Genomic DNA, 56,838 nt, shown 5'->3' with positions numbered 1-56,838 from the left:
ACGGTCAGACGCGTGCCTTCAAGCTGGATATCCAGATCCTCCTGACGGAAGCCGGCCAGCGCCAGGGTGATGCGATAGTGGTTATCGTCGCTTTTTTCGATGTTGTACGGCGGAAACGTCTGTTGCTCAGCGGTGTTTTGCAGGGCATTAGCCAGTTTGTCAAAACCAATCCACTGACGCAGCAGGGGGGATAAATCGTAGTTACGCATACTAAATCTCCTTCTGAGAAGCGAGTTCGGCACAGTTTAATTTTGTGCGCAGTTGTTCCTGCAAATCCTGATGGATTCGCATATGCTCCCGTTACGGCAAGCAATTCTGGGTGGGCCGCTCGCGCGACCCGCATAATTAGTTAATTTCGATACGACGCGGTTTTTTCTCTTCCGGAATCACACGTTCCAGTTCGATAAACAGCAGGCCGTTGACCAGGTTCGCGCCTTTCACGTGAATGTTCTCGGCTAACTGGAACTTGCGTTCAAAGTTGCGCTCGGCGATGCCCTGGTAAAGGTAAGTACGCTCTTTCTGCTCGGCCGTATGGGAACCTTTCACCACCAGCAGGTTGTCCTGCGCGGTGATCTCCAGTTCGTTTTCTGCAAAACCGGCGACGGCAATGGCGATGCGGTAGTGGTTTTCGTCAACCAGCTCAACATTGTATGGAGGGTAGCCGTTGCTCTGGCTTTGGTTATTTTCTAAATGGTTAAACAGGCGGTCAAAACCAATTGCAGAACGGTATAGCGGAGAAAGATCGAAGTTACGCATAAATAAAACTCCTGAAATCAGCGAGAAAATGTAGCCTTCCACCATGGACAGGCCTTTGCGCCCCCCGAACACCCATCAGGCGAGTTCGTTATCGGGTCGTATTCTTAAAATGGGTCTACAACCGGGCTTTTCAAGCGCGACGACTGCACTTTTTTTTGCACTTTCCTGCATCTCGCTTAGACTGGGACAACAGCACAAAGGGTTAAATTGCGATGGCTGCCACAGTGCGGGGTTATCGGGCTATCCATTTTGGTTAAGGCTCGTTATAACCCTGAGTTGCAGGTCTATGCAGTGCCATTAACGATGACTGAGTGATGATGAAAAATGTTCTGATAAAGCTGACGACGTTCAGCGGGGTAGTTTTACTTTGCGGGTGTTCGAGCGTGATGTCTCACACCGGCGGTAAAGAAGGAACATATCCGGGGACGCGCGCCAGCGCGGCGATGATCTCCGATGACGATACAAACTGGGGCACCAAATCCCTGGTTATCCTGGATATGCCGTTTACGGCTGTGGCGGATACGCTTTTGCTACCGTGGGATATGTTTCGTAAGGACAACTCCGTGCGCTCACGGGTAGAAAAAAGCGAGCAGGAGAATCTGGCGACAAACGCCGTTATCCCGCCCGCAGAGATGCCTCCACGCTAGTTCTGCGCGGTTTCCGTTAACCAAAGTTGACGGAAACCCCCTGTCTCTTCCATCCACGCGATAAAGCGCCCGTCCGGAGAAAACACGACGGCATCAGCAGACGGCGGATTGCCGTGATCGGACGTCAAAAACGTCACCTCTCCGGTCTGCGCGTCGCAGCAGGCGATCCGGTTTTCGAGCACAAATCCCAGTCGGTCACCCGCCGGATGCCAGTTAAACGCAGACTGAATACCGCTCGCGGTCTGCGTCAGCTGGCGCGGCTCGCCGCCCTCAGGCGAGATCAGCCACAGCTGCACAATGCCGTTATCGTCGCGCATCAGAAACGCGATCTGCGTCCCCTGCGGGTTGCTGCGAACCCAGTGGCGCGGCACGTTCACCAGGCCCGGATAGGCTCTCTGATGCGTAAAGGTCAGACGACGCTGCTTCACCCCAGCAGGCGGAGCTGGCAGGGTCTCTTCGGTGCCCTGCAGCGGCGCATCGCCCGCGCGTTTCCAGCTCTGCTCATCCTCTGGCAGGTCGACGATAAACAGTTCCGGGACTTTTTCGCCCTGCGCAGAGAGGGTATCGCCGATAAACGCCAGCCTGGTGTTGCCCACCCAGCCCTCTTCATAGGCGCGGTTAATCTCGTCGCTGCCCGGCTGCGGGTTGGGCGTCGTGCGGCTGACCAGCACGCTCCAGAAGGTTCCCGGATACTCACGGGGATGGTTCCCCTGCGGGTTCACAGGGCCGTAAGGCGCAGCCACGCCGACGTTGCGTAAATCACGTTTAGGATCGCGCACGTGCAGCACGTGGTCGTTATAGGTAAAGCTGACGAGCTGGCCGTTCGGGCTGAAGACATGGACGTGGCTGCCGCCGCGCAGCGCCCCAGGGGTGTACGGCGAAGTGATATCCATCGCGTCCAGGTTGCTCACCTGACCGTTTTGCGCGATCACCCCCTGACGATGATGAAAATCGTAGTGCCAGTCTGCATCCGGGTTTCTCGGGCCGTGGATAAAGACGTATTTCTCCTGCGCGGGATGAACGGTCACCACGCCAACGTGCGCGCCATCGGTGGCGCGATAAACCACGTCGACCTCGCCCGTAGCGACATTGACCCGCTCGATGGTTTCACCGGTGAACGATGCACCGGACGGGCGCACGTCATAGACCAGCCACTGGCTGTCCGGCGTCCAGGTATTGATGTTGGTCAGCTGGTGGTTGCGGGAAGCGAAGGTGATTTGTTTCATGAGGATACCCTGATGCGCAGTTATCGCATCAGGGTATCGCAAGCGGGTTTTTAGTTCAGCACAAACTTCTCAATGGCGTAAGCCACGCCGTCTTCCAGGTTGGATTTGGTCACGAAGTTGGCCACTTCTTTCACCGACGGAATGGCGTTATCCATCGCCACGCCCATGCCCGCGAATTCAATCATCGCGATGTCGTTTTCCTGGTCGCCCAGCGCCATGATCTCTTCCTGTTTAATCCCCAGCGCATCGGCCAGTGATTTCACGCCGGTGCCTTTGTTGACGCGTTTATCGAGAATTTCGAGGAAGTACGGCGCACTTTTCAGCACGGTGTATTTCTCTTTCACCTCGGCCGGAATGCGTGCAATCGCTTTATCCAGGATCTCCGGCTCGTCGATCATCATCACTTTCAGGAACTGGGTGGCAGGGTCCATTTTCTCCGCTTCACAGAACACCAGCGGAATGGTCGCAACGTAGGATTCATGCACCGTGTAGTAGCTTATATCACGGTTGGCGGTGTAAAGCGTATTGCGATCGAGGGCGTGGAAGTGGGACCCCACTTCCCGGGACAGTTTTTCCAGGAACAGATAGTCATCGTAGCTCAGCGCGGTTTGCGCAACCGTACTGCCATCCGCGGCTTTCTGCACCAGCGCACCGTTATAGGTGATGCAGTAGTCGCCAGGCTGATTCATGTGCAGCTCTTTCAGGTAGCTGTGCACGCCCGCATACGGACGCCCCGTGGTCAGGACCACATTCACGCCCTTTGCGCGTGCCGCAGCGATCGCGTTCTTAACGGCTGGAGAGATAGTGTGGTCTGGCAGCAACAGCGTGCCGTCCATATCGATTGCAATAAGTTTGATAGCCATGAGTTCCCCGGGATAAATGAGTGCTGCCTCATGCTAACGCGATTAAGCACACAAAAATAGAGCTACATTGCGCAACAAAAGCCCCCTTTTACGCTTATCCCGGGGAACAAAGACCTACTCGCGGGTGAGAACGATTTTACCGAACGCGCCGCGATCGAGATGTTCAAACGCCTGTTCAAGCTCGTTAAAACGGTAGCGATGCTCAATCACGGGTTTCAGTCCGGTGACGTCAACAGCGCGGACGAAATCTTCCAGCGCCCGGCGGTGTCCCACGCCGATCCCCTGAATGACGGGGGATTTCAGCAACAGCTCGCCAGCAGAGAGGGTAATCTCCGTCCCGGCCAGCACGCCAATAACGGAGATACGTCCGTGAACGGCAACGGCGCGCAGGGAGTGCTTCAGGTTCTCGCCCCCCACGGTTTCAATAATATGGTCGATGCCGCGATCCTGCGTGAGCGCCAGCGTATTTTCAGCCCAGTCGCCTTTCAGGCGGTTGATGCCCTGGCTGGCCCCCAGTTTTTTGGCCAGCGCCAGCTTTTCATCGCTCCCGGACGTGACAAATACCTCTGCGCCGTGCGCTTTTGCAATTTGCAGGGCGAAAATCGCCACCCCGCCCGTGCCCTGCACCAGCACCGATTGCCCGGCGCGCAGCTGTCCGCGTTCCACCAGCGCAAACCAGGCGGTAAGCCCTGCGCAGGGTAAGGTGCTGGCCTCGGCGTCATCCAGGGTCTCCGGGGAGGCCACCAGCGCGTCTTCCTTCACAATCACATACTCGGCCAGCATCCCCTGGAAGTATCCACCGGACGTTTTATAGGGCAAATTGCGCGCGTCCGCCTGCGGTTTACCGTCGATCCACTCCGGGAAGAAGGTTGAGATAACGCGAGCGCCGGGCTGGAAGCGCGTGACGCCTTCACCCACGCTGTCTACGACGCCCGCCATGTCAGACGCCGGGGTAAACGGGAAGGAAAGTGGGATTGGCATTGTGCCTTCAACAACCATTTTATCGCGATAGTTGAGCGCAACGGCCTTCACCCGTACGCGCACTTCACCCGGGCCGGGCTGTGGAACGGGTGCCTGAGTCAGCTTGAGGTTCTCGCGCCCGAGGGCGTCCATGGACCAGCGTTGCATTGTCTCTGTCATTTTATTTCTCCTGCCATCAGATGAGCTTTAGTCCTGACAGTCTACCGTTGACTAAAGGTCACCAGTGGCGATAAGTTTTCTCTTTATTGACGCCATAATCGATACAATCCATGACCGATACGCTGAAGGATATTCCTGTTTTTGTGGCCGCCGTTGAGGCGGGAAGTTTCGCTCAGGCCGCAATTCGCCTGCATTTGTCACGCTCGGCGGTAGGGAAAAGCATCGCTCGCCTTGAAGAGCGGCTGGGGGTACGTCTTTTTCACCGCACCACCCGTAGCCAGAGGCTGACCGATAACGGCGCTCTTTTTTATGAACGCTGCCTGCGCGCGCTGGAGGAGATTCGGGGCGCGGAATCGCTGCTTGAAACAGGGAAACAGCAGGTCAGTGGCCGCCTGCGCGTTGCCATGCCGGTGCTGTTTGGTCGCCAGTGTGTCGCCCCGCTGCTGATAGCGCTGGCGCAGGAACACCCCGGGCTTGAACTGGAAATGTCATTCAGCGACCGGGTAGTGGATCTCGTCGAGGAAGGGTTTGATATGGCGGTGCGTAACGGCACGCTTCAGGACAGCAGCGTGCTGGTCGCCAGAAGGCTGGGAGAACACCGCATGGTGCTATGCGCCGCGCCGGATTATCTGCAGAAGAAAGGCCAGCCGCAAAGCGTGGCTGATTTACCCCAGCATACGGCGATTAACTATCTGCGCGCAGGCAGAGTGCTGTCCTGGCAGCTGATGGATAACGAAGGAACGTCTCACACCTTTACTCCCCGGTCATCACTTAATATGGATGATTTGCAGGCGATCTGCGACGCTGCGCTGGCCGGACACGGCATTGCATGGCTGCCCTGCTGGATGGTCGTTAAAGATATTCACCAGGGTAAACTCGTCCCGCTCCTGAAGCAGGCACCGGACGTGCATTTCGACGTTCATGCGGTGTGGCAGCAGACGCCGCATCTGCCGCTGAGGGTAAGAATGGCGATAGATACGCTGGCGAGCCGTTTACCGTCCGCAATGTCGCTGGATATGCCTGCGCCCATAAAAAAGCCGCGCTAAAAGCGCGGCCAGTTATCGTGCGGTTTCAAACCGATTAAATATCGATATTTGCCGCTTTCAGGGCGTTCTCTTCGATGAAGGCACGACGTGGTTCAACCGCATCACCCATCAGGGTCGTGAACAGCTGGTCTGCAGCAATCGCGTCTTTAACGGTAACGCGCAGCATGCGGCGGCTTTCCGGATCCATGGTGGTTTCCCACAGCTGCTCCGGGTTCATTTCGCCCAGACCTTTATAGCGCTGGATCGCGAGGCCACGACGGGACTCTTTCACCAGCCAGTCCAGCGCCTGCTCGAAGCTGGCTACCGGCTGACGACGTTCGCCACGTTCGATGAACGCATCGTCTTCGATCAGCCCGCGCAGCGTCTCGCCAAGGGTGCAGATGCGACGGTATTCCGGACCGGTGACAAACTCGTGCTCCAGCGGGTAGTCGGTATCAACGCCGTGGGTGCGCACGCGAATAATAGGCTCGAACTGCTTATCGGCGTTCTGCTGAACATCGCATTTCCACTGGCTGCCGTGCTGCTCTTTCTCGTTCAGATCGGTCACCAGAGCGTTCACCCAGCGGGTCACGGTCTGCTCGTCGCTCAGATCGGCTTCGGTCAGAGTTGGCTGATAAACCAGCTCCTTCAGCAGCGTTTTCGGATAACGGCGTTCCATACGCGTGATCATTTTCTGCGTGGCGTTGAACTCGGACACCAGACGCTCCAGCGGCTCACCGGCCAGTGCAGGGGCGTGCGAGTTCGCGTGCAGGGTCGCGCCATCAAGCGCGATTGCGATTTGGTACTGATCCATCGCTTCGTCGTCTTTGATGTACTGTTCCTGCTTGCCTTTCTTCACTTTGTACAGCGGCGGCTGGGCAATGTAGACGTGGCCACGTTCAACGATTTCAGGCATCTGACGATAGAAGAAGGTCAACAGCAGCGTACGAATGTGCGAGCCGTCGACGTCCGCATCGGTCATGATGATGATGCTGTGGTAGCGCAGTTTGTCCGGGTTGTACTCGTCACGGCCAATGCCGCAGCCCAGCGCGGTGATGAGCGTCGCCACTTCCTGAGAAGAGAGCATCTTGTCGAAACGGGCTTTCTCAACGTTGAGGATTTTACCCTTCAACGGCAGGATAGCCTGGTTCTTACGGTTACGGCCCTGCTTCGCAGAGCCGCCCGCGGAGTCCCCTTCCACGAGGTACAGTTCGGACAGCGCCGGGTCGCGTTCCTGGCAGTCAGCCAGCTTGCCCGGCAGGCCGGCTAAGTCCAGCGCGCCTTTACGACGGGTCATTTCACGGGCTTTACGCGCCGCTTCACGGGCACGCGCCGCATCGATAATTTTGCCCACCACGATTTTCGCGTCGGACGGGTTTTCCAGCAGGTATTCGCTCAGCAGTTCGTTCATCTGCTGCTCAACCGCCGATTTCACCTCAGAAGAGACCAGCTTGTCTTTGGTCTGTGAGGAGAACTTCGGATCCGGCACCTTCACGGAGACAACGGCAATCAGGCCTTCACGGGCATCGTCACCGGTGGCGCTGACTTTCGCTTTCTTGCTGTAGCCTTCTTTGTCCATGTAGGCGTTCAGGGTACGGGTCATCGCCGCACGGAAGCCTGCAAGGTGAGTACCACCGTCACGCTGTGGAATGTTGTTGGTGAAGCAGTAGATGTTTTCCTGGAAACCGTCGTTCCACTGCAGCGCCACTTCCACGCCGATACCGTCTTTTTCGGTGGAGAAGTAGAAGATATTCGGGTGAATAGGCGTTTTGTTCTTGTTCAGATACTCAACGAACGCCTTGATACCGCCTTCGTAGTGGAAGTGGTCTTCTTTGTTGTCACGCTTGTCGCGCAGGCGAATCGAGACGCCGGAGTTCAGGAACGACAGTTCACGCAGGCGTTTCGCCAGGATGTCGTACTCGAACTCGGTGACGTTGGTGAAGGTTTCGAGGCTCGGCCAGAAACGCACCATGGTACCGGTTTTGTCGGTGTCGCCCGTAACGGCCAGCGGTGCCTGCGGCACGCCGTGCGTATAGAGCTGACGGTGGATTTTGCCTTCGCGCTGGATAACCAGCTCCAGCTTCTGCGACAGGGCGTTTACTACCGAAACACCTACGCCGTGCAGGCCGCCGGAAACTTTATAGGAGTTATCGTCGAACTTACCGCCTGCGTGCAGGACGGTCATGATCACTTCCGCCGCAGAGACGCCCTCTTCAGGGTGAATACCGGTTGGGATGCCACGACCGTCATCGGTGACGGAGACAGAGTTATCCGCATGGATGGTGACCACGATGTCTTTACAGTGACCCGCGAGCGCTTCGTCGATAGCGTTATCTACCACCTCGAATACCATGTGGTGCAGACCGGTGCCGTCATCCGTGTCGCCGATATACATACCCGGGCGCTTACGCACCGCATCCAGCCCTTTCAGGACTTTGATACTGGAGGAGTCATAAGAATTCGACATCAACGTTTCTCGCTCATTTCAACTTGGGTTAATCCGTTATTTTACCCTTTTCCACGGTAAACATCTTCGAATTTTCGTCCGACATGTCTATAACGTGTTCAGCGCTTATCGCGCTGACGAAAACCTGCGACTGCGTGGCTTTTAAGCGGCTGGCAAGCAGCCCGCGCCGCGCGTCGTCAAGTTCCGAGGCAAAATCATCTATCAGGTACAGGCAGCGCCGCCCGCTCTCGCGGGTGAGAAACTCCCCCTGTGCCAGGCGTAGCGCACACATCAGGAGCTTGAGCTGCCCGCGCGACAGCGTGTCTTCCACCGGCGCGCCGTCGGCACGAATGCGGAAATCCGCCTTGTGCGGGCCGTGCGCGGTGTAGGTCAACATGCGGTCGCGCTCGAAGTTTCTCTCTAACACCTCGGCATAATCCGTCTCTTTCTCCCAGCCGCGCTGGAAGGAGAAGGTGAGAGAGAATTCGGGTAAAAACTGTTTGCAGGTGTCGGCCATGTCTTCGGCGATACCTGCGCTGTATTCGGCACGCCAGCGGCTGATCTGTTCCGCAAGAGGAATTAACTCCATGTCCCACGGACGCAGCTGAGCGTAGCGTGTCACCTGGCGCAGCGCGGCGTTACGCTGCTTGAGCAGACGCTTCAGGTTGCTCCAGGCGTTAAAAAATCCGGCTTCGTTGTGAAAGCATCCCCAGTCGAGGAACGCTCTTCTGTATTTGGGGCCACCGTTGAGTAAAGTAAACCCTTCCGGCGTTATCAGCTGCATTGGCATCAGCAGCGCCAGCTCCGCCACCTTGTGGCCGTCGGTACCGTCGATGCGCACCTTACTGTCGCCCTGCTTGTCTTTGGTCAGGCCGATGGCGGTCTCCCGCTCCGCCCCCTGCAAACGCCCGTGCAGAACAAAAGATTCCTGTTCGTGGCGGATGACGCGACCAATCTGCAAACTGCGAAACGCCCGGCCGTGGCCGAGCGTATAGATGGCCTCCAGCACGCTGGTTTTGCCGCTGCCGTTCGCGCCAACCAGGAAGTTAAAGCCAGGGGATAAAGCGAGATCCGCGCTTTCGATATTGCGAAAGTCGCGGATCAACAGACGGGTGAGCGACATTACAGTCTCATTGGCATGACAACATAGGCAGCCGACTGTGATGCGGCATCTTCAATCTGTACGCTCGAAACGGAGTCGGTCAGCAGGATGCGCACGTTCTCGCATTTCAGCGCGTTCAGCACATCCAGCACGTAGCTGACGTTGAAGCCGATTTCCATCTCAGCCCCGGCGTAGGTGACGTCCAGAATCTCTTCTGCCTCTTCCTGCTCCGGGTTGTTAGCGGTGATTTTGATCTGGTTTTCACTCACATACAGGCGCACGCCGCGGAATTTCTCGTTAGAGAGGATCGCGGCACGGGCAAAGGCCTGCTTGAGGCTGTCGCAGCCTGCTTCCAGCGTTTTGTCCGGGTTCTTCGGCAATACGCGGCGATAATCCGGGAAACGACCGTCAACCAGCTTCGATGTGAAGACAAAATCGCCCACGTGGGCGCGGATGTTATTGCTGCCGATCTGCACGCGCAGCGGCGTGTCGCCACCGTCGAGCATACGCATCAGCTCAATCACCCCTTTACGCGGCACGATCACCGAATGGTTTGGCAATGAATCGCCAATCGGCATAGAACAGACCGCCAGACGGTGGCCGTCGGTGGCCACGGTACGCAGCTCTTCACCTTCGGTTTCGAACAGCATGCCGTTTAAGTAGTAACGAACGTCCTGATGCGCCATGGAGAACTGCGTGGCTTCAATCAGACGCTTCATCGTCGCCTGTGGCAGGGTGAATTCCACTTCGCTCTGCCAGTCGTCCAGGTTCGGGAAGTCCGCAGCAGGCAGCGTGGAGAGCGAGAAACGGCTGCGGCCAGAGCGCACCAGCATACGGTCGCCTTCCAGCTGCACGGCGATTTCAGCGCCTTCCGGCAGCCCGCGGCAGATATCAAAGAATTTACGTGCCGGAACCGTGGTCGCGCCCGCGTCGTGCGGCTGCGTCAGCGTAACGCGCGCGATCATTTCCATTTCCAGATCTGTACCGGTCAGCGACAGCGTACCGTCCGCGACCTGAAGCAGCAGGTTTCCGAGAATAGGCAGCGTTGGGCGGCCACCTAATGGGCCACTCACCTGTTGCAGCGGTTTTAATAAATGTTCACGTTCAACGGTAAATTTCATAGCGTCACGATGATAATGTTCTGATTAGATTGGAAAAATCTTCTTTTATGTCGTGGCTTTCTTCGCGTAACTGCTCAATCTTGCGACAAGCGTGCAACACGGTCGTATGGTCACGGCCACCAAACGCGTCCCCGATTTCCGGCAGACTGTGGTTGGTTAACTCCTTTGCCAGCGCCATCGCCATCTGACGCGGACGCGCCACCGAGCGGGAACGACGTTTAGACAGTAAATCTGCCACTTTGATCTTGTAGTACTCAGCCACCGTCTTTTGAATATTGTCGATAGTGACCAGTTTTTCCTGCAATGCCAGCAAATCGCGCAGCGCTTCACGCACAAAATCGATGGTGATCGCACGACCGGTGAAGTTGGCATTGGCGATAACGCGGTTCAGTGCCCCCTCCAGCTCACGCACGTTGGAGCGCAGACGCTTGGCAATGAAGAACGCCACTTCGCCCGGCAGGCGAATGTCGTTTTCATCGGCTTTCTTCATCAGGATCGCGACGCGGGTTTCCAGCTCCGGTGGCTCGATCGCCACGGTCAGGCCCCAGCCGAAGCGGGATTTCAGACGATCTTCAACGCCGTTGATCTCTTTTGGATAGCGATCCGAGGTCAAAATGATCTGCTGATTACCTTCCAGCAGGGCATTGAAGGTGTGGAAAAATTCTTCCTGCGATCGTTCTTTATTGGCAAAGAACTGAATGTCATCGATCAGCAGCGCGTCAACAGACCGATAGTAGCGTTTAAACTCTTCGATCGCATTGTTTTGCAGGGCTTTTACCATGTCCTGAACGAAGCGCTCGGAGTGCATATACACCACTTTGGCATTGGGCTTGCGCGCCATAATGCCGTTGCCCACCGCATGCAGCAGGTGCGTTTTACCCAGACCCGTGCCGCCATAAAGGAACAGCGGGTTGTAGGCTCCACCGGGGTTATCAGCAACCTGGCGAGCCGCCGCGCGCGCCAGCTGGTTCGACTTACCTTCAACGAAGTTATCGAACGTGTGTTTCACGTTAACGTTAGAGCGGTAGGTTGGCTCAGCCGGTGCGGGAACATTATCCCAGCCCTGACGAGCGGGGGCGACGCGAGGGGCCGGAGCAGGAGCGGCCTGAGCAGGCGCTGCGACGTTCACGGTTTCACGAACGGTTTGGGTGACCGGCTTTGTACCCACTTCAAAGCGCAGCTGTGGGGCATCTGACCCGCAGAAATCGTTCAGCAGTCCATTGATGTTATTAAGGTACTTGTCCCTTACCCAATCGAGCACAAAACGGTTTGGCGCATACAAAGCCAGCGTGTTATCGCTCAGTTCCGCCTGCAACGGGCGGATCCACATACTGAATTCTGTGGCTGGTAACTCATCCTGCAATCGGGCAAGACACTGCTGCCAAAGCGAAAGTGACACGGCGGACTCCACTCGAACAATAAAAGAAAACTATTGAATATTCATGATTGTTGGCGCACATCGACATGACCCTGTGTAAAGGGGGACGTGCGAATTGCTATCTGCAATTTATCCTGACCAGGATCCTGGGATCCCGATCGGGACCGCGGATCATAGCCTAAACTGAGCCAGAGATCTTCTGTTTCTCACAGATTCTTCCCGATTTATCCACAGGAAGATCCGAAACCGGGTAAGTGTAAACGATCCTGACGGGAGTGCCCCACGATTTAGTCCGCATATTGGAAAAATTAATGAGTACAGACAATTTTTTGCTTAAATGATCTAACGAAGATCCGGGACGATCCTTGCGCTTTATCGTTGAGCCCGTATAATCCTCGACCCGGCGCGTGATGCTCATCTTCCTGCGTCGTCCGTTGCTCATTTTCCACGCGAAAACGTGCGGAAATACGCGGGAAATAAGGAAAGAGAATTGACTCCGGAGTGTACAATTATTACAATCCGGCCTCTTTAATCACCCACGCTGAGGCGTTAGTCGTTCGAAACTCGTTCGGGTATACGCAAAAGTCAGTGAATTTATTCAAGTTTAGGTAGAAATCGCCATGAAACGCACTTTTCAACCGTCTGTACTGAAGCGCAACCGTTCTCACGGCTTCCGTGCTCGTATGGCTACTAAAAATGGTCGTCAGGTTCTGGCACGTCGTCGTGCTAAAGGCCGCGCTCGTCTGACCGTTTCCAAGTAATAAAGCTAACCCCTGAGTGGTTAAGCTAGCATTTCCCAGGGAGTTACGTTTGTTAACTCCCGCTCATTTCACTTTCGTCTTCCAGCAGCCACTACGGGCTGGCACGCCGCAAATCACCATCCTCGGCCGCCAAAATTCGCTGGGGCATCCCCGCATCGGTCTCACAGTCGCCAAGAAAAATGTTAAGCGTGCGCATGAACGCAATCGGATTAAACGTCTGACGCGTGAAAGCTTCCGTTTACGTCAGCACGAACTGCCTTCAATGGATTTCGTGGTGGTGGCGAAGAAAGGGGTTGCCGACCTCGATAACCGTGCTCTCTCGGAAGCGTTGGAAAAATTATGGCGCCGCCACTGTCGCCTGGCTCACGGGTCCTGATAGCCCTCATTCGGGTCTATCAACGCCTGATTAGTCCGCTACTCGGGCCGCACTGCCGTTTCACACCTACATGCTCAAGCTACGGAATTGAGGCATTGCGCAGGTTTGGAGTGATAAAAGGCAGTTGGTTGACGGTGAAACGCGTATTAAAATGCCACCCTTTACACCCAGGTGGAGACGACCCCGTCCCCCCAGGACCCTTTGATACCAGAGAACACTAACGATGGATTCGCAACGCAATCTTCTTATCATCGCTTTGTTGTTCGTGTCTTTCATGATCTGGCAGGCATGGGAGCAGGATAAAAATCCTCAACCCCAGCAGCAGACCACGCAGACTACGACCACCGCAGCGGGTAGCGCCGCCGACCAGGGCGTACCGGCCAGTGGCCAGGGGAAACAGATTACGGTTAAGACCGATGTGCTTGAGCTGACTATCAACACCCGTGGTGGTGATGTTGAGCAGGCGCTGCTGTTAACCTACCCGAAAGAGCTGAAGTCTAACGAACCGTTCCAGTTACTGGAAACCACGCCTGAGTTCATCTACCAGGCGCAGAGCGGCCTGACCGGTCGTGACGGCCCGGATAACCCGGCTAACGGTGCGCGTCCACTGTATACCGTCGAGAACGACACCTTTGTGCTGGCTGATGGTCAGAACGAACTCGCGATCCCGATGACGTACACCGACGCCGCAGGCAACACCTTCACCAAAACCTTCACCCTGAAACGCGGTGAGTATGCGGTGAACGTGGGCTACAGCGTACAGAACGCCAGTGCGAAACCGCTGGAGCTGTCGACCTTTGGCCAGCTGAAGCAGTCCATCAATCTGCCGTCTCACCGTGACACCGGAAGCAGCAACTTTGCGCTGCATACCTTCCGTGGCGCGGCGTACTCCACGCCAGACGCGAAGTATGAGAAATACAAATTCGACACCATTGCCGATAACGAAAACCTGAACGTCAGCGCTAAAGGCGGTTGGGTGGCAATGCTGCAGCAGTATTTCGCCACTGCGTGGGTGCCAAATAACGACGGTACCAACAACTTCTATACCGCGAACCTGGGTAACGGTCTTGCAGCCATCGGCTACAAATCTCAGCCGGTTCTGGTACAGCCGGGTCAAACCGGTAAGCTGGCAAGCACCCTGTGGGTCGGCCCGGAAATTCAGGACAAAATGGCCGCTGTCGCGCCGCACCTGGATCTGACCGTAGATTACGGTTGGTTGTGGTTCATCTCTCAGCCGCTGTTTAAGCTGCTGAAGTTCATCCACAGCTTCCTGGGTAACTGGGGCTTCTCCATCATCGTTATCACCTTCATCGTTCGTGGCATCATGTACCCGCTGACCAAAGCGCAGTACACCTCCATGGCGAAGATGCGCATGCTGCAGCCGAAGATTCAGGCAATGCGTGAGCGTCTGGGCGATGACAAACAGCGTCAGAGCCAGGAGATGATGGCCCTGTACAAAGCAGAGAAAGTGAACCCACTGGGTGGTTGCTTCCCGCTGCTGATTCAGATGCCAATCTTCCTTGCGCTGTACTACATGCTGATGGGTTCCGTTGAGCTGCGCCACGCGCCGTTCGCCCTGTGGATCCATGACCTGTCCGCACAGGACCCGTACTACATCCTGCCGATCCTGATGGGCGTGACGATGTTCTTCATCCAGAAGATGTCGCCGACCACCGTGACCGACCCGATGCAGCAGAAGATCATGACCTTTATGCCGGTCATCTTCACCGTGTTCTTCCTGTGGTTCCCGTCAGGTCTGGTGCTGTACTATATCGTCAGCAACCTGGTGACCATCATCCAGCAGCAGCTGATTTACCGTGGTCTGGAAAAACGTGGCCTGCATAGCCGCGAAAAGAAAAAGTCCTGATTCGGTAAGTTAACGCTAAAATAAGGGCGGTCGATTGACCGCCTTTTTTATTTGTATTGAACGAGAGCAACCATGAGCCATAACGACACTATCGTCGCCCAGGCAACCCCACCGGGACGCGGTGGTGTAGGCATTCTGCGTATCTCCGGCCTGAAGGCGCGCGAGGTGGCCGAAGCGGTGCTGGGTAAACTGCCAAAGCCGCGCTACGCTGATTACCTGCCGTTTAAGGACACCGACGGCACGCCGCTGGACCAGGGCATTGCGCTGTGGTTCCCCGGCCCGAACTCTTTTACCGGTGAAGACGTGCTGGAGCTTCAGGGCCACGGCGGCCCGGTTATCCTCGACCTGCTGTTAAAACGTATCCTGACCCTGCCTGGCCTGCGCATTGCGAAGCCGGGCGAGTTCTCCGAGCGTGCCTTCCTCAACGACAAGCTCGACCTGGCGCAGGCGGAGGCGATTGCTGACCTGATCGACGCCAGCTCTGAACAGGCGGCCCGCTCCGCCCTGAACTCGCTGCAGGGGGCATTCTCCGCGCGTGTGAATCACCTTGTGGAAGCACTTACTCACCTGCGCATCTACGTGGAAGCGGCTATCGACTTCCCGGATGAGGAGATCGACTTCCTCTCTGACGGCAAAATCGAAGCCCAGCTCAACCAGGTGATGGCCAATCTCGACGCCGTCCGTGCCGAAGCGCGCCAGGGCAGCCTGCTGCGCGAAGGGATGAAGGTGGTGATTGCCGGACGCCCTAACGCCGGGAAATCGAGCCTGCTGAATGCCCTGGCGGGCCGTGAAGCGGCGATCGTGACCGACATTGCCGGGACCACCCGCGACGTGCTGCGCGAGCATATCCACATCGACGGGATGCCGCTGCATATTATCGACACAGCGGGCCTGCGCGATGCCAGCGACGAAGTGGAGCGCATCGGTATCGAACGCGCCTGGCAGGAGATCGAGCAGGCCGACCGCGTGCTGTTTATGGTGGACGGCACCACCACCGACGCCGTTGACCCGGCTGAGATCTGGCCAGACTTTATCGCCCGTCTGCCGGCGAAACTGCCAATCACCGTGGTGCGTAACAAAGCGGACGTGACCGGCGAAACGCTCGGCATCAGCGATGTGAATGGTCACTCACTGATTCGCCTGTCGGCGCGGACCGGTGAAGGCGTTGACGACCTGCGTAACCATCTCAAGCAGAGCATGGGCTTTGACACCAGCATGGAAGGCGGCTTCCTGGCGCGTCGTCGTCACCTGCAGGCGCTGGAAGAGGCGGCAAATCACCTTGTTCAGGGTAAAGCACAGCTGATCGGCGCGTGGGCGGGTGAACTGCTGGCGGAAGAGCTGCGCCTGGCGCAGCAGAATCTGAGCGAGATCACCGGGGAGTTTACGTCGGACGATCTGCTGGGAAGGATCTTCTCGAGCTTCTGTATTGGTAAGTAATGCCCGCTAATTAATGGTGATTTCCTCCCGGGAAATCACCATTGTCCAAATGGCAACTCGCCTAATCCCTTTTCACCCCCTATCCTGCATGCCTGCATCTATGGGGGGTTTATGGCGCGTTTTCTGTTTTGTAGTTTCGCATTAGTTCTGCTTTATCCGTCTGGTATTGATATGTATCTGGTGGGGTTACCGCACATCGCCCGCGATCTGGGTGCCAGCGAGGCGCAGCTGCACATCGCGTTTTCGGCCTACCTCGCCGGGATGGCGTCGTCGATGGTCTTTGCCGGGAAGATAGCGGATAAGGCAGGCCGTCAGCCTGTCGCGATAACCGGCGCCATCATTTTTGCCCTGGCTTCTCTTCTCTGCTCGCAGGCGCAGAACAGCACCGTGTTCCTGACCGGACGGTTTATCCAGGGTATTGGCGCTGGCGGTTGCTACGTGGTGGCGTTTGCCATTTTGCGCGACACCCTAAGCGCCCAGCGTCGCGCTAAGGTACTCTCGATGCTGAACGGTATTACCTGCATCATCCCGGTGCTGGCCCCGGTCGTGGGATATCTGATCATGCTGAAATTCCCGTGGCAGAGCCTGTTCTGGACCATGGCGGCCATGGGCGCGCTGGTGTTTACCTTATCCATCGCCGTGCTGAAAGAGACCCACCCGGGCTCGCAGAATACCGGCCATACTGCCACCATTCACCCGGCAGAGAAGCTTCTCAACCGCTTTTTCCTCAGCCGTCTGGCCGTGACCACGTTAAGCGTGGCGGTGATCCTGACCTATGTAAACGTTTCCCCGGTTTTACTGATGGAAACCATGGGCTTCGATCGCGGTGAGTATTCAACGGTGATGGCATTAACCGCGATGGTCAGTATGGCGGTCTCGTTCTCTACCCCATTTGCGCTAAATGTTTTCAGCCAGCGCACGCTGATGCTGACCTCACAGGTTTTATTCCTCACGGCAGGCGCGATCCTGGCGACCACCAGCTCACATGCAGTGATGCTGGTGGGTATTACCCTTATTTGCGCCGGGTTCTCGGTTGGCTTTGGCGTGGCGATGAGCCAGGCGCTTGGCCCCTTCTCGCTGCGGGCAGGCGTAGCAAGCTCGGTGCTGGGGATCGCGCAGGTCTGCGGCTCGTCGCTGTGGATTTGGCTGGCGGCGGTCATCGGGCTTAACGCGCTGAATATGCTGATCGGGGTTCTGATTGGCTGTAGCATAGTGTGCATTACCTTACTTATGGTCATCCGGCCCGCGGCGCACTATGAAGAAGCCCATCAGCAGTCTCGATCTTAACCTGTTGCTGTGCCTGCAGCTTTTGCTGCAGGAGCGCAGCGTCACCAAAGCGGCGAAGCGGATGAACGTGACGCCGTCGGCGGTGAGCAAATCGCTGGCCAAGCTGCGCGACTGGTTTGACGACCCGCTGTTTGTCAAAACACCGCTAGGGCTGCTGCCGACGCCACTGACGGTAAGTCTTGAGCAGGATCTGGCTGACTGGATGCAAATCGGCAACCAAATCCTCGATAAATTCCACCATGATTCTCCGGGCGGGCTGACGTTCGTGCTGGCCGCGGAAACGCCGCTGATGCTGATCCGCTTCAATACTCTGCTGGAGCAGGTGAACCAGCGCTATCCGCAGGCTACGGTGAAAATGCGTCAGTGGGATTACGACTCGCTGGACGCGATTACGCGTGGCGAGGTGGATTTGGGCTTCACCGGGCGTGAAACGCATCCGCGATCCCGCGAACTGCTTAAGCTGATGCCGTGGTTTATCGACTACGAAATTCTGTTCAGCGATCGCCCCTGCGTCTATCTGCGCGAGGATCATCCGGCGCTTCAGCAAGAGTGGAATCTGGAGACCTTCCTGCGCTATCCCCATATCAGCATCTTCTGGGAACGCAGCGACACCTGGGCGCTTGATGAGGTGCTAAAGGAGATGGGACGCGAGCGCACGATCGCCATGAGCCTGCCGGGCTTTGAACAGGCGATGTTTATGGCGGCGCAGCCCAACCATAACTATATCGCCACGGCTCCGCACTACTGCCATCACTACAATGAACTCCACCAGCGGAAGCTGATCGCGCTTCCTATTCCCATTGATGAAGCGCAGGCTGAAAAGCTTACCGTTCCCTTCACGCTGATCTGGCATAAACGGAACAGTCATAATCCGAAAATCCTGTGGCTGCGGGAGACCATCAAGGCGCTGTACGGTGCGAGCGATCCAATTTTTGCCTAAGAAAATGTAAAGTTCGGTCCTAAGGCTTCTCTTACTCCCATTTACTGATTAAAACAGGAGTCAAGTTAAGCGATAATCATGTAACCGTTTAACCGATTACGACCATTATCAAGGAGCGAAAAATGGCTACGCACTTTGCAAGAGGGATACTTACGGAAGGACGTCTCGTATCGGCAAGAATTTCTTCAGCCTGTCACACTGAAGCACTCACTCTCCCGGAACACCGCAGGACGCGGTTTTTAGCGTCCAGAGCGCTTCTCGCAGAATTGCTGTTTATGCTGTACGGCACCAGCGAGCTGCCGGATATCATTACCCAACCCGAAGGCCGTCCGGTCTTTGCCGACCCGGATCTCCCTCGTTTTTCGATTGCCTACGCGGGCAATATCATTGGCGTCGCACTGACCACCGAAGGGGATTGTGGGCTCGATATGGAACTTCAGCGCGCGACGCGCAGCTTCCATGGCGGTAATGCGCATGAAGACTATCCGCTCTCCAGCAATGAGAAGCTGTGGGTCCGCAACCAGAACGATCCTGTCGAAGCCAGAGCCCAGCTCATTACCTTACGCCAGAGCATTCGCAAGCTCTGTGGATGCGCCTCAGACGACGCCAGCCTGCTGCAGCTGCTGCCAGGCTCCGGACGTCTTCGTGCCACTCAGGCCACGCTGGTAGAGGCGCTCAGTGACGCAGAGGATGTGCTCATTTGGTCCATTGCGGTTACCCCCGCCATCGAACGCATGAAAATCTGGGAATTTGACACTCAACAGGGATGGCGTAGCCTTCCTGATGTGCCCGAGCGCGCCAACGAGCCCGCCGCACGCCTGATGCGTTTAACCAGTTTACCGGCAGAAAAAGCATTCACCCTTAGCTGATCCAATCAGGGTCATCATGATGAAACAGGAGTAATCATGTCTGATACGTTGAAAGTCGTTACTTTACTGGGAAGCCTCCGCAAAGGTTCATTTAACGGGATGGTAGCCCGCACGCTGCCACAGCTGGCGCCTGCAGGTATGGAAATTAGCGCCCTGCCGTCTATTGGCGATATTCCGCTGTATGATGCGGATGTCCAGCAGGAAGAAGGGTTCCCGCAGAGCGTTGAGGCGCTGGCCGAACAGATCCGCCAAGCTGACGGCGTGGTCATCGTCACGCCAGAGTATAACTACTCGGTTCCGGGTGGCCTGAAGAATGCCATCGACTGGCTGTCCCGTTTACCTGAGCAGCCGCTGTCAGGCAAACCGGTGCTGATCCAGACCAGCTCCATGGGCGCGATTGGCGGCGCGCGCTGCCAGTATCACCTGCGCCAGATCCTGGTATTCCTCGATGCGATGGTTATGAACAAGCCGGAATTTATGGGCGGAGTGATTCAGAATAAGGTCGACCCGCAAACGGGTGAGGTGGTGGATCAGAGCACGCGCGACCATCTCTCTGGCCAGCTGACGGCGTTCGGGGATTATATTAAGCGAGTGAAGGCGTAAGATCATTGCGGCCTGATGCCCTCACCCTGACCCTCTCCCACGGGGAGAGGGAACAAACACTAAAGCCCTTTTCGAAGAAAAGGGCTTACTGTTTATTTGGCGTCAATAAACACAATCTTCAGCACAAACAGCAGCGCCACAACAATCACGCATGGGCTGAGGTCGCGGAAGCGGCCGGTACCGATCTTCATTACGCAGTAAGAGATAAAGCCCAGCGCGATACCTTCGGTAATGGAGAAGCTGAACGGCATCATCACGGCGGTAATAAACGCCGGCACCGCTTCGGTTAAATCATCCCACTTCACGCGTGACAGGCTGGAGGTCATCAGCACCCCCACATAGATCAGCGCGCCCGCCGCCGCGTACGGTGGAACCATACCCGCCAGCGGAGAGAGGAAGATCACCAGCAGGAACAGAATACCCACGACCACCGCCGTCAGGCCGGTACGGCCGCCCACGGACACGCCGGAAGAAGATTCAATGTACGCGGTAACAGACGAGGTTCCGATAAAAGCACCGGTTACAGAGGAGACGCTATCCACAAACAGCGCCTGCTTCATGCGCGGGAATTTCCCTTTTTCATCCGCCAGACCCGCTTTGTCGGTCACGCCAATCAGCGTACCGGAGGAGTCAAACAGGTTGACCAGCATGAAGGAGAAAATCACGCCCGCCAGGCCCAGGTTCAGGGAACCCGCCAGATCGACGTGACCAATCACTGTAGAGACGCTCGGTGGCGCGGAGACAATACCGTTATAGTGAACGTCGCCCAGCATCCAGCCCAGCAGGGTGGTGACCACGATGGACACCAGCACCGCCGCGTGAATATTGCGGGAAGCCAGGATCGCGATGATAAAGAAGCCCAGCACGCCCAGCAGCACGTTATGAGAGGTCAGGTGACCGATGCTCACCAGCGTATCCGGGTTCGCCACGATAACGCCGGCGTTTTTCAGCCCCATCATACCGATGAACAGACCGATACCGCTGGTGATGCCCACGCGCAGGCTCACAGGAATGTTCGCAATCATCCAGTAACGCACGCGGAAAATGGTCAGCAGCAGCAGACCAACCGCGCCCCAGAAGATGGCGCCCATACCCACCTGCCACGGCAGACCCATCGCCTGAACGACCACGAACGCGAAGAACGCATTCAGACCCATCGCCGGGGCCAGCGCGACCGGCAGGTTAGCGAACACACCCATCAGAATGCTGCCAAGGGCCGCAATCAGGCAGGTGGTTACAAAGACGGCGCTGGTATCCATGCCAGCAACGCCCAGAATTTGAGGGTTCACAAAAACGATATAGACCATCGTCAGGAAGGTGGTGAAACCCGCGATCACTTCGGTGCGTGCCGTTGTGCCGTGCTCGCGCAGTTTGAAAACGCGCTCAAGCAGACCCTGACCAGACGTCTGGGTAGTGTGTTGTTGACTCATCATCAATTTCCGAACAAGGAGGGAAAATTCGTCGCTATCCTATACCAAAATGCGACAATAGTGGCGGTTACGTGATACTTTTTTCATTGATTTTGCTTATACGGCAACGATTGCGTTTCGGCGAACTGCCGTACGTAAACGTTAAACTGGTTAAAAGGGAAAGGCATGTCCGGAATTGAAGCGGTATTTTTCGACTGCGACGGTACGCTGGTCGACAGTGAGGTCATTTGTTCCCGCGCGTATGTCACTATGTTCCAGGAATTTGGCATTACGCTGGAACTCGAAGAGGTGTTTAAACGCTTTAAGGGCGTGAAGCTCTACGAGATCATCGACATCATTAACGAAGAACACGGAGTGGAACTGGCGAAAGCGGATCTGGAACCGGTGTACCGCGCCGAGGTCGCACGCCTGTTCGATTCAGAGCTGGAAGTTATCTCCGGGGCTAACGCGCTGCTGGATGCGATGACGGTGCCAATCTGCGTCGTCTCTAACGGTCCGGTCAGCAAAATGCAGCACTCGCTGGGCAAGCTTGAGATGCTGCACCATTTCCCGGAAAAGCTGTTCAGCGGCTACGATATCCAGCGCTGGAAGCCGGACCCGGCACTGATGTTCCATGCGGCGAAAGCGATGGGCGTCAACGTAGAGAACTGCATTCTGGTGGATGACTCATCTGCGGGCGCGCAGTCGGGGATTGATGCGGGAATGGAGGTGTTTTACTTCTGCGCCGACCCGCACAACAAGCCGATCGATCATCCAAAAGTCACGACCTTCACCGATCTGGCGCAGTTGCCCGCGCTGTGGAAGGCGCGCGGGTGGGATATTACTCGCTGAAAAAACAAAGCCGGATGGCGCTAGCGCTTATCCGGCCTACAGGGCTAGTAGGGCGGGTAAGCGCTAGTGCCACCCGCCACAAACATTACTCTTTCGGATCTTTACCCGCCAGCAGCTTATCCAGCTCGTCGCCGCCCACGTGACGGAAGTCCTGACCCTTCACGAAGTAGAAAATGTATTCGCAAATGTTCTGGCAGCGGTCGCCGATACGCTCGATGGAGCGCGCGCAGAACAGGGCAGTCAGTACGCTTGGGATCGTACGGGAATCTTCCATCATGTAGGTCATCAGCTGACGCACGATGCCTTCATACTCCTGGTCGACCTTCTTGTCTTCACGGTAGATACGCACCGCTTCGTCCAGGTCCATACGCGCAAAGGCATCCAGCACGTCGTGCAGCATCTGCACGGTGTGACGGCCCAGCGACTCCAGACTCACCAGCAGCGGCTGGTGCTGCTGAGAGAACTTCTCCAGCGCGGTGCGGCAGATTTTATCGGCCACGTCACCAATACGCTCCAGCTCGGCGATGGTTTTGATGATTGCCATCACCAGACGCAGGTCGCTCGCCGTCGGCTGACGTTTCGCGATAATGCGCACGCAGGCCTCGTCGATAGCGACTTCCATCATGTTGACGTTTTTGTCGCCTTCAATGACGCGCTTCGCCAGCTCGCTGTCCTGGTTGTGCATTGCCGTAATTGCATCAGAAAGCTGCTGCTCAACCATGCCACCCATGGTCATCACCTGCGTGCGGATGCTTTCCAGCTCTGCGTTGAACTGGCCTGAAATATGTTTATTAAGATTGAGGTTGTCCATGGTTTCTCCACATGCACTAAGGCAAATCAACCGTAGCGGCCAGTAATATAATCTTCGGTTTGTTTCTTCGCGGGCTTAGTGAACAGATCGTCCGTGTTGCTGAACTCAATCAATTCACCCAGGTACATAAACGCCGTGTGATCGGAACAACGTGCAGCCTGCTGCATGTTATGGGTCACGATAACCACGGTGTAATCCTGCTTCAGCTCGGTGATCAGCTCTTCAATGCGGCCGGTTGAGATCGGGTCCAGCGCTGAACACGGCTCATCCAGCAGCAACACTTCAGGGCGAATCGCAATACCGCGCGCAATGCACAGACGCTGCTGCTGACCACCGGAGAGAGAGTAACCGCTCTGGTGCAACTTATCTTTGGTTTCGTTCCATAATGCGGCCTTGGTCAAAGCCCACTGCACGCGCTCGTCCATATCGGCACGGGAGAGCTTTTCAAACAGGCGAACGCCAAAGGCGATGTTGTCATAAATGGACATCGGGAACGGTGTGGGTTTCTGGAACACCATCCCCACTTTGGCGCGCAGCAGGGCAATATCCTGAGCCTGGGTCAGAATGTTTTCGCCGTCGAGGATGATTTCCCCTTCAGCACGCTGCTCCGGATAGAGCGAATACATTTTGTTAAAGGTACGCAGCAGCGTGGATTTCCCACAGCCGGACGGACCGATAAATGCCGTGACCTGGTTCTTTGCGATATCCAGGTTGATGTTCTTCAGGGCATGGAATTTGCCGTAGTAGAAGTTCAAATCACGAACCTGAATCTTACCCGGGGCAGTATCAACCATACTCATTGACTCATTTCCTCATTCGGCGCCGCGATCTGCCGCGCCGTAAAAAATTAACCGTGTTTCTTCTTCGCGAAAATGACGCGCGCCAGAATGTTCAGCAACAGTACGCAAAGGGTAATGATCAGCACCCCGGCCCAAGCCAGCTGCTGCCATTCCGCGAAGGGGCTCATCGCAAATTTAAAGATCGTCACCGGCAGGTTGGCGATCGGCTGCATCATATCCGTGCTCCAGAACTGATTGGAGAGGGACGTAAACAGCAGCGGCGCCGTTTCACCCGCGATACGCGCAACCGCCAGCAGGATACCGGTCATGATCCCAGAGACCGATGCCTTCAGCGTAATCGCCGAGATCATCTTCCATTTCGGCGTACCCAGCGCATAAGCCGCTTCACGCAGGCTGTCCGGCACCAGTTTCAGCATGTTCTCGGTGGTTCGAATTACAATCGGTACCTGCAGCAGCGCCAGTGCAATCACCCCCGCCCAGCCGGAGAAGTGTTCCATCTGCGCCACCACCACGGTGTATACAAACAGACCCACGACGATAGACGGTGCAGACAGCAGAATGTCGTTGATGAAGCGAATGACTTCCGCCAGCCAGGATTTACGACCGTATTCTGCCAGGTAGATGCCCGCCATGATGCCCAGCGGCGTGCCAAAGACCGTCGCCCAGAGGATCAGCAGTCCGCTGCCCGCCAGGGCATTCGCCAGGCCACCACCCGCCGTGTTCGGCGGCGGCGTCATTTCGGTGAACAGCGACAGTGACATTCCGTCAATTCCGCGAACGACCGTCGAGAAGAGGATCCAGACCAGCCAGAACAGGCCGAATGCCATCGTCGCCATAGAGAGCGTCAGGGCAATGCGGTTTTTCATGCGGCGTCTGGCCTGCATTTTACGGCGAGATTCCGCCAGTTCAGCGGTAGCTTGCATTTCGAGAGTAGCCATTAGCGTGCCCCCTCATTTTTAGCGAGACGCATAATCATCAGCTTGGAAATCGCCAGAACAATGAAGGTGATAACGAACAGAATCAGACCCAGCTCCATCAGCGCCGCCACGTGCAGCCCCGATTCCGCTTCCGCAAATTCATTCGCCAGCGCCGAGGTAATACTGTTACCCGGCATGTAGAGCGACGCGCTGTCGAGCTGGTAGGTGTTACCGATGATAAAGGTGACCGCCATGGTTTCACCCAGCGCACGACCTAAGCCCAGCATCACGCCCCCGATCACCCCATTTTTGGTGAACGGAAGGACGATGCGCCAGATCACTTCCCAGGTGGTGCAGCCGATACCGTAGGCCGACTCTTTCATCATCACCGGCGTTTGTTCGAAGACATCGCGCATGACCGCCGCAATGTACGGAATAATCATGATGGCGAGGATCACACCTGCCGCCAGAATGCCAATACCGAAAGCCGGGCCAGAGAACAGGGCCCCCACAAACGGAATGGCAGAAAGAACGTTACCGACCGGTTCCTGGAAGTATGTGGCGAACAGCGGTGCAAAGATGAACAGGCCCCACATGCCGTAGACGATACTTGGAATGGCCGCCAGCAGTTCGATGGCAATACCCAGCGGGCGCCGCAGCCAGCCCGGCGCCAGCTCCGTCAGGAACAGGGCAATACCAAAGCTCACCGGAACCGCAATCAGAAGGGCGATGAACGAGGTCATCAGCGTGCCGTAAATCGGCACCAGGGCGCCGTAGATATCGTTCGGCGCGTCCCACTCTTTGGTCCACAGGAAGGAGAAACCGAATTTCTGGATGCTCGGCCATGAGGAGAAAATCAGAGACACGATAATGCCGCCCAGCAGCAATAGCACAATCAGCGCAGCCAGTTTAACCAGCGCGCTGAAAATCATGTCACCTTTTTTACCCGGAGGGTTAAATGCAGGCTTGGTTGCAGCCATAAATTACTCTTCTGTTTGAGACGTTTTTACGAATATGCCCGGTGGCGCTAACGCTTACCGGGCCTACAGCTTAAACCGTAGGGCGGGTAAGCGCAGCGCCACCCGCCATCTTCGTTAAATATATCCTGTTAGTACAGCGCTTTACCGCTGCTGTCTTTCACGTTGGTTTTCCATGCAGCGCGAATCTGCTCAACCACGTTGTCCGGCAGGGTGGCGTAATCCAGAGCGTTAGCCTGTTTGCCGCCGTTTTTGTATGCCCAGTCGAAGAACTTCAGCACTTCGGTGCCCTGCTCAGGTTTCTTCTGCTCTTTGTGAACAAGGATGAAGGTGGTAGAGGTGATTGGCCATGCACCTTCGCCTTTCTGGTTAGTCAGATCCTGCGCGAACGATTTGCTCCAGTCAGCGCCTTTCGCTGCGTTAGCAAAGTTCTCTTCGGTTGGGCTAACCGGTTTGCCGTCGGCTGAAACCAGTTTGGTGTAGGACAGGTTGTTCTGCTTCGCATACGCATACTCTACGTAGCCGATGGAGCCAGGCAGACGCTGTACGAACGCAGCGATACCGTCGTTACCTTTACCGCCCAGACCGGTTGGCCAGTTAACGGTAGAGCCGGAGCCGACTTTAGATTTCCACTCTTCGTTCACTTTTGCCAGGTAGCTGGTGAACACGAAAGAGGTACCAGAACCATCCGCGCGGCGAACCACGGCGATGTTCTGAGAAGGCAGCTTCAGGCCTGGGTTGAGTTTAGCGATCGCTTCGTCATCCCATTTTTTGATTTTGCCCAGGTAGATGTCACCCAGGGTTTTGCCGTCCAGCACCAGCTCGCCCGACTTCACGCCCGGCAGGTTGATGGCCAGGACTACGCCACCGATCACGGTCGGGAACTGGAACAGGCCTTCCTGAGCCAGTTTGTCATCAGACAGCGGAGCGTCAGACGCGCCGAAATCAACCGTGTTCGCGGTAATTTGTTTAACGCCACCGGAGGAGCCGATACCCTGATAGTTAACCTTGTTACCGGTTTCTTTCTGGTAGGTATCCGCCCATTTGGCATACACCGGCGCAGGGAAGGTTGCACCAGCGCCAGTCAGGCTTGCTTCTGCAAATACAGAGAACGCGCTCAGAGATAAGGTCGCGGCGACAACAGTTGCGACAGTGGTACGCATAACTTTCATAATGTCTCCTGCAAGATTTTCGTAAATCGTTGTTTAGTGGCTACGATGAGCAAAATAGGACAAACAGGTGACAGATAAATGTACGAATTATGACAGTTTTATGACAATGAAAACTTCACTTAAAAAACAGTAAAATAAAGCTTATTTTTCAATGCGTTAGCCACATTTATGACAAGACGTTTTCAGAAATATTTTCTTTATGTGACACTGAAAAAAGTAGCTGAAGATGACAAATTGTCATTATTAAAAATGAGAAAGGATTGATGAAAAACAAACCAGGCAGGATAAAAAAGCTCCACCCGAAGGTGGAGCCTGAAGGGATTATTCTACGGTAACCGATTTCGCCAGGTTACGCGGCTGGTCGACGTCGGTGCCTTTGATCAGCGCAACGTGATAGGCCAGCAGCTGCAGCGGAACGGTGTAGAAGATGGGTGCAATCACCTCTTCCACATGCGGCATCTCGATGATGTGCATGTTGTCATTGCTGACAAAACCGGCATCTTTGTCGGCGAAGACGTACAGGACACCACCGCGGGCGCGGACTTCTTCGATGTTAGATTTCAGTTTTTCCAGCAGTTCGTTGTTTGGTGCCACAACGATGACCGGCATATCCGCGTCAATCAGCGCCAGCGGGCCGTGTTTCAGCTCGCCTGCCGCATAGGCTTCAGCGTGAATGTAGGAGATCTCTTTCAGCTTCAGCGCGCCTTCCAGCGCAATCGGATACTGATCGCCACGACCCAGGAACAGGGCGTGATGTTTATCAGAGAAGTCTTCCGCCAGCGCTTCAATGCGTTTGTCCTGAGACAGCATCTGCTCAATGCGGCTCGGCAGCGCCTGCAGGCCGTGAACGATGTCGTGCTCAACGGAAGCATCTTCGCCTTTCAGACGCGCCAGCTTCGCCACCAGCATCAGCAGAACGGTCAGCTGCGTGGTAAACGCTTTGGTGGAGGCCACGCCGATTTCGGTGCCTGCTTTGGTCATCAGCGCCAGATCGGATTCACGCACCAGAGAAGAGCCAGGAACGTTACAGATGGCCAGCGAGCCCAGGTAACCCAGCTCTTTAGAGAGACGCAGCGCGGCCAGCGTGTCCGCCGTTTCGCCAGACTGGGAAAGGGTGATCATCAGGCTGTTACGACGCACCGCAGATTTGCGATAGCGGAATTCAGACGCGATTTCCACATCGCACGGCACGCCCGCCAGGGATTCAAACCAGTAGCGAGAAACCATACCGGAGTTGTAGGAGGTGCCGCAGGCCACGATCTGAATATGCTCGACCTTGCCAAGCAGTTCGTTCGCGTTTGCGCCCAGCTCGCTAAGATCCACTTCACCGTGGCTGATGCGCCCGGTCAGGGTGTTTTTGATGGCGTTTGGCTGCTCGTAAATCTCTTTCTGCATGTAGTGACGGTAAGCCCCTTTGTCGCCCGCGTCGTACTGCAGATTCGATTCGATCTCCTGACGTTTCACCTGCTCGCCTTTGGTATCGAATACGGTCACGCTGCGGCGAGTCACTTCCGCGATATCACCCTCTTCGAGGAAGATAAAGCGACGGGTAACCGGCAGGAGCGCCAGCTGGTCAGAGGCGATGAAGTTTTCGCCCATGCCCAGACCGATAACCATCGGGCTACCGGAACGCGCGGCCAGCAGCGTGGACGGGTCGCGGGAATCCATGATCACCGTACCGTACGCACCGCGCAGCTGAGGGATAGCACGCAGCACCGCATCACGCAGTGTGCCGCCCTGCTCCAACTCCCAGTGCACCAGGTGAGCAATCACTTCGGTGTCAGTTTCAGAGACGAAGGTATAGCCGCGCGCTTTCAGTTCTTCGCGCAGCGGTTCGTGGTTTTCGATAATGCCGTTGTGCACGACCACGATGTGTTCAGACACATGCGGGTGTGCGTTACCTTCAGACGGTTCACCGTGCGTCGCCCAGCGGGTGTGCGCAATACCGGTACCACCGTGCAGCGGATGTTCTTCCGCGGCCTGGGCCAGCATCTGCACTTTACCGAGACGACGTAGACGGGTCATATGGCCTTCTGCATCGACGACAGCCAGACCGGCTGAGTCGTAACCACGGTATTCCAGACGACGTAAACCTTCGAGAAGGATTTCAGCAATATCACGCTGCGCAACTGCGCCAACAATTCCACACATAATTTTAGATTCCGAATTTAGGCATTATGCCTGCGTTGTCGCTGACCTGTTTTTGCCCTTCCGGGCGCCCCGAGCCTTGTAGAGAGTGGGGTTATTTTTATGGGTACTGCTTGTGGGGGGAGGATTATATTATCCCCTCACCCCGGCCCTCTCCCCAAAGGGGCGAGGGAGAAAAACACCGCACCGAACGATCCCCTCTCCCCTGTGGGGAGAGGGTTAGGGTGAGGGGTAAATCCGTTACTTTTTCTTCACCGGGCGTTTCCAGCCCTGCTTGCTGACCTGCGGAACGCGGCTTAACACCAGCGCGTTCTCGGCCACATCGCGCGTGACGGTTGTTCCGGCGGCAATGGTCACCCCGTTACCCACGGTAACAGGCGCCACCAGCTGCGTATCGGAGCCAACGAACACGTCATCACCGATGATGGTTTTAAACTTATTCGCGCCGTCATAGTTACAGGTAATCGTCCCTGCACCAATATTCACGTTATTGCCAATTTCCGCGTCGCCAAGATAGGTCAGATGACCGGCTTTCGAGCCTTTACCCAGACGCGCTTTTTTCATTTCCACGAAGTTACCCACGTGAGCGCCTTCCAGCAGCTCAGCGCCCGGGCGCAGACGCGCAAACGGGCCGATGGTACAGGCGGCATCCAGACGGGCATCTTCCACCACGCTGTACGGGCTGATTTCGCAGTCGTCACCGATGACGCTGTTTTTAATCACGCAGCCGGTGCCAATTTTGACGCGGTTGCCCAGCGTCACGTTACCCTCGAGGATAACGTTAGTATCAATCTCAACGTCACGCCCGTGAGATAACGAACCACGCAGATCGAAACGCGCCGGATCGCGCAGCATCACGCCCGCCAGCAGCAGTTTTTCGGCCTGCTCGGACTGATAAATACGCTCAAGACGGGAAAGCTGCAGGCGGTTGTTCACACCGTCCGTTTCGCTGATGCGCGCCGGATGAACGGCGGCAATTTCACGCCCTTCGTGGTACGCCATCGCAATGATGTCGGTGATGTAGTATTCACCCTGCGCGTTGTTGTTGTTGAGTTTGGACAGCCAGCGCTTCATATCCGCGCCATTGGCAATCAGGATACCGGTGTTGATCTCCTGAATCTTGCGCTGTTCGTCGCTGGCATCTTTATGCTCAACAATACCCGTGACGTTACCGTTTTCACGGGTGATGCGGCCATAACCGCTCGGATCGTCCAGCACGACGGTCAACAAACCGATGCCGCCCTGCGGTTTGGCTGCACGCAGGCGAGTCAGTGTTTCAACGGAGATCAGCGGGACATCGCCGTAGAGCATCAAAATGTCTTCGTCATCCGCAAAGAAAGGCGCTGCCTGCTGCATCGCATGGCCTGTACCCAACTGTTCGGCCTGAAGCACCCAGTTGAGCTTGTCATCGCTCAGCGTCTTTTTAAGCAGATCTCCACCGTGGCCGTAGACCAGGTGGACCTGACTCGCACCCAGTTCATTCGCTGCATCAATGACATGCTGCACCATTGGCTTTCCTGCAAGCGTGTGGAGCACCTTAGGCAGATCGGAATACATGCGGGTCCCTTTGCCTGCGGCAAGGATCACCACGCTCATCGCACTGTTTGACATACGCATCCTGACGGTAGTTTGAGTGAGAAGTAAAAACGTTTGATGCTTAAAATTCTACATCTTTTTCATCATGAATTAAGGCCGAAAAAAAAAGCCAGCCTGGTATCCAGACTGGCTTTTGTGCTTTTCAAGCCGGTGTTACATCGCTTTTTTGGTCAACTCGATAACGCGCAGTTTCGCGATCGCTTTGGCCAGCTCCGCAGACGCCTGAGCGTAATCCACGTCACCATGAGAGCTGCTAATGTGCTCTTCAGCCTTACGCTTCGATTCCAGGGCTCGCGCTTCGTCGAGATCCTGGCCACGGATAGCGGTATCGGCCAGAACGGTCACACTGCCAGGCTGCACTTCAAGAATGCCGCCAGACAGATAGATAAACTCTTCGTGACCGAACTGTTTAACGATGCGGATCATACCAGGCTTAATGGCGGTGAGCAGCGGTGCGTGACCCGGGAAGATACCCAGTTCACCTTCACTACCCGTTACCTGGATTTTCTCGACCAGACCAGAGAACATTTGTTGCTCTGCGCTGACGACGTCCAGGTGGTAAGTCATTGCCATATCACCCTCCGATTAAGGCGTTAAAGTTTTTTGGCTTTTTCCACGGCTTCGTCGATGGAACCAACCATGTAGAACGCCTGCTCCGGCAGGTGATCGTATTCGCCTTCCATGATGCCTTTAAAGCCACGGATGGTGTCTTTCAGGGAAACGTATTTACCCGGAGAACCGGTGAATACTTCCGCAACGAAGAATGGCTGGGACAGGAAGCGCTGGATCTTACGCGCACGTGCTACCACCAGTTTGTCTTCTTCAGACAGTTCATCCATACCCAGGATGGCGATGATGTCTTTCAGTTCCTGGTAACGCTGCAGCAGGGACTGTACGCCACGCGCGGTGTCGTAGTGTTCCTGACCAACAACCAGTGGATCCAGCTGACGGCTGGTGGAGTCCAGCGGGTCAACGGCCGGGTAGATACCCAGAGACGCGATCTGACGGCTCAGTACCACGGTTGCATCTAAGTGCGCAAAGGTGGTGGCTGGTGATGGGTCAGTCAAGTCATCCGCAGGTACGTATACCGCCTGAACGGAGGTGATAGAACCGGTTTTGGTAGAGGTGATACGTTCCTGAAGAACCCCCATCTCTTCCGCCAGCGTAGGCTGATAACCTACCGCTGAAGGCATACGACCCAGCAGTGCAGATACTTCCGTACCGGCCAGGGTGTAACGATAGATGTTATCAACGAACAGCAGAACGTCACGGCCTTCATCACGGAATTTCTCAGCCATAGTCAGACCGGTCAGCGCAACGCGCAGACGGTTTCCTGGTGGCTCGTTCATCTGGCCGTAAACCAGGGATACTTTGTCCAGAACGTTGGAGTCGGTCATTTCGTGGTAGAAGTCGTTACCCTCACGAGTACGTTCACCTACGCCCGCAAACACAGAGTAACCGGAGTGCTCGATCGCGATGTTACGGATCAGCTCCATCATGTTTACGGTTTTACCTACGCCCGCACCACCGAACAGACCGACTTTACCGCCCTTCGCGAACGGACACATCAGGTCGATAACTTTGATACCGGTTTCCAGCAGTTCCTGAGAGCTGGACAGCTCTTCGTAGGAAGGTGCCGCGCGGTGGATAGCCCAACGCTCTTCTTCACCGATGTCGCCTTTCATGTCGATTGGTTGACCCAATACGTTCATGATACGACCCAGTGTTGCTTTACCTACCGGGACTTCGATCGGGTGCTCAAGGTCTTTTACTTCCAGACCACGACGCAGACCGTCGGAAGAACCCATCGCGATGGTACGCACGATACCGCCGCCGAGCTGCTGCTGAACTTCCAGCACCAGGCTCTCGTTACCATTCTGTACCTCAAGCGCGTCGTACACGCGTGGTACGGCGTCCTGAGGGAACTCGACGTCCACCACGGCGCCGATTACCTGGACAATCTTTCCAGTAGCCATCTTGAATCCTCTACGTAATTCGTAAACCTGGTTAAACCGCGGCGGCCCCCGAGACGATCTCGGTGAGTTCCTGAGTAATGCTGGCCTGACGAGCTTTGTTGTAAACCAACTGCAGCTCTTTAATCAGGCTGCCGCCATTATCGGTCGCGGCTTTCATCGCCACCATTCGTGCGGCCTGCTCGCTGGCCAGGTTTTCTACAACGCCCTGATAAACCTGAGATTCAACGTAACGACGCAGCAGGGTATCCAGCAGCGGTTTCGGATCGGGTTCATACAGGTAATCCCAGGTTTTTTGCTTCAGCTCGCCATCTTCTGATGCCGGTAACGGCAGCATCTGCGTGAGCGTTGGAACCTGAGACATGGTGTTAATGAATTTGTTGCTGACAACGTACAGTCTGTCCAGACGGCCTTCATCATAAGCCTGCAACATCACTTTAACCGGGCCGATCAGTTCGGACAGGGACGGGTTATCACCCATACCGGTCACCTGAGCGACAATGTTGCCACCAACGGAGTTAAAGAAAGAGACGCCTTTAGAGCCGATCATTGCGATATCGCACTGAACGCCTTTTTCAGACCATGCTTTCATATCCGCCAGCAGTTTTTTGAACAGGTTAATGTTCAAGCCGCCACACAGACCACGGTCGGTCGACACCACCAGGTAGCCCACGCGCTTAACGTCGCGTTCTTCCAGGTAAGGGTGCTTATATTCCAGATTACCGTTTGCAAGGTGACCAATCACTTTGCGCATGGTTTCTGCATAAGGACGGCTGGCCGCCATGCGATCCTGCGATTTACGCATTTTGGAAGCGGCGACCATCTCCATCGCTTTAGTGATCTTTTGCGTGTTCTGGACGCTTGCGATCTTACTACGTATCTCTTTTGCGCCGGCCATGAGCTTCTCCTCAATGCCAGGCGGCTTGTCCTGAGACAAGCCGCCGGACGATTACCAGGATTGGGTTGCTTTGAAGGAATCGAGGATAGCTTTCAGCTTGCCTTCGATTTCGTCGTTATAGCCACCGGTCTGGTTGATCTCTTGCATCAGCGGAGCGTGATCACGGTCGACGTAAGCCAGCAGAGCGGCTTCGAAGCTACCGATTTTCGCCAGTTCCACATCTTCGAGGTAACCGCGTTCAGCCGCGAACAGAACCAGGCCCTGCTGAGCAACAGACATTGGTGCGTACTGTTTCTGCTTCAGCAGCTCGGTCACTTTCTGACCGTGGCTCAGCTGTTTACGGGTTGCTTCGTCCAGATCGGATGCGAACTGAGAGAACGCAGCCAGTTCACGATACTGTGCCAGTGCGGTACGGATACCACCGGACAGTTTCTTGATGATCTTGGTCTGAGCAGCACCACCAACACGGGATACGGAGATACCCGGGTTAACTGCCGGACGAATACCGGAGTTAAACAGGTTGGTTTCCAGGAAGATCTGACCATCGGTAATGGAGATTACGTTGGTCGGAACGAACGCAGAAACGTCACCCGCCTGGGTTTCAATGATCGGCAGAGCGGTCAGAGAGCCCGTTTTACCCTTCACTTCACCTTTGGTGAAGTTCTCGACGTATTCCGCGTTAACGCGGGAAGCACGCTCCAGCAGACGAGAGTGGAGGTAGAATACGTCGCCAGGGAACGCTTCACGTCCAGGTGGACGACGGAGCAGCAGGGAAACCTGACGATAAGCAACAGCCTGTTTAGACAGGTCATCGTATACGATCAGTGCATCTTCACCGCGGTCACGGAAGTATTCGCCCATTGCGCAACCGGCATATGGTGCCAGGTATTGCAGTGCAGCAGATTCAGACGCAGTTGCTACCACAACGATGGTGTTAGACAGTGCGCCGTGCTCTTCCAGTTTACGAACCACGTTAGAAATGGTGGACGCTTTCTGGCCGATGGCCACGTACACGCATTTGATGCCGGAGTCACGCTGGTTGATGATGGCGTCGATAGCCATCGCGGTTTTACCGGTCTGACGGTCACCGATGATCAGTTCACGCTGACCACGACCGATTGGAATCATGGCATCAACGGACTTATAACCTGTCTGAACAGGCTGATCTACGGACTGACGGTCGATAACGCCTGGTGCGATAACTTCGATTGGGGAGAAGCCATCGTGCTCAACCGGACCTTTACCGTCGATTGGCGCACCCAGGGTGTTAACAACGCGACCCAGCAGGCCACGGCCAACCGGTACTTCCAGAATACGGCCAGTACACTTAACCTTCATGCCTTCGGCGAGGTCAGCGTATGGACCCATCACAACTGCACCAACGGAGTCGCGCTCCAGGTTCAGTGCGATAGCGTAACGGTTACCCGGCAGGGAAATCATTTCACCCTGCATACAATCGGCCAGGCCGTGGATGCGGATAACACCGTCACTTACAGAAACAATAGTACCTTCGTTGTGAGCTTCACTCACAACACTGAACTGAGCAATGCGCTGCTTGATCAGTTCGCTGATTTCGGTGGAATTCAGTTGCATGCTCCAGTCCCCTTAAGACTGCAAGACGTCTGCAAGGCGTTCAAGACGGCCGCGTACGCTGCCATCAATGACCATATCACCCGAGCGGATGATTACGCCTGCCATTACAGACTTATCGATTTTGCAATTCAGCTTAACTTTGCGTGACAGACGTTTTTCCATCGCGGCGGTGATTTTCGCAAGCTGTTCGTTACTCAGTTCAGTCGCAGAAGTCACTTCAACTTCAGCGGTTGCTTCACTAAGGGCACGTAAGTGCTCAAACTGCTCGAGAACATCCGGGAGCACACGGAGACGACCATTTTCTGCCATCACCTTAATCAGGTTCTGGCCGTTGGCATCCAGTTGCTCTCCGCACACGGCGATAAACGACGCGGCGAGAGTTTCAGGTGCTAACGCACCGGAAAGCAACTCAGCCATTTGTTCGTTTTTCGTCACCTCAGCGGCAAACGCCAGCATATCCTGCCAGCGATCGACATTGTGGTGTTCGACAGCAAAGTCAAAAGCTGCTTTGGCGTAGGGGCGAGCTACCGTAACAAATTCAGACATCAGCCCCTCCCTCCTTACAGTTCAGCGACAAGTTTGTCCACGATGTCGCTGTTAGCAGCTTCATCCACGGAACGTTCGATGATCTTCTCGGCGCCAGCAACAGCCAGAATCGCAACCTGCTTACGCAGTTCTTCACGAGCACGTTTACGCTCAGCATCAATTTCTGCCTGAGCCTGTGTCACGATCTTAGTACGTTCCTGTTCTGCTTCAGCTTTGGCTTCGTCCAGGATCTGAGAACGGCGTTTGTTAGCCTGTTCGATGATTACCTGAGCTTCCGCTTTCGCTTTTTTCAGCTGGTCTGTCGCGTTGGCCTGTGCAAGGTCCAAATCTTTCTTAGCGCGTTCTGCAGAAGCCAGACCGTCAGCAATTTCTTTCTGACGTTTTTCGATGGCAGCCATTAAAGGCGGCCATACATACTTCATGCAGAACCAGACAAAGAGAATAAACGCGATGGCCTGGCCGAGGATTGTTGCGTTCATGTTCACAGCACAATACCTCTTTAATTTCTGTGGCTTAGGGTTTTAAAACTACTACTACGCGACAGCAAACATCACGTACAGACCCAGACCTACAGCGATCATTGGGATAGCATCCACCAGACCCATAACGATAAAGAACTGAGTACGCAGCAGAGGAATCAGATCAGGTTGACGCGCTGCGCCTTCCAGGAATTTGCCCCCGAGGATGCCGATACCGATCGCAGCACCGATAGCCGCCAGACCCATCATCACAGCGGCAGCCATGTACAGCAGATCCATATTCAGGTTTTCCATGACAGTCTCCAGTTTGTTTCAATTAAAACGTAGTAGTGTTGGTAAAAAATCAGTGCTCTTCAGACGCCATCGACAGATAGACGATCGTCAGAACCATGAAGATAAAGGCTTGCAGCGTAATGATCAGGATGTGGAAAATGGCCCACGGCACATTCAGAACCCACTGTGACCACCACGGCAGAAGACCCGCGATCAGAATGAAAATCAGCTCACCCGCATACATGTTGCCGAACAGTCGCAGACCCAGTGAAACAGGTTTGGACAGCAGGCTAACGCCTTCCAGGATCAGGTTGACCGGAATAAACGCCCAGTGGTTGAACGGCTGCAAGGTAAGCTCTTTCACAAAGCCGCTTACGCCTTTCATTTTGATGCTGTAGAAAAGAATCAGGATAAACACGCCCAGCGCCATCGACAGGGTGATGTTCACGTCCGCAGACGGTACAACACGCAGTGCAGGCAGGCCGAAGATGTGCTCGCCGATAAACGGCAGCAGATCGATTGGCAGCAGGTCCATCAGGTTCATCAGGAAGACCCAAACGAACACGGTCAGCGCCAGCGGAGCAATCAGCTTGCTCTTGCCATGGTACATGTCTTTGACGCTGCCATGGACGAAGCCGATGATCATTTCGATGAAGGTCTGGAATTTCCCTGGTACACCGCTGGTCGCTCGTTTAGCAACACCGCGGAACATGGCCAGGAACAGAAGACCCAAAACCACCGAGAAGAACATGGAGTCGATGTTGATCGTCCAGAAGGTGGCCGGGGGGTTATGTGGATCCACCAGCGAGAATGTACGCAGGTCCAGCTGAAGGTTATTCAGATGGTGACCTATGTAATCCTGCGGCGTCATATTTTCTGAAGCCATGATGCCTTTTACCCTTTGTTATTGATTACAGCTGGAGCCAGAACTTGTACCACCAGCACCAAAACCCACGTTGCTATCAGCGGCATGAAGACCACTTTCAAAACCGCCAGCGCCATCACCAGTAGAGCAAAGGTCAGCAACACCTTACACACTTCGCCGAGGGCGAAGGACCAGGCCACGCGGCCTTTGGCGGGTGTATGCGCCTGATGACGCCAGGCAAAAATCATAAACAACACGTTTGGCAGCACAACCGCCAAACCCCCGCACACGGCGGAGATGCCCCAGAAGGGGTCTTTGAGGCTAAACAGCAGTCCACTTGCTATCACAGCCAGAAACTGAACGAACAGAAGCTTACGAGCAACGTTTCTACTCAAGAGCGACACAGACATCACGTTTTTACTCCTGCTCCCTTCGAGGTATGCCGCGTGTCGTATAAAACGTCCTTTAAGGCTCAGAGTCAAGCATCAAAAAGCGGTCAAATTATACGGTGCGCACCCGTGATTTCAAACATTAAGTAGCGAAAAGGTGAATAAATGTTTAAATATTTTTCCCCACCGCTATTTTTTAACTTTCGCTGAAAGCGTCAACCTTCGACCAAAACTGCAAACAGCGCGAAAACGTTGTCGATAAAGCGTGCACGAGATCACAAAACACACATTTGCGATAAGGTTGTATTTATCAAAGGCGCAAATCGCGAAAATTTATCTTTATGAAATTAAACACAAAATGTCGCAACTATTTTCAAAACAGCCCAGTACACAATAAAAACCTTTTATTGACATTCTTAATAAATAATTAACATTACGTTCTGGTTACTGCCTTCCACTTTTAGCAGACTTATATTTTCACAGATGACTATCTTCTAGGTGAATAATAGGCGCTACGTTAACCGGAAGAAAAACCTTAGTGAAACAGAGGTTAAAAGCTCCCCGATAAAACCCCGGTAGTTGTGCTGTTTTTTAACATGATAAGAACAGCACGAATTCCACATTTTTTATTAATTTTTTAAAAATTGTTTGGCTTAATTATCACCAGATGACGTTCACCTTCGAGCTGAGGAATCTCTAATTTCTCAATAGACTCGACAGCAAAACCGTCTGGAAGCTGTTCAATCTCATCGCCTGGCAACTGCCCTTTCAGCGCATAAAAGCGGCCGTTCTCCGCAGGCAAGTGCTTACACCAGCTCACCATGTCATTGAGCGAAGCAAACGCGCGGCTGATAACCCCGTCAAACGGCGGCTCTGCCGGGAATTCCTCTACCCTGCTCTGCACGGGCGTGATGTTCTCAAGCTTCAGCTCATGCTGTACCTGACGTAAAAAGCGCACGCGCTTGCCAAGGCTGTCCAGCAGCGTGAAATGGCTCTCAGGGCGAACAATCGACAGCGGAACGCCCGGTAAACCTGGACCCGTACCCACGTCGATGAAACGCTCACCTTTCAACCAAGGGGCAACCACGATGCTATCGAGTATATGGCGAACGAGCATCTCGTTGGGGTCGCGAACAGACGTCAGGTTGTACGCTTTGTTCCATTTGTTCAGCATATCGACATAGGCCACCAGCTGATTTTTCTGGTGATCGGTGAGCGAAATACCTGCCTGATCCAGCAGACGAGAGAGTTTGTTGAGCACGGTGAATACCTGTTTAGAGATTTTTCGCCCGGTGGCGCTGCCGCTTATCGGGCCTACGAATAAGTAGGGCGGGTAAGCGAAGCGCCACCCGCCAAAAGCAATGTCAATTACGCGCTGCGGCGCAACATACCTTGCTTTTTCAGCCAGACCAGCAGGATCGAAATCGCCGCAGGGGTAACCCCCGAGATGCGGGACGCCTGACCGATCGACACCGGTTTGTGATCGTTCAGCTTGGCGATCACTTCGTTAGAAAGACCCGTCACCTGGCGGTAGTCCAGCATTTCCGGCAGCAGCGTGTTTTCGTTACGCTGCTGTTTTTCGATCTCATCCTGCTGACGCGCGATGTAACCTTCGTACTTCACCTGGATCTCAACCTGCTCTGCCGCTTCAGCGTCTTCCAGGCCCGGCGCGAACGCGGTCAGTTTGACCAGGTTCTCGTAGGTGACTTCAGGACGGCGCAGCAGATCTTCCCCGCTGGCCTCGCGCGACAGCGGCGCTGTTAAGTGAGCGTTTACTTCGGCAGCAGTTTCCGCCTGCGGATTCACCCAGGTGGTTTTCAGGCGCTGACGTTCCTGTTCAATGCGTTCCAGCTTCTCGTTGAAGCGCGCCCAGCGTTCGTCATCGACCAGACCGAGTTCACGGCCCATTTCGGTCAGACGCAGGTCGGCGTTATCTTCACGCAGCATCAGGCGATATTCCGCGCGAGAGGTAAACATACGGTACGGTTCTTTGGTACCCAGCGTGCAGAGATCGTCAACCAGCACGCCCAGATACGCCTGAGAACGGCCTGGTGCCCAGCCCTCTTTCTCAGCAGAAAAGCGCGCGGCGTTCAGACCGGCAAGCAGACCCTGTGCAGCCGCTTCTTCATAGCCGGTGGTGCCGTTAATCTGACCCGCGAAGAACAGACCGTGGATGAATTTGCTTTCCAGGGTTGGCTTCAGGTCACGCGGATCGAAGAAATCGTACTCAATAGCGTAGCCAGGGCGAACGATTTTCGCATTCTCCATCCCCTGCATTGAGCGAACAATTTGCATCTGCACATCAAACGGCAGGCTGGTGGAGATGCCGTTCGGGTAAATTTCGTTCGAGGTCAACCCTTCCGGCTCCAGGAAGATCTGGTGCTGGTTACGATCGGCAAAGCGCATCACTTTGTCTTCGATCGACGGACAGTAGCGTGGACCGATCCCTTCGATCACGCCAGCATACATGGGGCTACGATCGAGGTTATTGCGGATCACGTCATGGGTTTTCTCGTTGGTATGCGTGATGTAGCACGGGACCTGCTGCGGATGCTGTGCCGCATTGCCCATGAACGAGAAGACCGGCATTGGGTTATCACCGTGCTGTTGCGCCAGCACGCTGAAATCAATGGTGCGCGCATCAATACGCGGCGGCGTGCCTGTTTTCAGGCGGCTAACGCGCAGCGGCAGTTCGCGCAGACGACGAGACAGTGGAATAGACGGCGGATCGCCAGCACGGCCACCACTGTAGTTATCCAGACCGATATGAATTTTACCGTCCAGGAATGTGCCCACGGTCAGCACCACGGCTTTCGCGCGGAATTTGAGGCCCATCTGGGTCACGGCACCCACGACGCGATCGTTCTCAACGATAAGATCTTCAACCGCCTGCTGGAAGATCATCAGGTTCGGCTGGTTCTCCAGGGCGGTACGCACCGCCTGACGGTAAAGTACGCGGTCTGCCTGAGCACGGGTCGCACGGACAGCGGGGCCTTTACTCGCGTTTAGTATCCTAAACTGGATGCCAGCCTGATCGATCGCTTTCGCCATCAGGCCGCCAAGTGCATCCACTTCTTTTACCAGGTGTCCTTTCCCAATGCCGCCAATCGCCGGATTACAGGACATTTGTCCCAGCGTGTCGATATTGTGTGTCAAAAGCAGGGTCTGCTGACCCATTCGCGCTGCGGCCATTGCGGCCTCAGTGCCTGCGTGACCCCCGCCAATGATGATGACGTCAAAAGGATCCTGATAAAACATGGTGGTCTGCCTCGCGTAAAGCGGTATGAAAATGGATTGAAGCCCGGGCCGTGGATTCTACTCAACTTTAGTCTTTCGAGAAAGCATTGGGATCCTGGGCTATTAAAAAGAAGATCTTTTTATTTAGAGATCTGTTCTATTGTGATCTCTTATTAGGATCGCGAACCTGTGTGGATAAGTCCGATCTCATAAAGAAGATCATGCAGTTAGAAAGGATCGTTTGCTGTGAATGATCGGTGATCCTGGACCGTATAAGCTGGGATCAGATCGCGACTTTATGCACAGGCCAAAAACGACGCTACGGTTGTTCTTTGGATAACTACGGGTTAATACGAGCTTTTAACCAGAGTTATCCACATCTGTTCGCGCGATCTTTAATCGTTTTTGAGTAAATTTTTCCATTCCGCGAGCCAGATCTCGGCTGGATCCTCCGGAATGTCATGATCGAGGATGTTGATCTTGAGCGTTTCACCCAGCTGTTTTGCTCCGCAGGAGGTGACAGCGGCTTCGACTTTCTCTATTGCCCCGCAAAAGGTGTCATATTCGCGACTGCCGATCCCCACTGCGCCAAAGCGGACGTTTGACAGGTCGGGCTGCTGTTCCAGCAGTTCGTCATATAAAGGTTGCAGGTTATCCGGCAGATCGCCCGCACCGTGCGTGGAGGTGATCAGCAGCCAGACCCCGTCAGTCGGGAGATCTTCCAGCAACGGGCCGTGCAGGGTTTCCGTGGAAAAGCCCGCATCTTCCAGCTTTTCAGCCAGATGTTCCGCTACGTATTCCGCACCACCAAGGGTGCTGCCGCTGATAAGGGTAATGTCCGCCATTGATCGCTCGCCTGGATAAAGAGACGGTCATTGTACGCTGTGAGCGAGCTGGGATCTACCTGTGGAAAATGTGGGAATGAATTTGCCCGATCACGGGCGGATGGTACGCATGATCGGGTTTTGCAGGGAGATCAGGGTCTCGGTGGACTGAATTTCATCGATTGTTTGGATCTTGTTGATAAGTACCTGCTGAAGGGCGTCGATGGATCGGCACATGACTTTAATAAAGATGCTGTAGTGCCCGGTGGTGTAATACGCCTCGGTGACTTCATCCAGCGCGTTTAGTCTTGCCAGGGCGGAAGGATAGTCTTTGGCGCTTTTAAGAATGATGCCAATGAAGCAGCAGACGTCATAACCCAGATGTTTAGGACTGACGTCAATGCGTGCGCCGGTAATGATCCCCGCCTGCTTCATTTTCTCTACGCGAACGTGAATGGTTCCCGGGCTGACGCCAAACTGTTTCGCCAGTTCGGCGTAGGCGGTACGGGCATTGGCCATTAACGCCTCCAGAATGCCGCGGTCGAGATTGTCGATCTGATAATTTTCCATAGCTTTTTCTTATGAAGATTAATGAATCACTCTATTCTAGCGTTTAATTTTATCGAATCAAAAGTGAAGGTGGCTTTTTGTTGATGAGTTATTGAATGTGATGCCATTTCTGTTGCTTAATCAATATCAACAGGACGCAGGAGTATAAATAATGAAAACCGCTTACATCGCAAAACAACGCCAGATCAGTTTCGTTAAATCCCATTTTTCCCGCCAGCTGGAAGATAAACTTGGGCTAATTGAAGTCCAGGCGCCGATTCTAAGCCGCGTGGGTGACGGGACCCAGGATAACTTGTCTGGATGCGAAAAAGCGGTACAGGTGAAAGTGAAAACACTGCCAGACGCCCAGTTTGAAGTGGTTCATTCACTGGCGAAGTGGAAGCGTCAAACCCTGGGGCAACACGACTTCAGCGCGGGCGAAGGGCTCTACACGCACATGAAAGCCCTTCGCCCCGATGAAGACCGCCTCACCCCAATTCACTCTGTCTATGTTGACCAGTGGGACTGGGAGCGCGTAATGGGTGACGGCGAGCGCCACGTCGGCACGCTGAAATCCACCGTTGAGGCGATCTACGCCGGGATCAAAGCGACCGAAGCAGCCGTAAGCAAAGAGTTTGGTCTGGCACCGTTCCTGCCGGATACGATCCACTTTGTGCACAGCCAGGAATTGCTGGCCCGCTTCCCGGATCTGGATGCCAAAGGCCGTGAACGTGCGATTGCTAAAGAGCTGGGCGCGGTATTTCTGATTGGGATCGGCGGCAAACTGTCTGATGGCAAACGCCACGATGTTCGCGCGCCGGATTATGATGACTGGAGCACTGCGGGTGAGGGCGAGTTTGCCGGGCTGAACGGCGATATTCTGGTCTGGAACCCGGTACTGGAAGACGCATTCGAGCTTTCTTCTATGGGGATCCGCGTGGATGCTGACGCGCTGAAGCGCCAGCTGGCGGTCACCGGTGATGAAGATCGTCTCAAACTCGAGTGGCACCAGGCGCTGCTGCGTGGGGAAATGCCGCAGACGATTGGCGGCGGTATCGGCCAGTCCCGTCTGACCATGCTGTTGCTGCAATTACCCCATATCGGTCAGGTTCAGTGTGGCGTCTGGCCGCAGCAGGTACGTGAAAGCGTCGGCTCTCTTCTGTAATTAACGCTGCCAGCGTCTGAGCAGGCGGCTACGCAGCCCGGTATCAAAGCGCCAGATATGATCGAAGATGCGCATGATGCCGGGTTTTCCATGGGCGGACATCGCCACCGCATGAAAACGGTGCTGATGCACCCGCTGTAACTCCTTCACCTTATTCACCACGTCATCCGGTAGCCGCTGGGCAATAAAATCGGAAATCACCACCGCGTCGGCGTCGTACCAGTCGCCGCCCTGCATACGCTCCACAATGCTGCGAAAGCAGCTGGCCAGATCCGTGCCGCCGCGAAAACGCTGGCTCAGGAAGCGGATTGCCTGCTCGATCCCCTGCTGGTTCGTCAGCTCATAGCCCACGACTTCGCTGGAGAACAGCATGATGAAGCAGCGACGGCGATCGGCGAGCGCCACGCGCATCAGCGCCAGACAAAAGGCTTTTGCACACTGCTCGTTAAACCCGCCCATCGATCCGGACGTATCCACGCAAACGATGAAGGGCCCGCGCGGCTGTTCATCAAAATCCTGATGAACGACCGGCCGCTGGCTGATTTTCTCTCGCCAGGCTTCGCCGTGAAGCCGGTAGGTGAGAAGCTGTTTTTCTACCAGCCGACGGTAAAACTCATACTCCAGCTCGGTCATCCCCAACGTGCTCAGCTCCGTGGGCAGCAGACGCAAAATATCATCGCTCTGCTGGAGCCCGTCGACCTGCTCCGGTACGGTGGCCGGTTCACGCACCAGGGTGCGGAAGGTTTCCATCGGGGCGTCTTTCTTTGGAACCGACTTTGCCTCTCTTGAGCGTCCCAGCTGTTCTGCAAGCTTCATCAGCTCGGGCTGCTGCGTCAGAAAATCGCCGTACTTGACGATCAGCTGATAGTCCCCGCGCCTGAGCTGGCCTGCGCTCATATCCCAGAGACGCCCAGCGGCGTTTTCATTCTCCACCAGCACCTGTTCTAACTGGCCGCTCAGGGTCATTCGTTCCTGAACTTCACTAAGCAGCTGTTCGCGCTCTTCATCCAGCAGCTGCTGGTTTAGCGTCGTGGCCTGCACCACCAGGCTGAGGCGCCAGCGCTGTAAGAAGAGGGTGTGCAGCGCCGGGGTAAAAGTGGCGTTATCCGTGACCAGCGCCCGCGCCTGGCTGGCAAACGGGGAGTGGACCTTGTCGAGCAACGTCAAGGTTTGCGGAAGATGGACGATAAACTGCGGCGTGGAGAGCCGCTGGCACTGCTGATAGCAGGCCACCTCTTCCGTTAACTCAGGCGGAACTTCGGTCTCCCTGAACCGCTGACGCAAATTTTCGCGCCAGCGCGGAAGATCGTCCGTCATCGCCTTTTTGAGCTTCGGAAATTTTTCAAAGAAGGCTGCCAGCTGCGGTGACGCCAGAAGTGTTATGACCACCTCTTCGATCAACCCCTCCTCGCTGACGGCCAGCATAACGTTAAGCGTATCCAGGGTTAGCATTGACGCGCCTGTTTGATCTGCGCGCTGACGTCCTGCAGGCTGGCTTCGATGCGGCCTAACCAGTCGCTATGAATAAAGAGGCATTTTTGCTGCTCGCTAAAGCGGGTATGCTGCTGGTGCCATTCCGTATCCAGCGCTTCCAGCTGCTGCTTAATCTCTTCCGGTACGCTGTCCGAGGCGGTGCCCGGCAGCGCCAGACGCGAGCCCTGCAGGCTGACGTCGCGGATCACCAGATGCTGGCTGCTGTCCACTTCCATATTCAGCGGTTGCGCGAAGCCGATGCCGTTGAGCTTTCCACGGATCTCTCCGCCCTTATCCAGCCACTGCGCTAGCGCCTCGCGCTCAATCGTAATGTGTACCACCTGCATATCATGCAGCTTGAGCGGCTGCTGGAGCAGCAGCGTGAGCGTTGTACCAGTCAGATCGGCAGGAAGCTCATAGTGCGGCTTGCGGGCGAACATGCCTCCCAGGCGATTCACTTTCAGGGCTGTTTTATCACTTTGCTGCTGCTGGAGCTGGATGCGCCGCTGGGCAATCGCCCCCAGCTGATTGAGCATTGCCTGCTGTGCCCAGGCGTGTCCGGTCATCAAAACGTCAAGCTGCTGCTGCATCAGATTCATGCCTTCCGCGTCGTGCCAGAGGCAATCTTTCAGCAGGATCAGATCGATGGGGGCAACGGCATCGCGGCCGCTAAACAGGGCGCTGGCCTGCAGGAGGCGGATCGCTTTTTTCCAGCGACGATCGGAGACATAGGGTGCAGAAGGGAGGAGATCAAGCTGCTGACGCAGCAGATAGATCAGCTCGAATACGGCGTCAGGCAGTTTGATTTTGCTGATATCCTGCTGCCACTGGTAATACTCCTCATCCGTCACCTGCAGCGAAGCGGATACCGGGTTTTCACTCTCATCCTGCTGGCTCACCAGCATGGAGCGGAAGTTTGATTTGTCCTGCACTTTGTCCAGCCACAGGCGGATGAGCATACGGTCATACAGCGCTTCCAGACTGCTGTCGGCCTCGGGCAGTTCGTTAGAGGCGGCCACCAGCAGGCGCATCGGGATTTTCTCTTCACTGGCGCCGTTGCGGAACCGACGTTCGTTTATCGCCGTGAGCAGGGTGTTAAGAATGGCCGGTCCCGCTTTCCAGATCTCATCGAGAAAGACAATCTCAGCTTCAGGGAGATACCCCGCCGTCAAACGCTCATAGCGCCCTTCATCTTTCAGCGCCTGAATAGAGAGGGGGCCAAACACTTCTTCAGGGGTGGAAAAGCGGGTCATGAGATACTCGAAGGCGCGGGCATTCTGAAAAGCAAATTTTAGCCTGCGGGCAATCAGGCTTTTGGCAATGCCCGGCGGTCCCAGCAAAAACACGCTTTCACCGCTGAGCGCCGCCAGTAAACAGAGGCGAATGGCGTGGCTACGCTCGAAAAGGCCTTTCTCCAGCGCGCTGCTGAGGCGGGAAATTCTTTCTGCTAATAAATGTGAGTGAGCCATAATAGTTTTGCATCCTTTCGCCGTCGTGGCGGCCAATTGAAGCGAGTATAGACGTTTCAGTCAGGGCTGGTAATAGACTGAAGTGCGGCGCAATTTTCTTTGCGCTACATTAATGCGGTTGCATTTAGGGGTACGATTTTGCAATGAATCGTGCATACTGTGCGCTTTTTGTGGGCCAAGGGACCAGGAACACATTTGTTATTTAAACGAAAAGACTAGTCTATGAGCACTGATAATAAGCAATCATTACCCGCAATAACGCTTGCGGCGATCGGGGTTGTCTACGGTGATATTGGCACCAGCCCGCTTTATACGCTTCGTGAATGTCTGTCCGGCCAGTTTGGCTTTGGTGTTGAACGCGATGCCGTGTTTGGCTTCCTGTCCCTCATTTTCTGGCTGCTGATCCTGGTGGTTTCCGTTAAGTATCTCTCCTTCGTTATGCGTGCTGATAACGCAGGTGAAGGTGGGATCCTGACCCTGATGTCTCTTGCCGGGCGCAATACCTCGGCCAGAATGACCTCTGTGCTGGTCATTATCGGCCTGATTGGGGGCAGTTTCTTCTACGGAGAGGTGGTTATCACGCCCGCTATTTCGGTCCTCTCGGCGATAGAGGGGCTGGAGATTATCGCTCCACAACTTGATTCATGGGTGGTTCCGCTGGCCATTATTGTCCTGACGCTGCTGTTCATGATCCAGAAGCACGGTACCGGGCTGGTGGGCAAACTGTTTGCACCGATTATGCTGGCCTGGTTCCTGATCCTGGCGGCGCTTGGTTTGCGCAGCATTATCGCGAACCCGGAAGTGCTGCAGGCGCTGAATCCCTACTGGGCCGTGCATTTCTTCCTCGAATACAAAGTGGTTTCCTTTGTGGCGCTGGGTGCCGTGGTGCTCTCCATCACCGGTGTGGAAGCGCTGTATGCTGACATGGGTCACTTCGGGAAACTGCCTATCCGCGTGGCATGGTTTATTGTGGTGCTCCCGTCGCTGGTGCTGAACTATTTCGGTCAGGGGGCGCTGCTGCTTAAAAACCCGGAAGCGATCAAGAACCCGTTCTTCCTGCTGGCGCCTGACTGGGCGCTGGTACCGATGCTGATCCTGGCGACGCTGGCGACCGTCATTGCCTCTCAGGCGGTGATTTCCGGCGTGTTTTCTCTGACGCGCCAGGCCGTGCGTCTGGGTTATCTCTCACCGATGCGCATCATCCATACCTCAGAGATGGAGTCGGGTCAGATCTACATCCCGTTCATTAACTGGCTGCTCTATTTCGCTGTGGTCATTGTTATCGTCAGCTTCGAGCACTCCAGTAACCTGGCGGCGGCGTACGGTATTGCGGTAACCGGTACGATGGTGCTGACGTCGCTTCTCTCCACCACGGTGGCGTACCGAAACTGGCACTGGAATAAATTCCTCGTGGCGATGATTCTGGTGGGCTTCCTGTGCATTGACGTGCCGCTGTTCTCTGCGAACCTCGACAAGATTGTCTCCGGTGGCTGGCTGCCGCTGACGCTGGGTCTGGTGATGTTCATTGTCATGACCACCTGGAAAAGCGAGCGTTTCCGCCTGCTGCGCCGCATGCACGAGCACGGGAATTCTCTGGAGGCGATGATCGCTTCTCTGGAGAAATCTCCGCCGGTACGCGTTCCGGGTACAGCGGTATACATGTCTCGCGCGCTGAATGTCATTCCGTTCGCGCTGATGCATAACCTCAAGCACAACAAAGTGCTGCACGAGCGCGTGATCCTGCTGACGCTGCGCACCGAAGATGCGCCGTATGTTCACAATGTGCGTCGTGTGCAAATAGAGCAACTGTCGCCGACCTTCTGGCGCGTGGTGGCAAGCTACGGCTGGCGTGAAACGCCAAACGTGGAAGAGGTGTTCCACCGCTGCGGCCTGGAAGGGCTGAGCTGCCGGATGATGGAGACGTCGTTCTTTATGTCGCACGAGTCGCTGATTATCGGCAAGCGCCCGTGGTATCTGCGCCTGCGCGGCAAGCTATACCTCATCCTGCAGCGTAATGCCCTGCGTGCGCCTGACCAGTTTGAGATCCCGCCTAACCGCGTGATTGAGCTGGGAACGCAGGTCGAGATTTAAGTCTTTGTGCGGCCTGATGCCCTCACCCCGCCCCTCTCCCACAGGGAGAGGGCGCAAACATAAAAAACGGTAACCAGGGGGTTACCGTTTTGCATTTACCTCCACGCCATTTCACTTAGCGAAACGTTTCGACGTCGATCACAAATCTGTTACGTCATGATGGTTTTCTGAACATTTCTGGGGCTACACTACTTTTAGCGAAACGTTTCGCTAGTGGAGCAAGAAAATGAAGAAAGGCACTGTACTCAACTCAGAAATCTCATCGGTTATTTCCCGTCTTGGGCATACCGATACGCTGGTGGTTTGCGATGCAGGCTTACCGGTTCCGCGCAGCACAACCCGTATCGATATGGCGTTAACGCAGGGCGTACCTTCGTTTATGCAGGTACTGGACGTGGTGACCGCGGAGATGCAGGTTGAGGCGGTCATTCTCGCGGCGGAAATCAAACAACATAATCCGCAACTCCACGAAACGTTGCTCAGCCACCTTGAGCAGCTGCAACAACACCAGGGAAATACCATAGAAATTCGTTACACAACGCACGAACAATTCAAACAACAAACCGCAGACAGTCAGGCGGTGATTCGCAGCGGGGAGTGTTCCCCGTATGCGAATATCATTCTCTGTGCTGGCGTCACCTTCTGAGGCCATCATGGACGCATTACTGCAACTTAAAGGGATCGATAAGTCGTTCCCGGGCGTAAAAGCTCTCTCCGGCGCGGCGCTGAACGTCTACCCCGGGCGCGTCATGGCGCTGGTGGGCGAAAACGGCGCCGGCAAATCCACCATGATGAAGGTGCTGACCGGTATCTATCAACGCGATGCCGGTTCACTCCTTTGGTTGGGTAAAGAGACCACCTTCAATGGCCCGAAATCCTCTCAGGAAGCGGGCATCGGTATTATTCACCAGGAGCTGAACCTCATCCCGCAACTCACCATTGCGGAAAACATCTTCCTCGGCCGCGAGTTCGTGAACCGCTTCGGTAAGATCGACTGGAAAACCATGTATGCCGAAGCGGACAAGCTGCTGGCGAAGCTGAACCTGCGCTTTAAGAGCGACCGCCTGGTGGGCGATCTCTCCATTGGCGATCAGCAGATGGTGGAAATCGCGAAGGTGCTGAGCTTCGAGTCGAAGGTCATCATTATGGATGAACCGACCGACGCCCTGACCGATACCGAAACCGAATCCCTGTTCCGCGTTATCCGCGAGCTGAAATCGCAGGGGCGCGGGATTGTCTATATCTCTCACCGTATGAAAGAGATCTTCGAAATCTGCGATGACGTCACCGTTTTCCGAGACGGGCAGTTTATTGCCGAGCGCGAAGTGGCGACGCTGACCGAAGATACGCTCATCGAAATGATGGTGGGACGTAAGCTGGAAGATCAGTACCCGCATCTGGATAAAGCGCCGGGTGAGATCCGCCTGAAGGTGGACAACCTCTGCGGCCCGGGTGTGAACGACGTGACCTTCACCCTGCGCCAGGGCGAGATCCTGGGCGTAGCGGGCCTGATGGGGGCGGGACGTACCGAGCTGATGAAAGTGTTGTACGGCGCACTGCCGCGCACCAGCGGTTATGTCACCCTCGACGGCCATGAAGTGGTCACCCGCTCACCGCAGGATGGTCTGGCGAACGGCATCGTCTATATCTCCGAAGACCGCAAACGCGACGGCTTAGTGCTGGGCATGTCGGTAAAAGAGAACATGTCCCTGACCGCGCTGCGCTATTTCAGCCACAGCGGTGGCAGCCTGAAGCATAAAGACGAGCAGCAGGCGGTGAGCGATTTTATCCGCCTCTTTAACGTCAAAACCCCGTCGATGGAGCAGGCGATTGGCCTGTTGTCCGGCGGGAATCAGCAGAAAGTGGCGATTGCGCGCGGGCTGATGACGCGTCCGAAAGTGTTGATCCTCGACGAGCCAACCCGCGGCGTAGACGTGGGCGCGAAGAAAGAGATCTATCAGCTGATTAACCAGTTTAAGGCCGACGGTCTGAGCATCATTCTGGTCTCTTCCGAGATGCCAGAAGTATTAGGCATGAGCGATCGCATTATCGTCATGCATGAAGGGCATCTCGGCGGTGAATTCACTCGCGAGCAGGCCACCCAGGAAGTTCTGATGGCTGCCGCTGTGGGCAAGCTTAATCGCGTGAATCAGGAGTAAGAAGATGACTACCCAGGCTGTTTCTGGTCGCCGCTATTTCACAAAGGCGTGGCTGATGGAGCAAAAATCGCTGATTGCCCTGCTGGTGCTGATCGCGATTGTGTCGACCATGAGCCCGAATTTCTTCACCGTTAATAACCTGTTCAATATTCTGCAGCAGACGTCGGTGAACGCCATTATGGCGGTCGGCATGACGCTGGTGATTCTGACCTCAGGTATCGATCTGTCCGTCGGTTCCCTGCTGGCGCTCACCGGCGCGATCGCCGCTTCGATTGTCGGCATTGAAGTCAACGCGCTGGTGGCCGTGGCCGCTGCCCTGGCGGCAGGTGCGGCGATAGGCGCCGTCACCGGCGTGATTGTGGCAAAAGGCCGCGTTCAGGCGTTCATCGCGACGCTGGTGATGATGCTGCTGCTGCGCGGGGTGACCATGGTTTATACCAACGGCAGCCCGGTCAATACCGGCTTTACCGATAACGCCGATCTGTTTGGCTGGTTCGGTATCGGTCGCCCGCTGGGGGTCCCGACCCCGGTATGGATCATGGCTATCGTCTTCCTGGCGGCGTGGTACATGCTGCATCACACTCGCCTGGGCCGTTATATCTATGCGCTGGGCGGTAACGAAGCGGCAACGCGCCTGTCCGGTATCAGCGTTAATAAAGTCAAAATTATCGTTTACTCCCTGTGCGGTCTGCTGGCGTCACTGGCAGGCATTATCGAAGTGGCGCGCCTCTCCTCCGCGCAGCCAACGGCGGGTACGGGGTATGAGCTGGACGCCATTGCGGCAGTGGTTCTGGGCGGTACGAGTCTTGCGGGCGGTAAAGGTCGCATTGTTGGGACATTGATCGGCGCACTGATCCTCGGTTTCCTGAATAATGGTTTGAATTTGTTAGGTGTTTCCTCCTATTACCAGATGATCGTTAAGGCAGTGGTGATTTTGCTGGCGGTACTGGTAGACAACAAAAAACAGTAACTGACGACACTACAGGACATCTTAGATATGAACATGAAAAAACTGGCTACCCTGGTTTCCGCTGTCGCGCTGAGCGCAACCGTAAGTGCTAACGCCATGGCGAAAGACACCATCGCGCTGGTTGTCTCTACCCTGAACAACCCGTTCTTCGTCTCTCTGAAGGATGGCGCGCAGAAAGAAGCGGACAAACTGGGCTACAACCTGGTGGTTCTGGATTCACAGAACAACCCGGCGAAAGAGCTGGCTAACGTTCAGGACTTAACCGTTCGCGGCACCAAAATTCTGCTGATCAACCCAACCGATTCTGATGCCGTAGGCAACGCCGTGAAGATGGCAAACCAGGCGAAGATCCCGGTAATCACCCTGGACCGTCAGGCAACCAAAGGCGAAGTGGTGAGCCATATTGCGTCTGATAACGTGCTGGGCGGCAAAATCGCCGGTGATTACATCGCGAAGAAAGCCGGCGAAGGCGCGAAAGTCATCGAACTGCAGGGGATTGCCGGGACGTCTGCCGCCCGCGAGCGTGGCGAAGGCTTCCAGCAGGCGGTTGCAGCGCATAAATTCAACGTACTGGCGAGCCAGCCGGCAGACTTCGACCGTACTAAGGGTCTGAACGTCATGCAGAACCTGCTGACCGCGCACCCTGACGTGCAGGCAGTATTCGCGCAGAACGACGAAATGGCGCTGGGCGCGCTGCGTGCCCTGCAGACCGCTGGTAAATCTGATGTGATGGTTGTCGGATTTGACGGCACGCCGGATGGTGAAAAAGCAGTAAACGATGGCAAACTGGCTGCGACCATCGCTCAGCTGCCTGAGCAGATTGGCGCCACTGGCGTTGAAACTGCCGACAAAGTGCTGAAGGGCGAAAAAGTTCAGGCCAAATACCCGGTTGACCTGAAGCTGGTCATCAAGCAGTAAAGGCGAATCAGGCCGTCACGGCGGCCTGAGGGACACCAATAAAGAAAAGTGTGGCATACGCCACCGGGTAACACCGGTGGCGCTCTCTGATGGACAATCCAACCATGAAAACCGCAGGTAACCTCGTCGTCCTTGGCAGTATCAATGCCGATCACATTCTTAACCTTGAATCGTTCCCGACACCGGGCGAAACCGTCACGGGTAACCAGTATCAGGTGGCATTTGGCGGTAAAGGTGCAAACCAGGCCGTTGCTGCCGGTCGCAGCGGGGCAAATATTGCGTTTATCGCCTGCACGGGTGATGACGATACCGGCGAGCGCGTACGCAAGCAGCTGGCGAGCGACAATATCGATATCGCACCGGTCAGCGTTGTTGCAGGGGAATCTACCGGCGTGGCGCTGATTTTCGTCAACGCAGAAGGTGAGAATGTCATCGGTATTCATGCTGGCGCTAACGCGGCGCTGACGACGGAACGCGTAGAAGCGCAACGTGCACTCATCGGCGGAGCGGAAGCCCTGCTGATGCAGCTGGAGTCGCCGGTTGAAAGCGTGCTGGCCGCCGCCAAAATTGCGCATGAAAATCATACCACTGTCGTACTTAATCCGGCCCCTGCCCGTGTATTATCTGACGAGCTGCTGGCGCTGGTGGACATCATCACGCCGAACGAAACCGAAGCCGAAAAGCTGACGGGTATTCGCGTTGAAAACGATGATGATGCCGCGCGAGCCGCGCGTGCGCTGCACGACAAAGGCATCGGAACAGTGATCATCACCCTGGGTAGCCGTGGGGTGTGGGCAAGCGTCAATGGCGAAGGCCGTCGCGTGCCGGGCTTTAAGGTGAAGGCGATTGATACCATCGCAGCGGGAGACACCTTCAATGGTGCACTGGTGACCGCGCTGCTGGAAGGCATGAGAATGGATGACGCTATCCGCTTCGCACACGCTGCCGCCGCGATTGCGGTGACGCGCAAGGGCGCCCAGCCTTCCGTTCCGTGGCGTAAAGAGATCGATGAATTCTTAAGTCAGCAGGGGTAACGCTTGGCCACAATGAAAGATGTCGCCCGCATGGCGGGCGTTTCTACCTCGACGGTCTCTCACGTTATAAACAACGATCGCTTCGTCAGCGAGGCGATTCGGGAGAAAGTCGAAGCGGCGGTAAAAGATCTCAACTATGCGCCGTCTGCGCTGGCGCGCAGCCTTAAGCTCAACCAGACGCGCACCATCGGTATGCTGATCACCGCGAGTACCAACCCCTTTTATTCAGAACTGGTTCGCGGCGTGGAGCGCAGCTGCTTCGAGCGTGGCTACAGCCTGGTGCTGTGCAATACCGAAGGTGACGAGCAGCGCATGAATCGTAACCTGGAAACGCTGATGCAAAAACGCGTCGACGGGCTACTGCTGCTTTGTACCGAAACGCACCAGCCGTCGAAAGAGATCATCCAGCGCTACCCCTCCATTCCCACGGTGATGATGGACTGGGCACCGTTCGACGGCACCAGCGATCTTATTCAGGATAACTCCCTGCTGGGGGGCGATATGGCCACCCAGTATCTGATCGATAAAGGCTATACCCGCATCGCCTGTATTACCGGCCCGCTGGACAAAACCCCGGCGCGTTTGCGTCTGGAAGGGTATCTCGCCGCAATGGCGCGGGCAGGACTTTCAGTGCCGGAAGGGTACCGTATTACCGGCGATTTTGAGTTTCACGGTGGTTTTGAAGCGATGCAGACGCTGCTGGCGCAGCCGCAGCGTCCGCAGGCTGTTTTTATCGGCAACGATGCCATGGCGTTTGGCGCCTATCAGGCGTTATATCAGGCCGGTTTGCGTGTTCCCGACGATATGGCGGTAATCGGCTACGATGATATCGAGCTGGCCAGCTATATGACGCCGCCGCTCACCACCATTCATCAGCCAAAAGATGAGCTGGGCGAGCTGGCCATCGATGTGTTGATCCACCGAATGGCTCAGCCCACGCTGCAGCAGCAACGCCTGCAGCTTACTCCTGTTCTGATGGAACGGGGTTCGGTTTAGCTTTCGCCTTATGGCGTTCTTTAATCAGGTTACGGCCATCTTTCGGTTTTAACAGCATAAAGACCAGCGCTGAAACGACGGTGAGTGCGCCCATGGTGATAAAGGTATAGTGGAACTGCTCGACGGTGTTCGCGCTGTCGAAACCTTCATAAAACCGCAGTACCGCCGCGCTCACGGCCACACCCAGACTGATGGACAACTGCTGTGTTACCGCCAGCACGCTGTTGCCGCTACTGGCGTTCTCGTCGGTCAAATCCGCAAGGGTGATGGTGTTCATTGAGGTGAACTGCGTCGACATCGCCATGCCCAGCACAAATAGCGGCAGGATCAGCATCCAGACGGGTAACGCGGCGGACTGCAGCGAGAACTGCGCAATCATCAGGCCGATAAAGACCGTCACACCAACCAGCGTCTTGCGATAGCCAAACCAGCGTAGCACCTGCGTCACGGTCGATTTTGCCAGAATCGAGCCCATTGCGGTGGGCGCCATCATGCAGCCGGCAATCATGGCCGGGTAGCCGAAACCCACCTGCAGCATCAGTGGCATCAGGAACGGTACGCAGCCCGTCCCCAGACGCGAGGCAATGTTTCCCGCGATCCCGACGGAAAAGGTTCGGGTGTTGAAGAGCCCAAGAGAGATTAACGGCGTCGGGTGACGGCGCGCGTGACGTATATAAAGAAGGAACAGCAGCACGCCGGCGAGGATAACGGAGAGCGCCATCCACGTCGCGACGATCTTCTCGCCAACCAGCTCCATCCCGCTGGAGAAGAGTACCAGGCTCAGGCCAAACAGGAAAAAGCCACCCATGTCGAAGCTGCGTCTTGGCGTGGTGAAGTTCGGCATATATTTGCGGGCATACAGCAGCCCCGCAACGCCAATCGGAATATTAATCAGGAAGATCCAGTGCCAGCTTGCCCAGGTGACAAACACGCCACCGAGTACCGGGCCCAGTATCGGGCCGACCAGTCCCGGCATGGTGACAAAGTTGAGCACGGGAAGCAGTTCGCTTCGAGGGTAGGCTCGTAATAAGGCAAGGCGCGCCACGGGCATCATCATCGCGCCGCCAATACCCTGTAATACGCGGAAGATAACCAGTTCCGTTAAGGACGAGGAGAGCGCACAGGCCAGCGAACCGAGCGTAAAGAGCGTTACGGCCAACATGAAAACTCTACGGGTACCGAAGCGGTCGGCCAGCCAGCCGCTAACCGGAATTAACATTGCAACCGTCAGGGTGTAGCTGATGATGGCGGACTGCATCGCCAGCGGGGAGCGGTTAAGGCTTTGCGCAATAGCGGGAAGCGCGGTGTTGAGGATGGTGGCATCCAGTGCCTGCATAAAAAACGCCATGGCTGCAATCCACGGCAATCCGGCCATGCTGCGCGCTTTTTTCTTTGTCATTTATTTACCTGCTGGTGGGTTGGCGCAGCCAGTAATGCCTGGCACGCACTCAGGGCTCGCTGCCCGTCGCTTTCCTGAATGGCATCCACTATCGCCTGATGCAATTCCAGTTTTACCACGTCGTTTTGTGTAATAGAGGTAAAGTAGGTGTGATACACCGAATGAAATAATGAGGCAAACGAGGTGAGGAACGGATTGGCGCTCATCATATAGATATGTTCATGCCAGGCCATATCGACCTCAACCCAGCGTTCGCGGTTGAAGTGTTTTTTCAGGAACACCATCTCTTCCATCAACGCGTTAAGCTGCGCTTTCTGCTCTGCTGTGCCAAGCATGGCGGCAAGCAGACATGCCTGAGGTTCAAGGCTGCTGCGCATCACCAGAAAGTGATCGACGACTTGATGAAAGTTGTCTTCCGTCATCCACCAGGAGAGCAGCTCCTGATCGAGAAAATTCCAGTTACTCTGTGGCATCACGCGTGTGCCAATACGAGGACGTGGAAGCACCATACCTTTTGCCGTCAGGGTTTTCACCGCTTCGCGCACTGCGGTACGGCTCACCCCAAACTGCTCACCCAGCTCCATTTCACCCGGCAGGATGCTGCCCGGGGCATATTTACCCGCTAAAATCCGCTGAGCCAGCTTTTCTGCCAGCACATACGACAGGTTTTTTTGGGCGGCCAGCTGTTGTGCGCTTAATGGCATCGCTTTTATTCCTTAAAGATTCATGCTGATAATTATGCCACCTCGAATGTGATTGTGGTTGCAGATACATCAAATAGAACAATTTGTAGCTTGATTTCACCTCTGTTGGTGAAAAAAAACGCGGATGGAAATTTTTTTTAAATTTCCTCTTGTCACCTCGGAATAACTCCCTATAATGCGCCTCCACTGACACGGAACAACGGCACACACGCCGCCGGGTCAGCAGAGAAAAGCGAAAATAAACGCTTGACTCTGAAGCGGGAAAGCGTAATATGCACACCCCGCGCCGCAGCGAAAAGCGAAGCGGC

Annotated in this window: 54 protein-coding genes and 1 other annotated feature (1 of these 55 only partly in view); of the genes, 20 read left to right on the top strand and 34 right to left on the bottom strand. The window is 55.4% G+C overall.

Annotation, left to right across the window (positions count from 1 at the left end):
• Nucleotides 1-209: the 5' portion of a small heat shock chaperone IbpB gene (gene ibpB, locus GXP72_RS00270; RefSeq protein WP_024907389.1), read on the bottom strand. 220 nt of this gene lie to the left of the window's left edge; only the first 209 of its 429 coding nucleotides appear in the window; its start codon is at nt 207-209; its stop codon lies beyond the left edge, outside the window.
• Between the two features lie 136 nt (nt 210-345).
• On the bottom strand, nt 346-756 hold the full coding sequence (gene ibpA, locus GXP72_RS00265; RefSeq protein WP_008500162.1) for a small heat shock chaperone IbpA: 411 nt from the start codon (nt 754-756) through the stop codon (nt 346-348).
• Nucleotides 750-821, bottom strand: a sequence feature (ROSE (Repression Of Heat Shock gene Expression) occurs in the 5'-region of heat shock genes and acts as an RNA thermometer to modulate expression.). It overlaps the preceding gene by 7 nt.
• Before the next feature lie 249 nt (nt 822-1,070).
• Between ibpA and GXP72_RS00260 the strand changes: the two genes are divergently transcribed.
• Nucleotides 1,071-1,403, top strand: a complete 333-nt coding sequence (locus tag GXP72_RS00260; RefSeq protein WP_024907391.1) for a YceK/YidQ family lipoprotein — start codon at nt 1,071-1,073, stop codon at nt 1,401-1,403.
• Here the strand turns inward: GXP72_RS00260 and GXP72_RS00255 are convergent.
• From GXP72_RS00255 to GXP72_RS00245, 3 genes are all read right to left on the bottom strand, one after another.
• Entirely contained in the window at nt 1,400-2,629 is a 1,230-nt protein-coding gene (locus tag GXP72_RS00255) for a DUF3748 domain-containing protein (protein ID WP_208763371.1), read from the bottom strand. The two genes, GXP72_RS00260 and GXP72_RS00255, sit on opposite strands and share 4 nt — an antisense overlap.
• A gap of 50 nt (nt 2,630-2,679) precedes the next feature.
• Nucleotides 2,680-3,492, bottom strand: coding sequence for a sugar-phosphatase (yidA, locus tag GXP72_RS00250; protein ID WP_032662059.1), 813 nt, complete (start codon nt 3,490-3,492; stop codon nt 2,680-2,682).
• A 114-nt stretch (nt 3,493-3,606) separates the two neighbouring features.
• On the bottom strand, nt 3,607-4,632 hold the full coding sequence (locus GXP72_RS00245; RefSeq protein ID WP_157188396.1) for an NAD(P)-dependent alcohol dehydrogenase: 1,026 nt from the start codon (nt 4,630-4,632) through the stop codon (nt 3,607-3,609).
• Between the two features lie 110 nt (nt 4,633-4,742).
• Here GXP72_RS00245 and GXP72_RS00240 point away from each other — a divergent pair, with 110 nt between their 5' ends.
• Entirely contained in the window at nt 4,743-5,678 is a 936-nt protein-coding gene (locus GXP72_RS00240) for a LysR family transcriptional regulator (RefSeq protein WP_032648572.1), read from the top strand.
• 34 nt (nt 5,679-5,712) lie between these two features.
• Here the strand turns inward: GXP72_RS00240 and gyrB are convergent, their stop codons facing one another.
• Genes gyrB through dnaA form a run of 4 tightly spaced genes read right to left on the bottom strand, consistent with a single transcriptional unit; the run spans nt 5,713 to nt 11,725 of the window.
• On the bottom strand, nt 5,713-8,124 hold the full coding sequence (gene gyrB, locus GXP72_RS00235) for a DNA topoisomerase (ATP-hydrolyzing) subunit B (RefSeq protein ID WP_208763370.1): 2,412 nt from the start codon (nt 8,122-8,124) through the stop codon (nt 5,713-5,715).
• Between the two features lie 28 nt (nt 8,125-8,152).
• On the bottom strand, nt 8,153-9,226 hold the full coding sequence (recF, locus tag GXP72_RS00230; protein WP_032648574.1) for a DNA replication/repair protein RecF: 1,074 nt from the start codon (nt 9,224-9,226) through the stop codon (nt 8,153-8,155).
• Nucleotides 9,226-10,326: a DNA polymerase III subunit beta gene (gene dnaN / locus GXP72_RS00225; protein ID WP_008500170.1), complete on the bottom strand. Its 1,101-nt coding sequence runs from the start codon at nt 10,324-10,326 to the stop codon at nt 9,226-9,228. The genes recF and dnaN overlap by 1 nt, the downstream gene beginning before the upstream one ends.
• Nucleotides 10,327-10,330: 4 nt before the next feature.
• Nucleotides 10,331-11,725, bottom strand: coding sequence for a chromosomal replication initiator protein DnaA (gene dnaA / locus GXP72_RS00220; protein ID WP_010426558.1), 1,395 nt, complete (start codon nt 11,723-11,725; stop codon nt 10,331-10,333).
• 599 nt (nt 11,726-12,324) lie between these two features.
• On the opposite strand from dnaA, the gene rpmH reads away from it, so the two are divergent.
• The 9 genes from rpmH to GXP72_RS00175 all read left to right on the top strand — a co-directional run bounded on the left by rpmH (nt 12,325) and on the right by GXP72_RS00175 (nt 19,844).
• Nucleotides 12,325-12,465 (top strand): 50S ribosomal protein L34, encoded by a 141-nt coding sequence (rpmH, locus tag GXP72_RS00215; protein WP_000831330.1) that lies wholly within the window; start codon nt 12,325-12,327, stop codon nt 12,463-12,465.
• Between the two features lie 16 nt (nt 12,466-12,481).
• Nucleotides 12,482-12,841, top strand: coding sequence for a ribonuclease P protein component (gene rnpA / locus GXP72_RS00210; RefSeq protein ID WP_032640303.1), 360 nt, complete (start codon nt 12,482-12,484; stop codon nt 12,839-12,841).
• Entirely contained in the window at nt 12,805-13,062 is a 258-nt protein-coding gene (gene yidD / locus GXP72_RS00205; protein ID WP_001307474.1) for a membrane protein insertion efficiency factor YidD, read from the top strand. Before rnpA ends, yidD begins: the two co-directional genes overlap by 37 nt.
• Before the next feature lie 2 nt (nt 13,063-13,064).
• Nucleotides 13,065-14,708, top strand: a complete 1,644-nt coding sequence (yidC, locus tag GXP72_RS00200; RefSeq protein WP_090420285.1) for a membrane protein insertase YidC — start codon at nt 13,065-13,067, stop codon at nt 14,706-14,708.
• Between the two features lie 72 nt (nt 14,709-14,780).
• Nucleotides 14,781-16,145, top strand: a complete 1,365-nt coding sequence (mnmE, locus tag GXP72_RS00195) for a tRNA uridine-5-carboxymethylaminomethyl(34) synthesis GTPase MnmE (protein WP_208763369.1) — start codon at nt 14,781-14,783, stop codon at nt 16,143-16,145.
• A gap of 111 nt (nt 16,146-16,256) precedes the next feature.
• A complete protein-coding gene (locus GXP72_RS00190) occupies nt 16,257-17,432 on the top strand; it encodes an MFS transporter (RefSeq protein WP_061716264.1) in 1,176 nt (391 codons plus the stop codon).
• On the top strand, nt 17,401-18,372 hold the full coding sequence (gene yidZ, locus GXP72_RS00185) for an HTH-type transcriptional regulator YidZ (protein WP_024907877.1): 972 nt from the start codon (nt 17,401-17,403) through the stop codon (nt 18,370-18,372). The genes GXP72_RS00190 and yidZ overlap by 32 nt, the downstream gene beginning before the upstream one ends.
• 122 nt (nt 18,373-18,494) lie before the next feature.
• A complete protein-coding gene (locus tag GXP72_RS00180) occupies nt 18,495-19,241 on the top strand; it encodes a phosphopantetheinyl transferase (protein ID WP_090420282.1) in 747 nt (248 codons plus the stop codon).
• A 36-nt stretch (nt 19,242-19,277) separates the two neighbouring features.
• Nucleotides 19,278-19,844 (top strand): NADPH-dependent FMN reductase, encoded by a 567-nt coding sequence (locus GXP72_RS00175; protein WP_014833835.1) that lies wholly within the window; start codon nt 19,278-19,280, stop codon nt 19,842-19,844.
• A gap of 92 nt (nt 19,845-19,936) precedes the next feature.
• Here the strand turns inward: GXP72_RS00175 and adeP are convergent, their stop codons facing one another.
• Nucleotides 19,937-21,274, bottom strand: coding sequence for an adenine permease AdeP (gene adeP, locus GXP72_RS00170; RefSeq protein WP_023309797.1), 1,338 nt, complete (start codon nt 21,272-21,274; stop codon nt 19,937-19,939).
• A gap of 165 nt (nt 21,275-21,439) precedes the next feature.
• Between adeP and yieH the strand changes: the two genes are divergently transcribed.
• Nucleotides 21,440-22,105, top strand: a complete 666-nt coding sequence (yieH, locus tag GXP72_RS00165; protein ID WP_090420279.1) for a 6-phosphogluconate phosphatase — start codon at nt 21,440-21,442, stop codon at nt 22,103-22,105.
• Nucleotides 22,106-22,190: 85 nt separating this feature from the next.
• Here yieH and phoU read toward each other — a convergent pair whose 3' ends face one another.
• The 20 genes from phoU to asnC all read right to left on the bottom strand — a co-directional run bounded on the left by phoU (nt 22,191) and on the right by asnC (nt 42,173).
• The gene (phoU, locus tag GXP72_RS00160) at nt 22,191-22,916 is read right to left on the bottom strand and encodes a phosphate signaling complex protein PhoU (RefSeq protein ID WP_008500182.1); all 726 of its coding nucleotides are present in this window, start codon (nt 22,914-22,916) and stop codon (nt 22,191-22,193) included.
• 26 nt (nt 22,917-22,942) lie between these two features.
• Nucleotides 22,943-23,716 (bottom strand): phosphate ABC transporter ATP-binding protein PstB, encoded by a 774-nt coding sequence (gene pstB / locus GXP72_RS00155; RefSeq protein WP_008500183.1) that lies wholly within the window; start codon nt 23,714-23,716, stop codon nt 22,943-22,945.
• Nucleotides 23,717-23,763: 47 nt separating this feature from the next.
• On the bottom strand, nt 23,764-24,654 hold the full coding sequence (pstA, locus tag GXP72_RS00150) for a phosphate ABC transporter permease PstA (RefSeq protein ID WP_024907882.1): 891 nt from the start codon (nt 24,652-24,654) through the stop codon (nt 23,764-23,766).
• Complete coding sequence (gene pstC / locus GXP72_RS00145; protein ID WP_024907883.1) at nt 24,654-25,613, bottom strand: phosphate ABC transporter permease PstC; 960 nt, start codon at nt 25,611-25,613, stop codon at nt 24,654-24,656. The genes pstA and pstC overlap by 1 nt, the downstream gene beginning before the upstream one ends.
• Nucleotides 25,614-25,741: 128 nt before the next feature.
• Nucleotides 25,742-26,782, bottom strand: coding sequence for a phosphate ABC transporter substrate-binding protein PstS (gene pstS, locus GXP72_RS00140; RefSeq protein ID WP_024907884.1), 1,041 nt, complete (start codon nt 26,780-26,782; stop codon nt 25,742-25,744).
• 321 nt (nt 26,783-27,103) lie between these two features.
• Entirely contained in the window at nt 27,104-28,933 is a 1,830-nt protein-coding gene (gene glmS / locus GXP72_RS00135) for a glutamine--fructose-6-phosphate transaminase (isomerizing) (RefSeq protein WP_023309792.1), read from the bottom strand.
• Nucleotides 28,934-29,170: 237 nt separating this feature from the next.
• Nucleotides 29,171-30,541 carry a bifunctional UDP-N-acetylglucosamine diphosphorylase/glucosamine-1-phosphate N-acetyltransferase GlmU gene (gene glmU, locus GXP72_RS00130; protein ID WP_024907885.1) on the bottom strand — a complete coding sequence of 457 codons (1,371 nt, stop codon included), beginning with the start codon at nt 30,539-30,541 and terminating at the stop codon, nt 29,171-29,173.
• A gap of 138 nt (nt 30,542-30,679) precedes the next feature.
• On the bottom strand, nt 30,680-31,099 hold the full coding sequence (locus tag GXP72_RS00125; protein WP_006177560.1) for a F0F1 ATP synthase subunit epsilon: 420 nt from the start codon (nt 31,097-31,099) through the stop codon (nt 30,680-30,682).
• A 20-nt stretch (nt 31,100-31,119) separates the two neighbouring features.
• Nucleotides 31,120-32,502, bottom strand: coding sequence for a F0F1 ATP synthase subunit beta (gene atpD, locus GXP72_RS00120; protein WP_006177559.1), 1,383 nt, complete (start codon nt 32,500-32,502; stop codon nt 31,120-31,122).
• 31 nt (nt 32,503-32,533) lie between these two features.
• Nucleotides 32,534-33,397, bottom strand: a complete 864-nt coding sequence (gene atpG, locus GXP72_RS00115) for a F0F1 ATP synthase subunit gamma (RefSeq protein WP_024907886.1) — start codon at nt 33,395-33,397, stop codon at nt 32,534-32,536.
• Nucleotides 33,398-33,448: 51 nt separating this feature from the next.
• Nucleotides 33,449-34,990, bottom strand: coding sequence for a F0F1 ATP synthase subunit alpha (atpA, locus tag GXP72_RS00110; protein ID WP_006808751.1), 1,542 nt, complete (start codon nt 34,988-34,990; stop codon nt 33,449-33,451).
• Between the two features lie 12 nt (nt 34,991-35,002).
• A complete protein-coding gene (gene atpH / locus GXP72_RS00105) occupies nt 35,003-35,536 on the bottom strand; it encodes a F0F1 ATP synthase subunit delta (RefSeq protein WP_024907887.1) in 534 nt (177 codons plus the stop codon).
• A gap of 14 nt (nt 35,537-35,550) precedes the next feature.
• Entirely contained in the window at nt 35,551-36,021 is a 471-nt protein-coding gene (gene atpF, locus GXP72_RS00100) for a F0F1 ATP synthase subunit B (protein WP_014072436.1), read from the bottom strand.
• A gap of 48 nt (nt 36,022-36,069) precedes the next feature.
• Nucleotides 36,070-36,309 (bottom strand): F0F1 ATP synthase subunit C, encoded by a 240-nt coding sequence (gene atpE, locus GXP72_RS00095; RefSeq protein ID WP_000429386.1) that lies wholly within the window; start codon nt 36,307-36,309, stop codon nt 36,070-36,072.
• Between the two features lie 49 nt (nt 36,310-36,358).
• Nucleotides 36,359-37,174, bottom strand: coding sequence for a F0F1 ATP synthase subunit A (atpB, locus tag GXP72_RS00090; protein ID WP_008500193.1), 816 nt, complete (start codon nt 37,172-37,174; stop codon nt 36,359-36,361).
• Nucleotides 37,175-37,182: 8 nt separating this feature from the next.
• Nucleotides 37,183-37,563 carry a F0F1 ATP synthase subunit I gene (gene atpI / locus GXP72_RS00085; RefSeq protein WP_023333920.1) on the bottom strand — a complete coding sequence of 127 codons (381 nt, stop codon included), beginning with the start codon at nt 37,561-37,563 and terminating at the stop codon, nt 37,183-37,185.
• 616 nt (nt 37,564-38,179) lie between these two features.
• On the bottom strand, nt 38,180-38,803 hold the full coding sequence (gene rsmG / locus GXP72_RS00080) for a 16S rRNA (guanine(527)-N(7))-methyltransferase RsmG (protein WP_148769899.1): 624 nt from the start codon (nt 38,801-38,803) through the stop codon (nt 38,180-38,182).
• 107 nt (nt 38,804-38,910) lie between these two features.
• Complete coding sequence (gene mnmG / locus GXP72_RS00075) at nt 38,911-40,800, bottom strand: tRNA uridine-5-carboxymethylaminomethyl(34) synthesis enzyme MnmG (protein WP_023333918.1); 1,890 nt, start codon at nt 40,798-40,800, stop codon at nt 38,911-38,913.
• A gap of 374 nt (nt 40,801-41,174) precedes the next feature.
• The gene (gene mioC / locus GXP72_RS00070; RefSeq protein ID WP_023309786.1) at nt 41,175-41,624 is read right to left on the bottom strand and encodes an FMN-binding protein MioC; all 450 of its coding nucleotides are present in this window, start codon (nt 41,622-41,624) and stop codon (nt 41,175-41,177) included.
• A 90-nt stretch (nt 41,625-41,714) separates the two neighbouring features.
• Nucleotides 41,715-42,173, bottom strand: coding sequence for a transcriptional regulator AsnC (gene asnC, locus GXP72_RS00065; RefSeq protein ID WP_024907891.1), 459 nt, complete (start codon nt 42,171-42,173; stop codon nt 41,715-41,717).
• 151 nt (nt 42,174-42,324) lie between these two features.
• Here asnC and asnA point away from each other — a divergent pair, with 151 nt between their 5' ends.
• Entirely contained in the window at nt 42,325-43,317 is a 993-nt protein-coding gene (asnA, locus tag GXP72_RS00060; protein WP_061716268.1) for an aspartate--ammonia ligase, read from the top strand.
• Here the strand turns inward: asnA and viaA are convergent, their stop codons facing one another.
• A complete protein-coding gene (gene viaA / locus GXP72_RS00055; RefSeq protein ID WP_024907893.1) occupies nt 43,318-44,769 on the bottom strand; it encodes an ATPase RavA stimulator ViaA in 1,452 nt (483 codons plus the stop codon). It lies immediately after the preceding gene.
• Nucleotides 44,763-46,259, bottom strand: coding sequence for an ATPase RavA (ravA, locus tag GXP72_RS00050; RefSeq protein WP_208763368.1), 1,497 nt, complete (start codon nt 46,257-46,259; stop codon nt 44,763-44,765). The genes viaA and ravA overlap by 7 nt, the downstream gene beginning before the upstream one ends.
• Nucleotides 46,260-46,481: 222 nt before the next feature.
• Between ravA and kup the strand changes: the two genes are divergently transcribed.
• From kup to rbsR, 7 genes are all read left to right on the top strand, one after another.
• Nucleotides 46,482-48,350, top strand: coding sequence for a low affinity potassium transporter Kup (gene kup / locus GXP72_RS00045; RefSeq protein ID WP_024907895.1), 1,869 nt, complete (start codon nt 46,482-46,484; stop codon nt 48,348-48,350).
• A 226-nt stretch (nt 48,351-48,576) separates the two neighbouring features.
• The gene (gene rbsD, locus GXP72_RS00040; RefSeq protein ID WP_024907896.1) at nt 48,577-48,996 is read left to right on the top strand and encodes a D-ribose pyranase; all 420 of its coding nucleotides are present in this window, start codon (nt 48,577-48,579) and stop codon (nt 48,994-48,996) included.
• A 7-nt stretch (nt 48,997-49,003) separates the two neighbouring features.
• Complete coding sequence (gene rbsA / locus GXP72_RS00035; RefSeq protein WP_024907897.1) at nt 49,004-50,509, top strand: ribose ABC transporter ATP-binding protein RbsA; 1,506 nt, start codon at nt 49,004-49,006, stop codon at nt 50,507-50,509.
• A 4-nt stretch (nt 50,510-50,513) separates the two neighbouring features.
• Nucleotides 50,514-51,479 carry a ribose ABC transporter permease gene (gene rbsC / locus GXP72_RS00030; RefSeq protein ID WP_006808742.1) on the top strand — a complete coding sequence of 322 codons (966 nt, stop codon included), beginning with the start codon at nt 50,514-50,516 and terminating at the stop codon, nt 51,477-51,479.
• Nucleotides 51,480-51,506: 27 nt separating this feature from the next.
• Nucleotides 51,507-52,397 carry a ribose ABC transporter substrate-binding protein RbsB gene (gene rbsB, locus GXP72_RS00025; protein WP_010426610.1) on the top strand — a complete coding sequence of 297 codons (891 nt, stop codon included), beginning with the start codon at nt 51,507-51,509 and terminating at the stop codon, nt 52,395-52,397.
• Nucleotides 52,398-52,501: 104 nt separating this feature from the next.
• Nucleotides 52,502-53,431, top strand: coding sequence for a ribokinase (gene rbsK / locus GXP72_RS00020; protein WP_024907898.1), 930 nt, complete (start codon nt 52,502-52,504; stop codon nt 53,429-53,431).
• A 3-nt stretch (nt 53,432-53,434) separates the two neighbouring features.
• The gene (rbsR, locus tag GXP72_RS00015; RefSeq protein ID WP_024907899.1) at nt 53,435-54,427 is read left to right on the top strand and encodes a ribose operon transcriptional repressor RbsR; all 993 of its coding nucleotides are present in this window, start codon (nt 53,435-53,437) and stop codon (nt 54,425-54,427) included.
• On the opposite strand, the gene mdtD is transcribed toward rbsR, so the two are convergent.
• Both mdtD and GXP72_RS00005 read right to left on the bottom strand, forming a co-directional pair.
• Complete coding sequence (gene mdtD / locus GXP72_RS00010; protein WP_208763367.1) at nt 54,393-55,826, bottom strand: multidrug transporter subunit MdtD; 1,434 nt, start codon at nt 55,824-55,826, stop codon at nt 54,393-54,395. The genes rbsR and mdtD overlap by 35 nt on opposite strands.
• Entirely contained in the window at nt 55,823-56,530 is a 708-nt protein-coding gene (locus GXP72_RS00005; protein WP_090420261.1) for a FadR/GntR family transcriptional regulator, read from the bottom strand. The genes mdtD and GXP72_RS00005 overlap by 4 nt, the downstream gene beginning before the upstream one ends.
• Nucleotides 56,531-56,838: the final 308 nt, after the last annotated feature.

It is taken from the genome of Enterobacter sp. SES19 (genome assembly GCF_011765665.1).
In the GTDB taxonomy this organism is placed as follows: Bacteria; Pseudomonadota; Gammaproteobacteria; order Enterobacterales; family Enterobacteriaceae; genus Enterobacter; species Enterobacter pseudoroggenkampii.
Note: the sequence above shows the minus strand (reverse complement) of the source record. Positions and strands in the feature narration are given on the sequence as shown.

What these genes read in the sequence shown, in the direction of transcription:
- mioC (WP_023309786.1), bottom strand. Translation starts at nt 41,624, where the DNA reads ATGGCGGACATTACCCTTATCAGCGGCAGCACCCTTGGTGGTGCGGAA.
- recF (WP_032648574.1), bottom strand. Translation starts at nt 9,226, where the DNA reads ATGTCGCTCACCCGTCTGTTGATCCGCGACTTTCGCAATATCGAAAGC.
- pstS (WP_024907884.1), bottom strand. Translation starts at nt 26,782, where the DNA reads ATGAAAGTTATGCGTACCACTGTCGCAACTGTTGTCGCCGCGACCTTA.
- rbsC (WP_006808742.1), top strand. Translation starts at nt 50,514, where the DNA reads ATGACTACCCAGGCTGTTTCTGGTCGCCGCTATTTCACAAAGGCGTGG.
- mnmE (WP_208763369.1), top strand. Translation starts at nt 14,781, where the DNA reads ATGAGCCATAACGACACTATCGTCGCCCAGGCAACCCCACCGGGACGC.
- phoU (WP_008500182.1), bottom strand. Translation starts at nt 22,916, where the DNA reads ATGGACAACCTCAATCTTAATAAACATATTTCAGGCCAGTTCAACGCA.
- GXP72_RS00255 (WP_208763371.1), bottom strand. Translation starts at nt 2,629, where the DNA reads ATGAAACAAATCACCTTCGCTTCCCGCAACCACCAGCTGACCAACATC.
- pstC (WP_024907883.1), bottom strand. Translation starts at nt 25,613, where the DNA reads ATGGCTGCAACCAAGCCTGCATTTAACCCTCCGGGTAAAAAAGGTGAC.
- pstB (WP_008500183.1), bottom strand. Translation starts at nt 23,716, where the DNA reads ATGAGTATGGTTGATACTGCCCCGGGTAAGATTCAGGTTCGTGATTTG.
- glmU (WP_024907885.1), bottom strand. Translation starts at nt 30,541, where the DNA reads ATGTCAAACAGTGCGATGAGCGTGGTGATCCTTGCCGCAGGCAAAGGG.
- adeP (WP_023309797.1), bottom strand. Translation starts at nt 21,274, where the DNA reads ATGAGTCAACAACACACTACCCAGACGTCTGGTCAGGGTCTGCTTGAG.
- atpH (WP_024907887.1), bottom strand. Translation starts at nt 35,536, where the DNA reads ATGTCTGAATTTGTTACGGTAGCTCGCCCCTACGCCAAAGCAGCTTTT.
- GXP72_RS00245 (WP_157188396.1), bottom strand. Translation starts at nt 4,632, where the DNA reads ATGACAGAGACAATGCAACGCTGGTCCATGGACGCCCTCGGGCGCGAG.
- asnC (WP_024907891.1), bottom strand. Translation starts at nt 42,173, where the DNA reads ATGGAAAATTATCAGATCGACAATCTCGACCGCGGCATTCTGGAGGCG.
- atpE (WP_000429386.1), bottom strand. Translation starts at nt 36,309, where the DNA reads ATGGAAAACCTGAATATGGATCTGCTGTACATGGCTGCCGCTGTGATG.
- GXP72_RS00175 (WP_014833835.1), top strand. Translation starts at nt 19,278, where the DNA reads ATGTCTGATACGTTGAAAGTCGTTACTTTACTGGGAAGCCTCCGCAAA.
- GXP72_RS00240 (WP_032648572.1), top strand. Translation starts at nt 4,743, where the DNA reads ATGACCGATACGCTGAAGGATATTCCTGTTTTTGTGGCCGCCGTTGAG.
- atpI (WP_023333920.1), bottom strand. Translation starts at nt 37,563, where the DNA reads ATGTCTGTGTCGCTCTTGAGTAGAAACGTTGCTCGTAAGCTTCTGTTC.
- atpG (WP_024907886.1), bottom strand. Translation starts at nt 33,397, where the DNA reads ATGGCCGGCGCAAAAGAGATACGTAGTAAGATCGCAAGCGTCCAGAAC.
- mnmG (WP_023333918.1), bottom strand. Translation starts at nt 40,800, where the DNA reads ATGTTTTATCAGGATCCTTTTGACGTCATCATCATTGGCGGGGGTCAC.
- asnA (WP_061716268.1), top strand. Translation starts at nt 42,325, where the DNA reads ATGAAAACCGCTTACATCGCAAAACAACGCCAGATCAGTTTCGTTAAA.
- ibpA (WP_008500162.1), bottom strand. Translation starts at nt 756, where the DNA reads ATGCGTAACTTCGATCTTTCTCCGCTATACCGTTCTGCAATTGGTTTT.
- rbsA (WP_024907897.1), top strand. Translation starts at nt 49,004, where the DNA reads ATGGACGCATTACTGCAACTTAAAGGGATCGATAAGTCGTTCCCGGGC.
- rbsB (WP_010426610.1), top strand. Translation starts at nt 51,507, where the DNA reads ATGAACATGAAAAAACTGGCTACCCTGGTTTCCGCTGTCGCGCTGAGC.
- gyrB (WP_208763370.1), bottom strand. Translation starts at nt 8,124, where the DNA reads ATGTCGAATTCTTATGACTCCTCCAGTATCAAAGTCCTGAAAGGGCTG.
- glmS (WP_023309792.1), bottom strand. Translation starts at nt 28,933, where the DNA reads ATGTGTGGAATTGTTGGCGCAGTTGCGCAGCGTGATATTGCTGAAATC.
- rbsD (WP_024907896.1), top strand. Translation starts at nt 48,577, where the DNA reads ATGAAGAAAGGCACTGTACTCAACTCAGAAATCTCATCGGTTATTTCC.
- yieH (WP_090420279.1), top strand. Translation starts at nt 21,440, where the DNA reads ATGTCCGGAATTGAAGCGGTATTTTTCGACTGCGACGGTACGCTGGTC.
- yidC (WP_090420285.1), top strand. Translation starts at nt 13,065, where the DNA reads ATGGATTCGCAACGCAATCTTCTTATCATCGCTTTGTTGTTCGTGTCT.
- kup (WP_024907895.1), top strand. Translation starts at nt 46,482, where the DNA reads ATGAGCACTGATAATAAGCAATCATTACCCGCAATAACGCTTGCGGCG.
- viaA (WP_024907893.1), bottom strand. Translation starts at nt 44,769, where the DNA reads ATGCTAACCCTGGATACGCTTAACGTTATGCTGGCCGTCAGCGAGGAG.
- atpD (WP_006177559.1), bottom strand. Translation starts at nt 32,502, where the DNA reads ATGGCTACTGGAAAGATTGTCCAGGTAATCGGCGCCGTGGTGGACGTC.
- mdtD (WP_208763367.1), bottom strand. Translation starts at nt 55,826, where the DNA reads ATGACAAAGAAAAAAGCGCGCAGCATGGCCGGATTGCCGTGGATTGCA.
- ravA (WP_208763368.1), bottom strand. Translation starts at nt 46,259, where the DNA reads ATGGCTCACTCACATTTATTAGCAGAAAGAATTTCCCGCCTCAGCAGC.
- dnaN (WP_008500170.1), bottom strand. Translation starts at nt 10,326, where the DNA reads ATGAAATTTACCGTTGAACGTGAACATTTATTAAAACCGCTGCAACAG.
- pstA (WP_024907882.1), bottom strand. Translation starts at nt 24,654, where the DNA reads ATGGCTACTCTCGAAATGCAAGCTACCGCTGAACTGGCGGAATCTCGC.
- GXP72_RS00005 (WP_090420261.1), bottom strand. Translation starts at nt 56,530, where the DNA reads ATGCCATTAAGCGCACAACAGCTGGCCGCCCAAAAAAACCTGTCGTAT.
- yidA (WP_032662059.1), bottom strand. Translation starts at nt 3,492, where the DNA reads ATGGCTATCAAACTTATTGCAATCGATATGGACGGCACGCTGTTGCTG.
- yidZ (WP_024907877.1), top strand. Translation starts at nt 17,401, where the DNA reads ATGAAGAAGCCCATCAGCAGTCTCGATCTTAACCTGTTGCTGTGCCTG.
- GXP72_RS00190 (WP_061716264.1), top strand. Translation starts at nt 16,257, where the DNA reads ATGGCGCGTTTTCTGTTTTGTAGTTTCGCATTAGTTCTGCTTTATCCG.
- yidD (WP_001307474.1), top strand. Translation starts at nt 12,805, where the DNA reads ATGGCGCCGCCACTGTCGCCTGGCTCACGGGTCCTGATAGCCCTCATT.
- rbsK (WP_024907898.1), top strand. Translation starts at nt 52,502, where the DNA reads ATGAAAACCGCAGGTAACCTCGTCGTCCTTGGCAGTATCAATGCCGAT.
- GXP72_RS00180 (WP_090420282.1), top strand. Translation starts at nt 18,495, where the DNA reads ATGGCTACGCACTTTGCAAGAGGGATACTTACGGAAGGACGTCTCGTA.
- GXP72_RS00260 (WP_024907391.1), top strand. Translation starts at nt 1,071, where the DNA reads ATGATGAAAAATGTTCTGATAAAGCTGACGACGTTCAGCGGGGTAGTT.
- atpB (WP_008500193.1), bottom strand. Translation starts at nt 37,174, where the DNA reads ATGGCTTCAGAAAATATGACGCCGCAGGATTACATAGGTCACCATCTG.
- GXP72_RS00125 (WP_006177560.1), bottom strand. Translation starts at nt 31,099, where the DNA reads ATGGCAATGACTTACCACCTGGACGTCGTCAGCGCAGAGCAACAAATG.
- atpA (WP_006808751.1), bottom strand. Translation starts at nt 34,990, where the DNA reads ATGCAACTGAATTCCACCGAAATCAGCGAACTGATCAAGCAGCGCATT.
- rpmH (WP_000831330.1), top strand. Translation starts at nt 12,325, where the DNA reads ATGAAACGCACTTTTCAACCGTCTGTACTGAAGCGCAACCGTTCTCAC.